This is a genomic window from Klebsiella terrigena, from assembly GCF_006539725.1.
Lineage (GTDB): Bacteria > Pseudomonadota > Gammaproteobacteria > Enterobacterales > Enterobacteriaceae > Klebsiella > Klebsiella terrigena.
Genome location: NZ_BJNO01000003.1, coordinates 286,077 through 343,747 on the forward strand (window position 1 = coordinate 286,077; position 57,671 = coordinate 343,747).

Genomic DNA, 57,671 nt, shown 5'->3' on the forward strand with positions numbered 1-57,671 from the left:
CGGCAGCGTAAAAATAGCGGGCTACGGAAGCAAAATTAAGAAGGTAAATCCCTCGATGCTTCTGTAGCCGGTTAGATAGTCTTTAGCCTGAAAGAAATATTTATCTAAAAAACATAAATAATCAATGTGTTAGCGGTTTTAGATAAGCATTTCACTGAATTTATGCGAAATAAGCCCTGTGGAACAGATTGTGCGCGGATAACGGCAAGACTGCGTAATGGTCAGACGAGCAGAATTTAATCTTAATGAAGAACTACTTAGTAGGATTATTCTTAAAACAGATGCGTAGTCACGGCGAACATAAAAAAATAAAACTTGACTGAGATCATACTTACGCATTAAACAACGGTTATGCATGCATAAAAATGTGAAGTTTATGGGTATGCATGCCCACATAAACATCGTGGAAAAACGCTATGAACAGGAGATATCGTCAAAGGATGAAAAGTAAATGAGCTGGCAATTTGTCTCCTTTTTTGGCGATAGCACCGTGCTGTTACCTAGCGCGGCGGTACTGTTGATTGTGTTGTTCCTGCGGGCTCCATCCCGGCAGGTGGCCTGTCACTGGGCACTCTTGTTCGGTATCACTGGCGCAATCGTTAGCGCATCTAAACTGGCCTTTATGGGCTGGGGCATCGGAATTCGGGAACTCGACTTTACCGGTTTTAGCGGACATACCGCTCTGTCAGCCGCATTTTGGCCGATATTCTTATGGCTTCTTTTCTCTCGCGCTACAACAGGAGTGCGTCGCGCCGCCGTCGTAGTGGGCTATGCCCTTGCGGCGCTGGTGGGGTACTCCAGATTAATGATTCACGCCCACTCCACCTCGGAAGTGGTCGCAGGCCTGCTGCTTGGTGCGAGCGGCAGCGCATTGTTCCTCCTGCTGCAATCGCGGACATTGCGGGCGGAGAATGTACAGCTTTCTTGGAGCGGGGTGTTCAGCGTAATGATGATCCCCGTCCTGCTGCTTAACACTGGCGTAAAGGCGCCCACCCAGTCCTTACTGGGTGAGATTGCGGTGAAGATTGGCCCGCTGGAAAAGCCCTTTACCCGCGCGGATCTGCATAAGTACTTTTATTGATCGCACCGAAGACAGGCGTTGAGCTTACGGGCATCGCTAAATATCCCGGACACAGCGATAGCGTCAGGATAGCTGCAGATTGATTTAGCGGGCTTAAGCGGATTCATCTTCGTGAAATAAATAACTGCTACTACATCCTGTGCAATATCCATGATTTTTATAATGCTTGTGAGATGATTCCTAAATAGAGCGATAAGATTAACGTCTGATTTTAAATTAAGTTTGTCAAGTATAATCATCAAACTAGATCTATTAGATTTTGTAGTTGACCGGAGCGGATAGTGAATGAATTCATTCGCGCTAACAGTTAGGTAAAGCGTTTTAAAACAATGAGTTGCGTTGTTTTATCGTCTACGGCGAATGTTAAGGGACTAAATTTTAGGATGCTACTGAATAAGCTTAATGCTAAGCGTGTGTTTAGATTTAGCATCAAGGTAGATGGGTTTTAATGAGTGAATAATTTTCATTTGCTCTCCCATTTGACGGCAGAATCTCGTAAACTTGATGCCGCTAAAATTATAGTAAGTGATTAGTTATTCGACAGACATGAAGTCGGTCATTTGGCTTAAAAAGGAAGTACAGTGCATTGGTAGCTGTTAAGCCAAGGGCGGTAGCGTTTCCGAAAGTACTCGAATCCTTTCAGCAAGGCCTTCTTCAGGCGTTCGAAATTCCTAAAACCTGTCTCGGCAGGTGAATAACGTAACGGCCCGTATATACTGAGTCGCTTTCAGAGAATAGCCGGTGCGATCTGCAGCAACGTGCCAGCCAAGGCAAAACCCAGCAAAGAATAGTTCTTGATAACGCTACGCGCGTTTTTTGCTTGCATTATATGCGATATGAACGATTATCAACCGCTGAGGCGGCGACGTTTCACCGATGATTCACTCTATCGCTCCCCGGTGACCGTTGCTGCAGTATAGATGTGACACAAACATACTGAAGGCTGGCGTCAGAGTACGCTCTCAATACCTACATTCCCCGCAACTATGTCTGTTTGCCGGTGGGGCTAAAAAAATGGATCTTGTATAATGATGAAAATTGCGCGTATCGCACTTGCTCTCGGGCTGCTTACCTCGGTGAGCTCGCCGGTTTTTGCCGCTGGTCTGGTGACGAATGATAACGAGCTGCGTAACGACCTGTCGTGGCTATCCGACCGGGGCGTTATCCAGCTTAGCCTTTCAACATGGCCTCTGAGTCAGGAAGAGATTACCCGCGCATTGAAGAAGGCAAAGCCCTCCTATTCGTCAGAGCAGGTTGTCCTGGCGCGCATTAACGAACGCCTCTCTTCCCTGAAAGCTGATTTCCGTGTCAGCGGCTATACCTCGACAGATCAGCCCGGAACGCCGCAGGGCTTTGGCCAAAGCCAGCCCGCGGATAACTCGCTCTCGTTGGCCTTCAATAATAGCGGCGAATGGTGGGACGTTCATCTCCAGGGAAATGTTGAAGGCGGAGAGCGTATCAGCAACGGCTCTCGCTTTAATGCGAATGGTGCCTATGGCGCCGTGAAGTTCTGGAACCAGTGGCTGTCGTTTGGCCAGGTCCAGCAGTGGTGGGGCCCTGGTTATGAAGGCAGCCTGATCCGCGGCGACGCCGCCAGGCCGATGACCGGCTTTTTAATGCAGCGTGCCGAGCAGGCCGCACCGGAAACCTGGTGGCTGCGCTGGATTGGCCCGTGGCAGTATCAGATCTCTGCCAGCCAGATGAATCAATATACCGCAGTACCGCACACCAAGATCATCGGTGGCCGGTTGACCTTCACGCCGTTCCAGTCGCTTGAACTGGGTGCGTCACGCATTATGCAGTGGGGTGGGGAAGGGCGGCCGCAGTCTTTCAGCAGCTTCTGGGATGGCTTCACCGGGCAGGATAATACAGGCACGGCGAATGAGCCGGGGAATCAGCTGGCAGGCTTTGATTTCAAGTTCAAGCTTGAACCAACGTTAGGTTGGCCGGTAAGTTTCTACGGACAGATGATCGGTGAAGATGAGGCTGGCTTTTTACCTTCAGCAAACACCTTCCTCGGTGGTGTTGAAGGGCATCATGGTTGGGGTAAAGATGCTGTTAACTGGTACGTAGAAGCGCACGATACCCGCTCTAATATGAGCCGTACAAATTATGTTTATACCCACCATATTTATAGAGACGGCTACTATCAGCAGGGCTATCCGCTGGGTGATGCAATGGGCGGTGATGGACAGTTGTTTGCCGGAAAAGTAGAACTGGTTACAGAAGATAACCAGCGCTGGAGTACGCGCTTAGTCTTCGCGAAGGTTAATCCCGAGAATCAATCGATTAATAAGGCGTTTCCACACTCAGATACATTGAAAGGTGTACAGTTAGGATGGAGTGGGGATGTATATAAGACGGTGCGCCTGAATACTTCACTCTGGTATACCGACGCTGAACATAGTGACAGCGATGATGTAGGTGCAAGTGCAGGGATCGAAATCCCGTTTAGTTTATAGGCTGAATGCTGCGAATTTTAAAGGGAAAGAGATGTTTTCTTCCTAAAGTCGGTATGAAATAAACTGACGAATTGAAAGCGGTTCAGGTATTAACAAATTTTGGTTTACTGATGATGTGACATTATGAAGAAAAAAATTGTTAGATTTTCGGCATTAGCATTGGCAATTGGGTTTTTAGCGGGTTGTACTATCCTTCCTGGCCAGGGATTAAATAGCCTGCGCAAAAATGTGGTTGAACTACCGGATAGCGATTACGATCTGGATAAGTTAGTTAACGTTTATCCTATGACGCCGGGCCTAATCGACCAACTACGGCCAGAAACGGTAATGGCGCGTTCCAACCCACAGTTAGATAACCTGCTGAGAAGCTATGAGTATCGAATTGGCGTCGGCGATGTACTGATGGTAACCGTTTGGGATCACCCAGAGTTGACTACGCCCGCAGGACAGTATCGCAGCGCAAGCGATACCGGCAACTGGGTTAATTCTGATGGGACAATCTTCTATCCTTATATAGGCAAAGTCCAGGTTGTAGGTAAAACTTTGGCTGAAGTAAGGCAAATAATTGCTAGTCGCTTGACTACGTACATTGAAAGTCCTCAGGTTGATGTCAGTATTGCTGCATTTCGTTCGCAAAAAGTTTATGTGACAGGTGAAGTAACAAAATCTGGCCAACAGGCAATTACAAATATACCTTTGACAGTTATGGATGCAGTTAATAGCGCAGGTGGTCTTGCACCTGATGCTGACTGGCGCAATGTTGTTCTCACTCATAATGGTAAAGACACAAAAATTTCATTATATGCATTGATGCAAAAAGGGGATTTAACCCAAAACCATTTGCTATATCCAGGTGATATTTTGTTTGTACCACGCAATGATGATCTGAAGATATTTGTGATGGGTGAGGTTGGTAAACAGAGCACTATGAAAATGGACCGTAGTGGTATGACTCTTGCTGAAGCTATAGGGAATGCGGAAGGGATATCTCAGGCAATGAGTGATGCAACAGGTGTATTTGTTATCCGCCAATTAAAAGGGGATAAACAAGGCAAGATTGCGAATATCTACCAGCTCAATGCTCAAGATGCCTCTGCTATGGTATTAGGGACTGAATTTGCGCTACAACCTTATGATATTGTCTATGTCACAACAGCCCCACTCGTACGTTGGAACCGAGTAATGACCCAGTTAGTACCGACAATTACTGGTGTCCATGATATAACTGAAACCACCCGTTACATCAAAACGTGGCCATAATATGTTCAACTCTATCCTTGTTGTATGTACTGGAAATGTGTGCCGGTCTCCAATAGCGGAGCGACTGCTGCGCAAGCAGTTGGTTGGAAAGAAGGTCGATTCAGCCGGTGTCGGTGCACTAGTCAATCATTCTGCCGATTCCTCAGCCATTGCAATTGCAGAAGAGCACGGGTTGTCATTAAGCGGGCATAAAGGGCAGCAATTTAGTTCGAAAATGGCGAGAGAGTATGACCTGATATTAGTCATGGATAAGTCTCATATAGAACAATTGAACAGGATTGCACCAGAGGTTCGTGGGAAAACATTGCTTTTAGGTCATTGGATTGATCAAAAAGAAATTCCCGATCCTTACAGACAAAGCAAAGAAGCATTCGAGTTTGTATATCAGCTAATTGAGCAGAGTTGCAAACTTTGGGTACAAAAACTGAACAGTTAACTCTTTAGGAATTTCGTGCATGCCTTCTGAAACGCCGATAAAAAATACAACCCAACAGAAAACTGAAATTGATATCGGTAGACTAGTTGGTGAAGTTATAGATCATCGTAAATTAATTATCAGTGTCGTGGCAATCTTTGCGACGATTTCGTTGGTATACGTGCTTTTTGCAACACCAGTATACCAGGCTAACGCATTAGTGCAGGTTGAGCAAAAGCAAGGAAATGCTATCCTTGATAGCTTGACCCAAGCATTGCCAACAACCCAGCCTAAGTCAGACCCAGAAATATCACTGCTTTTATCTCGTATGATTCTAGGGAAAACAGTTGATGATCTGAATCTGCAGGCACAAATTGAGGAAAAGCATTTCCCATTATTTGGGAAAGGTCTGAGTAGAATCTCAGGAGGATCTGATGGACGTATTTCAGTAAGCAATTTCAATCTGATTTCTTTGAATAAGAATCATCCTAAAATTGAATTGGAAGTTATTGATAACAAATCATTCATGATTACAAATGATGCTGAAGAAATAAAAGGAAATGTTGGAGAGTTAATAGATAATGGAAATTTATCTATTAAGGTTAACAGTATTGATGCTTTACCTGGAAGTGTATTTGAAATCACATATTTGAGTAAATTGGACGCAATCAATAATATCCAGAACTCATTTAAAGTTGAGGATCAAGGCAGAGATACAGGGATGCTTAGCCTCACACTTACTGGTGAGGATCCAATTTTAATTAAAAGGATTTTGGACAGCATTAGTAAAAATTATCTGGAGCAGAATATTGATAGACAAGCGGCACAAGATGCCAAAAGTCTTGAATTTTTGGGTAAGCAATTACCAAAAGTTCGCAATGATCTAGATAAAGCTGAAAATATACTAAATGCTTATAGGCAAAAGAAAGATTCTGTAGACTTATCTTTAGAAGCAAAATCAGTCTTGGATCAAGTTGTCAACGTTGACAATCAGTTAAATGAGTTAGTTTTCCGTGAAGCAGAAATATCACAGCTTTATACGAAAGAACATCCGACATATAAAGCATTAGTTGAAAAAAGAGAAACACTAAATCAAGAGAGAGCTCGGCTAAATAAACGTGTAGCTTCAATGCCCGAAACACAACAGGAGATTTTGCGATTAAGTCGCGATGTAGAATCTGGTCAAGCCGTATATATGCAATTGTTAAATAGACAACAAGAGCTTAGTATCGCAAAATCAAGTGCAATCGGTAACGTACGGATTATTGACCCTGCAGTGACTGAACCAACAGCAGTTAAACCTCAAAAAATTGCGATTATCGCAATTGGAATAATTGCAGGCTTCTTTGTATCTGGGTGGATTATTCTTCTCCGTATCTTACTAAGAAAGGGCATTGATTCACCTGCCCAATTAGAAGAAAATGGCATTAATGTCTATGCAAGTGTCCCAATTTCTGATTGGTTATATAAAAATAGCGACAATGCTGGGAAACTAGGTATTAATAAAGCGCATCATCATAAAGCTTATGGTTTATTGGCGGTTGAAAATCCGGCTGATTTAGCGATCGAAGCAATAAGGAGCCTTAGAACGAGCCTCCATTTTGCTATGCTAGATGCTGTAAATAATGTATTAATGATCTCTGGTGCGAGTCCGAATGCTGGTAAAACATTCGTAAGTAGTAACCTTGCTGCTGTTATGGCTCAAGGAGATCGAAAGGTCATTTTTATAGATGCCGATTTGCGCAAAGGATACGCTCATAAGATATTCGGTTTACCAAATGATATTGGCTTATCTGAATATTTATCCGGTTCTGCAGATATAAAGCGTGTTGTTAAAAGAGTAGATTCTGGTCAATTTGATTTTATCAGCAGGGGAACAAATCCGCCTAACCCAGCAGAATTGTTGATGCGTGGAAATCTCGAAGAACTAATTGAATGGGCTTCTAAAAATTATGATCTCGTGATTGTAGATACGCCACCAGTTCTTGCTGTAACGGATCCAACAATAATATCCAGATGTGCAGGTACGACATTAATGGTTATCAGACATGAGGTAAATACTTTACCTGAGGTTGTGGCAGCAATAAAACGTTTCGAAATGAATAATGTTAGTGTCAAAGGTGTAATTCTTAATGCTGTAGTTAAACGCGCAACTAACTATTACGCGTATGGATATACTAATTATACATATGACTACACTGATAAAAATAAGTAAATGTAGGTTCGAAATGTCAGCCAGAAATGGCTGGCATTACCTTTACTAAAAATGAGATGATTTCATGTTGGTCAATGGTTTTGGAACTACAAATAAATGCGAGAGCTTCACAATATGGAGTATTGTGATTCTGAGTGTTTTAGGTGCAACATATACAGCAAAATTGTTACCAATTTCTGAAACAGGATTGCTTGAAGTTATTTTCTTGCTGTCCTCCGCGCTGGCTTTAATTACAACTGGAATAAACAAAAGTGCAATGTTTATTTCAAATGCTTTTTTAATTTATCTCTTTTATTCTTTCGTTACAGTAACACTGATAACGCATGCCAATTTGTTGGATTTTATTCAGGCATATAAATCTTACTATTACTTCATACTACTTGGCGTTTTTTATAAGAAAGCGATTTTCTCAGAAAAGGTCGTGGAAAGGCTTTTTAAGTTTCTTTTATTTGTTTTTATCGTTAAATATAGTTTTGATAAATTCGCATTGAAAATTGATAGACCAACAGTACTTATAGAGAATAACTTCGAACTGATATTACTGATACTGCTTTATTACTATGTAAATATAATAAAAAAAGATGCAAATATAATAAACACTCTACTTATGCTTGTGGTTTGTATAATTTCTGGCTCTCGCTCCTCATTGATTGCAATGATGATAGCTATTCTATTTTCGTTTGACCGTCGATTAGATATTAAAAAAATAGTAATGATGACTTTGGTGCCACTAGCGGTACTAGGGGTTTATATGATATTTCAGGCGCGGTTAGAAGATTCTGGTGGTAGTTCCTACGAACAGATCGATAGATATAGATTTTTTTTGGAGTTTCTTTCATCAACATCTGAGTGGCCTTGGTGGAAGTTTTTTACAGGCTCTACGGCATTGACTCCATTATCTGCCATATCATGTGGAAATTTATCATATTATCACCTTCTTTTCAGTTATGCTGGTGATGGGAAATGCTATTCCGTAATATTACATTCATTTTTACTTCGCGTTATATATGATCATGGTATTTTTGGATTTGTCGTACTCTTAATAGTTTTAAATTTATTTTTGAATAAATTCTCCCTAAAAAATAAATTTTGTATTATCGCTATCTTAATGGCTACCGCAATGTCAGTTTCGTCATTAAATAATGTTTATGTATCATTAGCATTAGTTTTCTTTATCGGTGCTGAAAAAAATTATAGGGTAACAAATGGAACAACTTAAAGAAAATGTCAAGGAACCATTTACTATAGTAATACCGAATTATAAAAGAATTAATGAGTTAATAAGAGCTATTGATAGCATTAGAGAACAAGAAAATTATGATTCATTAGTTCATCAAATAATAATTGTGGACGATAAAAGTGAAAACATTGAAGATATTGAAAATGCATTGAAAATTTTTAGCGATGATAAAATTTTTTTAGTAAAAAACTCCTTTAAAAGTAATGCTGCAGCAACACGTAATCAAGGCGCCAGGTTAGCTCAAACTGAATGGGTATGCTTACTTGACTCTGATGATGCATTTACAAATAACAAACTTCAGTTACTAGTAGATAAAATAGGTAGTAAGGCTGATGTTTATTATAATAAAGCTATAGTCTATTTTGATGAAAAGATTGAAGATGTAGTACCACATAGGCCCAAAAAACCAGATGAAAAAATATCTGAGTATTTATTTGTTAGTGATGAATATATGCAGACATCAACACTAACTATTAAAAGAAGTTTCTTTGAAGATAGTGGTTTCAATGAAAAATATATTCGACACCAAGACTATGATCTATGCTTAACGTTTGATGATAAGAAAATGATGGTAGAATATGCTGATTTTATTGGTACTAAAATATTCTGGAATTCTAAAGAAAGACCAAATGAAAAGGGAGAGTCATTTCAGTATTCTCTGAATTGGCTTGAAGAGAACAGGTATCGAATCACTGAAAAAGCGTATCAGAAATTTTATTTTAAATTCATTGTGTTGAAATCTGCAAGAAGTGGTTTAAAAAAACTCAGCATCAAAAACTTCCTTAAATTAAATATTAAAACACTTCATATTAAACAAATTATAATTTATTCAATAGTAATTATTATACCTAGCAATCTGCAGCGAACACTTTATATGATGTATAAAAAGGCTAAAATTAATGCAGCTAAATTCAAATCCGGTTAAAGAATTATCCAAAAAAATACCACAAACTGAATTTCATATAGAAAATAACAAAGGTATTAATACATTTCTAAATTGTTATTCCTATTATGTATATCGAAAAATAGCAAACAGCTATCAAAGTTTCGATAAAATTTATTGTGATGGTATCTTGTTCCAAAAAATGGTAGGGCTTATTGGTATCAAAACTAAAAGGATTAGTTTTGATATGACTTCACTTGCACCAGAAGTTTTCGGGCATGCTGAACGGAATCTTAACACCGTCGCAATCATAGGTAGTGAGGATAAATATCTGCAAAAAGCCATTTTGGAAATAAAAAATAATTTCCCAAAATTGGATATAATTGAATCCAGGAATGGATTTTTTAATTCAAAGGAAGAACGCACTGATTATTTGGAGAAACTATCTGGAATAAATCCTGATATTATTATTGTTGGAATGGGAACTCCTTTGCAAGATTATTTTTTGACAGATATAAAGGATAAAGGTTGGGAAGGAGTTGGTTATACTTGTGGTGGTTTTATTCATCAAACTGCGAGTAAAGGAACTGTTTATTATCCAAAGCTTATTGATAAATATAATCTAAGATGGCTTTACAGGATATATGATGAACCAAAATTGTTTAAACGATATTTCATTTACTATCCATTGTCCATAGCGCTATTCTACTATGATTATGTCAGAGGTAAATTTAACAAATAATGCAAATGCAGTCATAATGTATGAAAGTATATCACTTCAAAGACTAATTAATAGGAAATTGTCATGCTGGATATTACAAAAAGAAATTTTTTAAAGTTTGTATCTTTACTTAGTACCCAGCTTGTTTTACCTAATAAAGTTTTTTCAGCTACAGAAGGTGATCTTGATTCAGTTACATCAGCTCAGCTATTTCCAAGCAATATTGCTGGGAAAATGACAAGTTTACATGATTACATGTCTCCAGAAGAATTAGAAGATGCAAATAGTGACAATCCACATCGAGACCATTCTGCAGCGTTAAAAAAAGCGCTGCAAAATACATCTTTTTTATATCTACCTGCAGTAAAAGGAGCATACCGCTTCAAAGATGTGGAATTACCTGATGGCGTTTGGTTAATAGGGAATTCCAAATTACCATATATGGGAAGTCAATCTTCTAAGTTGATAGGGTGTGGTTCATCTATTATTATGGCTGAAGGGGGGACATGCATATTTAAATATAATAATAATGTGACGCTTTTCGGTTTAGCTCTATATGGGAATGAGAAACTTGATAGCGATGGGGTCACGTTTGCTAACACAGAAGTAGGCAAACTTTCTAATTTGCGTTTTTTATATTGTGGTTTCTACGGTTTCAGAATCGCAATCGGGAATAAAAATAAGTATATTAAGGTAGATGTAAATAACTGTGTTATTTCTGCTAATAAAGTTGGAGTATACAATATTGTCGACTCAAAAGTATTTGGTGGAAGTATTAATGGGAATATGGCAGATGGTATATTATTAAATAAAGGCGCAAATGACAATACTTTCTTAAATGTAAAAGTTGAATGGAATGATGGAAGTAATTTTAAATTTATAAACTCAGTAAACAATATTATTTCTTCTTGCATTAGTGATCGCGCAGGACAATATGGTATATATTTGAATAGCTCTCAGGTTGTTATTGACTCTTCAGTATTTAGACGTAACTCTGCAAAAATTAGTAATGATGAAAAGTCTGGACATGTATTGTTAACAGGTGAGAGAACGTCAGCCTTGATAAGGAGTATAAAAACAGTTATAGGCCGCGATGATGATAAGAGTGGTAAGGTATCCCCTAAGTATGGAATTGTATGTCAAGGAGAAAGTTCGGCTATGAAGCTAATTGTCTCTGATAGTGATCTTACAGGTGTTACGGGCAGCTCATTCAACTTTTCTGTTAAACCAGATATATTCAAAAACACAAATAATATAACTAAATAATATTCATTTAATAATTAAAGTCCCGATAAAGAATACTATATTGGTCTTGTCGGTTAACTAGGAAAGAAATGTATGTCGATAACTAGAAGCAAACCCTTGCTGAATATGATTTGGCTATCAGGTGATAGCATTATACGCTTGGGGTTCGGGTTCTTAATTAGCGTTTGGCTAGCTCGTTATATGGGGCCGAATGAGTTTGGATTATATAATTATGCCATTGCTATAATTGCTATTTTCACTGCAGTGGCATCACTTGGGATGAATGGTGTTACTGTTAGAGAATTGGTAAGCAAACCTGATAATTCAGATGTTATTATGGGAAGTTCTTTCCTTTTACAAATTTCTGGCAGTATTCTAGCCTGCTTTTTAGTAGTTATTTTTACCTTGCTACTGCGACCACATGAATATGATGTTCTACTTGTTGTTGTAATAATGTTACCTTCTGTATTATTTAGATCTAGTGATATTATAAAGTATTGGTTTGAATCAAATGTAACGTCAAAGCATACGGTAATAGCACAGAATATAGCATTCTTTATAAGTTGCGCTCTTAAGATTACAGTTATTTTATTAAAAGGCTCATATTTATTAATATCTCTTACGGTTTCTATCGAAGCATTATTCGTTGCAATTATCTTGTTTTATATTTATTATAAGAAAACTTCTAAAATAAAATGGAAAGTTGACTCGAAAGAATGTAAACAACTACTTTCACAAAGTTGGCCTTTGATTTTTTCTGGTTTAGCATTGATGCTTTATATGCGAATGGATCAAATCATGATCGGGAATTTAATCGATAATACAGCTGTTGGTGTATATTCTGTTGCTGTTAAAATGATAGAGGTATGGTATTTTTTTCCAATTGCTATAGTTTCTTCCTTTTTCCCGAAGATTATTAAATCAAAAGAGAAAGGTGAAGAGGTATATAATGCCAAAATGCAATTATTATATGATGCTCTTGTGATAATCGGACTCTTATTAGCAATATTCATAACATTTGTTTCTAGTTATATAATTATTTTTTTCTTCGGTGAGAAATATTCTTCTTCTATTGATGTTATTAAAATATACGCATGGGTTAGTATATTTTATTTTCTAAGTTCGGCAAGTGGACGATGGTATATAAATGAAAAGTTGCAAATGTTCGCTCTAACTAGAAATCTTTTAGGCTTATTAGTTGGTGCTGCTTTGAATTATATATTAATACCTATATATGGGATTGTAGGATCCGCATACGCGACCTTAATTGCATATTTTTGTGCAGCTTATCTTTTTGATGTATCTAATAGGAAAACACGAATTTCATTTTATCAAAAATCCAAAGCATTATGGATCCCTGGTGCTATTTTTCGCTTGAGAAAATCATTGTTGAATAAAGGTTTAGTATGATCGCAAAACACAAGGTAAAAGAAATAATATTGTATGGTGCGTTTGATAGATATAACTATGGCGACAATTTAATGCCCATATTAATGGAAATGTATTTAGTACGTTTTCATGCCAATGCGGTTAAAAACTATAATATCTCTTTTGCATCTATCAAATCATCAGATTTAACAAAGTATGAATGTAAAAAAACTTTGCCAATCACAGAATTTTTAAATGCAGAGGATGGATCTGTTTTAATTGTTGTTGGAGGTGAAGTACTTAGCGCCGATGTTGTCGGATTATTCACTCATGTACAAAAAAATCCATTACATGCAAAGCTTATCCGCGCCGGAAATAAACTATTTCCACAGCTTATAAAGAATATCGCAAAACAGAATTATGGCGCCATATGGGATTATCCATATATACCTCAAATCAATTCTTTCAAAAATAAAGTCAAAGTCATATATAATACAGTTGGTGGTATTCCTTATCCATCACAAAAAGAAAATATAACTAATGCAGCATATATTTCATCTAGGGATGAAAGAACATACAATGCTGTTTCGTCAATGGTTCCTACCGAATTAGTCCCTGATTCTGTCTTAATGGTTTCATCGTTAATTGATTTTGATTTCTTAGAAAATCATGTGCGATTAGAAATTAAAAATTTAGTCAAGTCCAAAAAAATCATTACGGTTCAAGCTTGTCCTTACAAGGTACAATTTACATATCAGGAAATGGCTCGAGAACTAGATTTGATAGCCTCTACTAGTGATGTTCAGCCAGTTCTATTACCTATTGGGTATGCGAGTGGACATGACGATGTTGTTTTTCTTCAGAAGGTTAAAGATGCTTCGTTATCTGGGCTTGCAATATATGATGATCTTTCTGTATGGGAAATTATGTATATGATCGCTAGCTCCGAAGCATTCTATGGTACTAGTTTGCATGGGGTGATTACTGCAATGTCCTTCGGAGTTCCTCATTACTGCATTAATCATGATATTAAAAAATTAGTTTCTTTTTTGAAAACATGGAGTATTTATCCATATAATGAATCGATCGCGGTTACTGATATTGCGTCAACTTTAAAGTATGATCATAGTAGTAGACGTTCTGAACTACTCAATACCGTAGAAGAATCTAAAAAAAGAATATTCGAAAGTCTAAATAAAATATCTGCAATTTTATAACCCCCCGTGCTGGGGACATTGTAAAATGTCTATTGAGAAACATGGCAGGTTAGTACATGAATGCTTTAATTATTGCAGTAATTTATAATAAAAAAATCAACAATTCTCAGACACTAAATTCATTATTAGATGCACTCGAGGTCGATGCGCATCTCTTGATATTCAATAATGGGCCAAGAGTCCTAGAAACAGACGATGAAACTTATATTGGTCTAAAAAATAAATTTAATGGGAAAGTTTTTGTTCAAGAAGATTTAAGCAACAGACCCTTAAGCGTGTTGTATAATTATGCAATAGATGAATATAGTGGTTACAGCTATTATTGCCTTTTTGATGACGATACAAATATTCCAGTCGATTATTTTGTAGAAATTGAGAAAGCTAAAAACCTCCATCCTGTTGATCTAATGTTACCAGTTATTCGCTCAGTAAGTGATGATGTCGTGCACTATCCATTAATTAACAATCAACCAACTGACACAAAAGGCGTCTTGTCTTCTGAGAAAACCGTTTTTTCAATTGGCTCAGGACTTACAATATTTAATTCATTAATTGAGTGTTTCAAAAATAATAATCTAAAATTATTCGATGAAAGATATGCTTTTTATGGTGTTGACTTCAGTTTATTTAGAAGAATTAAACGAATTCAAAAGGAGGGGGCAACTATCAATATTGCAGTCGTATCCTCATTGTCACACTCTTTAGCGAAGACCAAAAAAGTCAAAGAGAATTGGCGTAAGTGTGAAATAACGATAGATCAAGCGTTAACAACGAAGTTTTATGGAAAGACTCCTTTTGATATATTGTTCGTCATTGCAAAAAAATTATTGAAATTGGATTTTAATAATGCTTTGTTAGCATTTAAAACATATAGTAAAGGTTATCATCCGCGGTCAAAGAAATACATGTGACTTCTCTTATAAATTTATCTCCATTAAATTTAATTGTACTGTCAAGTCAATCTCTGTAGTTAACACCTTGTAATTTCTAAGCATGTGGTTACGGTACAGCATATAAATATATTCCATTTTAGGTCTGAAAGAGTAAAATATGGCGATATTACATTATCGTTCGCGCTCAAATGCGAATGCTTCACTAATTTCGGTTTTACAACGCTTTTCAGATATAATAATTATTTTTTTATCTTTATATCTGGTTTGTTTATTTCACAAAATGCAGTTCAATTATCAAGCTTTAATGATTGCTCTATTGGTATTGGTCATTTTTCAAATGATTGGCGGAATTACAGATTTCTATCGCTCTTGGCGAGGAGTGAAATTTTCAGCAGAAATAATATTGATTTTGCAAAACTGGACTTTGAGCCTTATATTAACTATGGGAGTAACCTCTTTTCAAGAGACCTTTGAGATCGGGATTGATATCTTTTTCCAATGGTATTTGATTGTTGCCTTAGGTTTTGTATCTTGTCGGTCATTGATTCGTTTTTTATCAGGGGTTTTACGCAAGTTAGGATATAACACACGGCGCATTGCTTTGGCTGGATCTATGCCCGCTGGTGTTAACTTAATAAAAAGTTTTACCGATGAACCTTGGCTTGGATTTATCGTAAAAGGTATTTATGATGATGAATTTTTTGAATCTAAGGATGGTATTGATTATATCGGTAACTTTGATATGTTAGTACAGGATGCAAGGGAAGGAAAGCTAGATCGTATATATATAGCTATGAGTATGAGTAACGAAAATACGATGAAAGAGCTTGTTCGTAAACTAACCGATACGACATGTTCCGTTCTTTTCATCCCAGACCTTTTCACATTCAACATTCTTCAGTCCCGTACAGAAGAAATTAATGGTGTACCTGTTGTTCCGCTTTTTGATACTCCATTGAACGGAATTAACATGGTTTTTAAAAGGCTCGAGGATATAATCTTTTCTTTAATAATTATTTTGTTAATCTCCCCAGTGCTATTTTGCATCGCATGTGCAGTTAAAATATCATCACCTGGGCCGGTTATTTTCCGTCAAATACGATATGGTATGGATGGTAAGCCGATAAAGGTATGGAAGTTTCGTTCTATGAAAGTCATGGAAAATGATGATAAAGTTATACAAGCAACAAAGAATGACTTCCGTGTTACAACAGTTGGTAAATTTCTTCGAAGTACCTCTTTAGATGAACTCCCTCAATTTTTTAATGTTTTATTTGGCCAGATGTCTGTTGTAGGTCCGCGACCTCATGCTGTTGCACATAATGAGCAATATAGGAAACTAATTCAAGGTTATAAGTTACGGCATAAAGTGAAGCCTGGTATTACAGGTCTTGCTCAAATAAATGGTTGGCGTGGAGAAACAGATACTCTTGAAAAAATGGAGAAAAGAATTGAGTATGACTTGCTTTATATTAGAGGTTGGAGTATCTGGCTAGATGTTAAAATTATATTCTTAACCATTTTCAAGGGTTTTATTAACAAATCCGCATATTAATGATTTATAATTATATTATTTTATAAAAAGAGGATGTAATGAAAATTTTGATCACCGGTGGTGCTGGGTTTATTGGGTCTGCAGTAGCAAGATATATTATTAATGAAACTGATAATGAAATTATTATTGTAGATGCTTTGACTTATGCTGGTAATTTAGAATCACTTCATACTATATCTAACAATTCACGTTTTCACTTCGAAAATATAAATATTTGTGATCGCATATCATTAGATCGTGTTTTTAGTGAGTATAAACCAAATGCCGTGATGCACCTTGCTGCAGAGAGTCACGTCGATCGTTCAATCGATGGCCCATCTGCTTTTATTGAGACTAATATTCTTGGGACCTATACTTTATTGGAGTCTACGAGAGAGTATTGGAATAATCTTGATAGTGTTGCAAAAAAAGACTTTCGTTTTCATCATATCTCGACAGATGAGGTCTTCGGTGACCTTCATGGAAGCAATGATTTATTTACAGAGACAACTCCTTATGCGCCAAGTAGTCCTTACTCTGCGTCTAAGGCATCCAGTGATCATTTAGTTAGGGCATGGTTACGTACTTATGGTATGCCGACCATGATCACTAATTGCTCAAACAACTACGGGCCTTATCATTTCCCAGAAAAATTGATCCCACTAATTATTTTGAATGCACTAGATGGCAAACCTTTGCCTGTTTATGGTAATGGTGGACAAATTCGTGATTGGTTGTATGTGGATGATCATGCTCGTGCGCTTTACACCGTTGTAACTAACGGCCAAGTTGGAGAAACTTACAATATCGGGGGACATAATGAACGTAAAAATATTGATGTTGTTACCACTATCTGTAACTTACTTGAGGAATTGGTTCCAACTAAACCTGATGGCGTAGCAAAATATTCCGATTTGATTACATATGTTGTTGACCGTCCTGGCCATGATATGCGTTATGCTATTGATGCCAGTAAAATTGAAACTGAATTGGGTTGGAAACCACAAGAAACGTTCGAAAGTGGTATCCGAAAAACGGTGCAGTGGTATTTATCAAACGTTGACTGGTGGAGTCGTGTCAAAGATGGGTCCTATGCAGGCGAACGTTTGGGCATTTCTCAGTAATTATAGATAGGAAAATCCGAAATGAAAGGTATTGTTTTAGCTGGAGGGTCCGGCACTCGTTTATATCCACTAACCCAAGGAACATCTAAACAGTTAATGCCAATCTATGATAAACCTATGGTTTATTATCCTATTTCAGTTCTTATGTTAGCTGGCATCAGAGATATTCTTATAATTTCAACTCCCGATGATATGCCAGCCTTCAAACGACTACTTGGGGATGGTAGTCAGTTTGGAATTACTTTTAGTTATGCAATACAACCAAGTCCTGATGGTTTAGCTCAAGCTTTTCTGATCGGAGAGGAATTTATTGCTGGCGATTCTTGCGCTTTAGTTCTGGGAGATAATATTTACTTTGGTGAAAGCTTTGGCCGTAAGCTGGAAAATGTTGTAATGCGTACTGACGGAGCTACTGTTTTTGGTTATCAAGTTATGGATCCTGAACGTTTTGGGGTCGTAGCGTTTGATGATGAGAACCGCGCTGTTTCGCTTGAGGAGAAACCTACAAAACCTAAATCAAACTGGGCAGTTACTGGTTTATATTTTTATGACAATAATGTTGTGGAAATGGCCAAGAAAGTAAAACCGTCGGAGCGTGGTGAACTTGAAATTACGACTCTTAACGAAATGTATTTAGAGCAGGGTAATTTACATGTCGAGAAACTTGGACGCGGTTTTGCTTGGTTAGATACAGGTACACACGAAAGTCTGCTTGAGGCATCGCAATTTATTCATACAATTGAGCAACGCCAGGGATTTAAAGTTGCTTGCCTTGAGGAAATAGCTTATCGCAAAGGATGGCTATCTAAAGAAGATGTGCTTGCACAAGCGAAAGTGTTATCAAAGACACAATATGGAAAATATTTGCAAATGCTAGCTGAGGAAAGTTAATATGCATATTGTTGAAACACGTATTCCTGACGTTAAGATTATTCAACCTAAAGTTTTTGGTGACGATCGAGGTTTTTTCCTAGAAACTTTTGAAAGAAAACGTTATCAAGAATTACTACATATTGATCTTGAATTTGTTCAGGATAATCACTCTCGCTCTTCTCAAGGTGTTTTACGTGGTTTGCATTTTCAGAATCAAAATCCGCAAGGTAAACTGGTACGAGTAGTCCGTGGTACTGTATTTGACGTTGCTGTTGATATCCGTCCTGAATCACAAACATTTGGTCAGTGGGAAGGTGTTATTCTTTCAGAAGAGAATAAAACACAATTTTGGGTGCCACCGGGACTTGCTCATGGTTTTGTCGTATTATCGGATGTTGCTGATTTTGAGTATAAATGTACGGATTATTATAATCCTTTATATGAAAGTTGCCTTATCTGGAATGATCCGGAAATTGGTATCGAATGGCCAATAGATAACCCTTTATTATCTGACAAAGATAAAAAAGGAAAAACACTGAAGGAACTTTTCCCATGAGAGTTTTATTGACTGGTGCTAATGGGCAACTTGGTCATTGTTTTCAGGATCGTCTTCCGAAAGAATGGGAGATCTGGCCGACAAATACTCATGAGCTTGATATTACTGATTGTGATGCTGTTTTAGCTGCCGTAGGAAGCTATCAACCTGATATTATTGTTAATGCTGCTGCCTACACTGCCGTTGATAAAGCTGAAACGGATATTGAATCTGCTGATCTTGTGAATCATCGTGGTCCACACCATCTTGCATTTGCTGCAAAAAAATATAACTCTCGATTTATTCACGTTTCTACTGACTATGTCTTTGATGGTAATGCTACTGTTCCTTACACGGAAAGGGATCGTACTAATCCTCTTGGTGTATATGGAAAAACAAAACTTGATGGAGAGAAGGTTGTAATTGAAGAGCTACCACAATCTATCATTATACGGACTGCATGGGTATTTAGCGAGTATGGTAATAACTTTGTAAGGACTATGTTACGTCTGGGGCTTGAGCGTGAAAGCATAGGGATTGTTGGTGATCAGCGTGGTTGCCCAACATATGCTGGTGATATTGCCAATGCAATCATTGAACTAATCAATGCTCAGGCTACCGGTGGTGTTTATCATTACTGCGGAGATAGGGGCGTTTCATGGTTCGAATTTGCAAAGGAAATTTTCGATTCAGCCAAATATGCTGGTAAATTGAGCAAAATTCCAGATGTTAATGCGATCACGACGGATTGCTATCCTACAGCGGCTAAAAGACCTCTCTTTTCAATTCTTGATACAACAAAAATTCAAAAATTAGGTGTTTTACCTTCTAACTGGCGCATGGCCATTGGTGATGTGGTTGCAAAGTTATAAATCAATTTCGTGTTGTTATACAAAACCTTACTATCTATTTTGACATGGGCAATTTAGTTGGTGTGTCATTCTGTGCGCTTTAGTAATTATCCCATTGCTGAATGATTAGTTGTAGTTTTCGCGAACGGGAATCAAAATATATACATGGTATTTGACATTCTAGTGTGGCCTTAATTTTTAGGCTATGCGCCTCACCTGCTTTGAGCTAACATAATCATCACATTTAAGCTGCGAGCGTGTCGCAGTGACCACACCAGACAGGAGTATGTAATGTCCAAGCAACAGATCGGGGTTGTCGGTATGGCAGTGATGGGGCGCAATCTTGCGCTCAACATCGAAAGTCGTGGTTATACCGTCTCTGTTTTCAACCGCTCCCGTGAAAAGACTGAGGAAGTGATTGCCGAGAACCCTGGCAAGAAACTGGTCCCGCATTATACAGTCAAAGAGTTTGTTGAATCCCTCGAAACTCCGCGCCGCATCCTGTTAATGGTCAAAGCGGGTGCCGGCACTGATAGTGCGATCGATTCTCTCAAACCGTATCTGGATAAAGGAGACATCATCATTGATGGTGGTAACACCTTCTTCCAGGACACCATCCGCCGCAATCGTGAACTGTCTGCTGATGGTTTTAACTTCATAGGTACCGGTGTTTCTGGCGGAGAAGAGGGCGCACTTAAAGGCCCATCCATTATGCCTGGCGGTCAGAAGGAAGCCTATGAGCTGGTAGCGCCAATCCTTGAGCAGATCGCCGCCCGAGCGGAAGATGGGGAGCCTTGTGTTGCCTATATTGGTGCTGATGGTGCAGGCCACTATGTGAAAATGGTTCATAACGGCATTGAATACGGCGACATGCAGCTCATTGCAGAAGCGTACGCTTTGCTGAAAGGTGGTCTGGCCCTTTCTAATGAAGAGCTGGCTACAACCTTCACTGAGTGGAATCAAGGTGAGTTAAGCAGCTACCTGATAGATATTACTAAAGACATCTTCACTAAAAAAGATGAAGAAGGTAAATACCTGGTTGACGTGATTCTTGATGAAGCGGCCAACAAAGGTACAGGTAAATGGACTAGCCAGAGTTCTCTGGATCTGGGAGAACCTCTATCCCTAATCACTGAGTCCGTATTCGCTCGCTACATCTCTTCTCTGAAAGATCAGCGTGTTGCCGCTTCTAAAGTGTTGACTGGTCCACAGGCGCAACCGGCTAGTGATAAAGCAGAATTTATCGAGAAAGTGCGTCGTGCTCTTTATCTGGGTAAAATTGTTTCCTATGCGCAGGGCTTCTCTCAGCTGCGTGCTGCATCTAATGAATACAGCTGGGACCTGAACTACGGCGAGATTGCTAAAATCTTCCGTGCTGGCTGCATCATTCGTGCCCAGTTCCTGCAGAAAATCACAGATGCTTACGAAGAGAATGCAGGGATTGCTAACCTGTTACTGGCACCGTACTTCAAACAGATTGCTGATGAGTATCAGCAGGCGCTGCGTGATGTCGTTGCATATGCTGTGCAGAATGGTATTCCGGTACCAACTTTCTCTGCTGCTATCGCATACTACGACAGCTATCGCTCTGCGGTTCTGCCGGCTAACCTGATTCAGGCTCAACGTGATTATTTTGGTGCGCATACTTATAAGCGTACCGATAAAGAAGGTGTATTCCATACCGAGTGGATGGAATAATCACAGCTTGTTAAGCTAATTAAAACCCGGTTATTTCATGGCCGGGTTTTCTCTATCAAGTACTTTCAATCCAAACACTCTTGTTGTGATTGTCCGTCCCCCCTTAAGCTATTCAGTTTGCTCTCATACAAAAAGGTCTGTCTTGACATACAGTCAGTCGGAGAGTAAAACCGCCACAAGTGTAGATTTCCAGGGTGGCAAATTGCCATTGTCCAGTTAACTGATTAAAGTGTGATCGAATGAAAATTACTATTTCCGGTACCGGTTATGTTGGTTTATCGAACGGCATCCTGATTGCGCAAAACCACGAAGTGGTCGCGCTTGATATCGTTCAGTCCAAAGTAGATATGCTTAACCAGAAGATTTCTCCGATTGTCGACAAAGAGATCCAGGAATATCTGGCCGAAAAGCCGTTGAATTTTCGTGCGACAACTGACAAGCAGGACGCTTATCGTAATGCTGACTATGTCATTATCGCTACCCCGACTGACTACGATCCAAAAACGAACTATTTTAATACATCTACCGTTGAAGCCGTCATCCGTGATGTAGCAGAGATTAACCCTGCGGCGGTAATGATTGTTAAATCAACTGTTCCCGTTGGTTTTATCCGTGATATTAAAGAGCGTCTAGGGATTGATAACGTTATTTTCTCCCCAGAGTTCCTGCGCGAAGGCCGTGCGTTGTATGACAACCTGCATCCGTCTCGTATCGTTATTGGTGAGCGTTCCGAACGTGCTGAACGATTTGCCAATCTTCTAAAAGAAGGGGCGATTAAACAGGATATCCCAACGCTGTTTACTGATTCGACCGAAGCCGAAGCGATTAAACTGTTTGCCAATACCTACCTTGCTCTTCGCGTTGCCTATTTTAATGAGCTGGACAGCTATGCTGAGAGCCAGGGTCTTAACAGCAAGCAGATCATTGAAGGTGTGTGCCTGGATCCGCGCATTGGGAACCACTATAACAATCCGTCGTTTGGCTATGGTGGCTATTGCTTACCAAAAGATACAAAGCAGCTGCTGGCAAACTACGAATCGGTACCGAACAACATCATTGGCGCTATCGTTGATGCTAACCGTACCCGTAAAGACTTTATTGCCGATTCTATTCTTGCCCGTAAGCCGAAGGTGGTTGGCGTTTATCGTCTGATCATGAAGAGTGGATCAGACAACTTCCGTGCGTCCTCTATCCAGGGAATCATGAAGCGCATTAAAGCCAAAGGTATTCCGGTTATTATTTACGAACCCGTCATGCAGGAAGAGGAGTTCTTTAACTCTCGAGTTGTTCGTGATCTGGAAGCTTTCAAGCAGGAAGCTGATGTCATCGTGTCCAACCGTATGGCAGAAGAACTTGCTGACGTCGCTGATAAGGTTTATACCCGCGATTTGTTCGGCAACGACTAGCATTTCGCTGACCATGACTGGCGGTACCTGCCGCCGGTCTGTTTTAACCATCCCTCCTCAACCCTTCTAGCCTCTTCCTCTACTGTTACCTGGCACCACTAAAATTGTGATGTATCCCGTAATCTAACATTCCATCCATTGCACCGTCTGAACAGGTCGGATATGTTGAATCTACCTTGTGAAGAGCTACCGTCACTGTGATGTAGATGCTGGAGATAAGCGCCGGAAGGTAAAACGAAGCCTGCAATGCAGGCTTTTGTTATTTTTGTAGCCTGATGAACCAGGTATATTACTAACTAAATTGCAGATTAATTATTAAAGGAGTCTGTACCGAAAAAAAACACGGCTGCTCTTCTTAAATCTTATTTCAGGTGCCAATGTGCTGACACTGCGACTACCATTGACGTTTATTGAACGATAATTTCGTTCTTTTTCTATCCTTTAAATAAGAAATTAAAAAGTAAATGGAAACGGCAAGTAGTATGGCAGCAGCAACCAATAAAAATAAGTTTTCCATATGATCTACCAGAGCGAAGTTACGGGAGTAAGTGATTAGCTTGCAATTAAAAGATCGATAAAAATTGTCTTTATCACACTAACATATCTTCTTTCTAAGAAGATTCCTGTACGCTAATTGTGTTTTTTTATGGAGAATGAAAAACTATACTTTCAAAATAAAATTGGCTTAAGCTCTGGCTTTTTAGGTTAAAGTCACAATTTAGTCTGCCATAAACAGAAAGAAGCAAGCGCACTTCTCTTCGAGAGGAGCAAGGTCTCTGTGGTTGATGAGATAAAACTTTCCGCAGCAGTGAACAAGGTTACTAGTAAGAGGGGAGGAGCGATACCAGAAGAGAGAACCGCAGCTATGCCGCTGCGGTTGAGAAACTGATTTCCCGATTATGCCTTATAGTAGGCCTTGTACCAGTCGACAAAATTCTGCACGCCTTCTTTGACGGTGGTCTGCGGCTTGAAGCCAACAAGATCGTACAGCGGTTTGGTATCCGCACTGGTTTCAAGCACGTCGCCCGGTTGGATAGGCATCATGTTTTTCTCAGCGACCATTCCCAGTGCTTCTTCCAGGGCGGTGATGTAATCCATCAGTTCAACCGGGGAGCTGTTGCCGATATTGTAAACCCGATATGGGGCCGAGCTGTCTGCCGGAGAGCCATTCTCGACGGTCCACTCCGCGTTCGACTGCGGGATAACATCCTGAACGCGCACAATAGCTTCCACAATATCGTCAACGTAGGTGAAATCACGCTTCATCTTGCCGTAGTTGTACACGTCAATACTCTTACCTTCCAGCATGGCTTTGGTGAATTTGAACAACGCCATGTCAGGGCGGCCCCACGGGCCGTATACGGTGAAGAACCGCAGCCCGGTAGTCGGTATGCCGTAAAGGTGGGAGTAGGTATGCGCCATCAGCTCATTGGCTTTCTTGGTGGCGGCATAGAGTGAAACCGGATGGTCGACCGAGTCGTCGGTTGAGAACGGCATTTTACGGTTCAAACCATAGACGGAACTGGACGATGCATACAGCAGGTGTTCGACCTTATTGTGTCGGCAACCTTCCAGAATGTTCAGATAGCCGATCAGGTTGGAGTCAGCATAGGCATGAGGATTTTCCAGCGAGTACCGAACGCCAGCCTGAGCGGCCAGATGGATCACGCGGTTAAACTTCTCTTCTGCGAACAGTTCTGCGATGCCCTGGCGATCGGCAAGATCGACTTTATGGAAACTGAAAAGGGAGGATTGCAGTAAATCCAGACGCGCCTGCTTAAGATTGACGTCGTAGTAATCATTCATGTTGTCGATACCAACAACCTGATGACCCGCCTCAAGAAGGCGCTTGCAGGTGTGGAAACCGATAAATCCTGCGGCTCCAGTGACTAAAAACTTCATGTTCATCCTCCGGGTTCGTTGTTTCCCGTTATATATAATCGTCGATTTTACACCGGGTTGCCTTAGGGGTCATCTGCTTTCCCGTTACAGAATCTTCATAAAGCGGTCAGAGCGGGGCAGCGCTTGAGGAGCAGCGATCGTTTTTGCGGCATATCTACTGTATTATCCTATCAAATAGAAATCATTATCATTTGTATGTAACTTAGCATCATAATAATACCTATAGTTTCTTATACTAATAATTGATGTTCCGCCGATAAAGTACTCAATATGAGATTGAGTATGCCCTGCTGACTATATTGTTACTGATTATATAATTTCCGAGCATTCCGCCGCTGAATGCTCGTGATTCCTATGTCAATTGAGCATTTTTTGATTTTTTTAATTACATATCAATTGGTTATGTCCTTTATTTTGAATTGTGTAAATAATGTATCCTTATTGTTTGCTTTTCACATGAATTGATTTGCCATGCTTTTTGATTTTTATTCTTAGTTACCAGCGTTATAATGCGCGGATAATCTATGTGTCCCAAGAGGGTTGCTTTGCAGGGTAACGCTTCCTCGGAACATCCGGTGTGCCGTGTGACAAACCCGGAAATGGATACTCTTTATCTGGGGTGGAACAATATGAGCAATGTTCTGGAACGTTGCGTCAGTTTGGCTACCCTTGATGCTTTAGTGATGCGTACAGCAGCTTTACTGGCTCGTGCAGTCGGCTTTCAACGACCGTACCGGTGATGTCGGTGAACCATGGAACTTGCTAAATGAGAAAGTCCCGATAGATAGCCGGCAGCAAAACGGGGAGAGTAGCGCTCGCGCATTTACTGTCCGGTTGTACGGCGTAGGGCCTGAAAACAGAGATATGGCTTGCGAGATATATCTCTGTTTTTAGTTGTTTATCGCGGGTCTGCCAGCCTGTTTTGTTTACGGCGGCAGAACGCAGCGTAAAGGCCAGCCGTCAGGTAGCAGCAAGAGCATGCTGTGACTGACTGGCCAAAGCCATAATCATGAAAGTAGTACAGCAGCGTTACGCGCTTTGGTTGCGATAGCCAATGGCGGTAGCGTGCCTGAAATTTATGATATATGTTGATTAGCATATAACTATTTGAAAAATGAGATAAAGTATGAAGATCCTTGTTACGGGTGGCGCGGGTTTCATCGGTTCCGCCGTTGTTCGTCATATTATTGAAAATACCCAGGATGACGTTCGCGTCGTGGACTGCCTGACGTACGCGGGTAATCTCGAGTCTCTGGCATCCGTTGCCCAAAATGAACGCTATTCGTTTTCACGCACGGATATCACCGACGCGCAGGGGATCGCCGGGCAGTTCAGTGAGTTTCAGCCTGATATCGTGATGCACCTGGCGGCTGAAAGCCACGTTGACCGCTCTATTGACGGTCCTGCAGCCTTTATCCAGACTAACCTGATTGGCACGTTTACGCTGCTTGAGGCGGCGCGTCACTACTATCAGTCGCTGAACGAAGCGCAGAAACAACGCTTCCGCTTCCACCATATCTCCACCGATGAAGTCTACGGCGACCTGCACGGTACCGATGACCTGTTCACGGAAGAAACCTCCTACGCACCAAGCAGCCCGTACTCGGCCTCGAAAGCTGGTAGCGATCATTTAGTGCGCGCCTGGAACCGCACCTACGGACTGCCGGTGGTGGTGACTAACTGCTCGAACAACTACGGTCCGTATCACTTCCCGGAAAAACTGATCCCGCTGACTATTCTCAACGCGCTGGCGGGCAAACCGCTGCCGGTCTATGGCAACGGTGAACAGGTCCGCGACTGGCTGTACGTCGAAGATCACGCGAGAGCGCTGTATAAGGTGGCTACCGAAGGGCATAGCGGCGAAACCTACAATATCGGCGGCCATAACGAGCGTAAAAATATCGATGTGGTCAGAACCATCTGCGCCATCCTTGATAAAGTGGTGGAGCAGAAGCCGGGCAATATCAGCCACTTTGCCGATCTCATTACCTTTGTCAAAGACCGCCCGGGCCATGACCTGCGCTACGCTATTGATGCGGCTAAGATTCAGCGCGACCTCGGCTGGGTGCCGGAAGAAACGTTCGAAAGCGGCATTGAAAAAACGGTGCACTGGTATCTGAACAATCAGACCTGGTGGCAGCGCGTGCTGGACGGCTCCTATGCCGGCGAGCGTCTTGGTCTGAATAACTAATTAAGGTGGATTGCAGGATGAAAGGTATTGTTCTGGCCGGCGGTTCCGGCACCCGCTTGTACCCGATTACTCAGGGCGTGTCGAAACAGCTGCTGCCGATTTACGACAAACCGATGATTTACTACCCGGTTTCGGTGCTGATGCTTGCCGGTATCAGGGACATCCTGATTATTTCCACGCCGGAAGATATGCCGGCGTTCCAGCGTCTGCTGGGCGATGGTTCGCAGTTTGGCGTCAACTTCTCCTATGCAATCCAGCCGTCTCCGGACGGTCTGGCGCAGGCCTTTATCATCGGTGAAGAGTTTATCGGCAATGATTCCTGCGCGCTGGTGCTGGGCGATAATATTTACTTCGGGCAAAGCTTCGGTAAAAAACTGGAGGCCGCGGCCAGCAAAACGTCGGGCGCCACCGTCTTTGGCTACCAGGTTCTCGATCCTGAACGCTTTGGCGTGGTGGAGTTTGATGAAAACTTCAGGGCGCTGTCGATCGAAGAGAAGCCGCTGAAGCCGAAATCAAACTGGGCGGTAACCGGCCTCTATTTTTATGACAACGACGTCGTAGAGATGGCGAAGGAAGTGAAGCCTTCTGCGCGCGGCGAGCTGGAAATTACCACCCTCAACCAGATGTATCTGGAGCGTGGCGACCTGCAGGTTGAACTGCTGGGCCGCGGTTTTGCCTGGCTTGATACCGGTACCCACGACAGCCTGATGGAAGCCTCTCAGTTCATCCACACCATTGAGAAGCGCCAGGGTATGAAAGTGGCCTGCCTGGAAGAGGTAGCCTTCCGTAATAAATGGCTGTCTGCAGAAGGGGTTGAGGCTCAGGCCGAGCGGCTGAAGAAAACGGAATATGGCGCTTATTTGAAACGTCTGCTCAATGAGCGTTAATCGTCTGCCGACCAAATACAGGGTATGAATTAATGAAAATTTTACTTATTGGCAAAAATGGTCAGGTTGGCTGGGAGCTACAGCGCTCGCTGTCCACGCTGGGTGAGGTGGTCGCCGTTGACTATTTCGATAAGGAACTATGCGGCGATCTGACGGATCTTGCCGGGATTGCGCAAACCGTCCGCCAGGTTAAACCGGATGTGGTTGTCAATGCGGCCGCGCATACGGCGGTGGATAAAGCCGAAAGCGAACGCGAGCTATCCGATCTACTGAATGAGCGGGGCGTAGCGGTACTGGCGGAGGAGTCGGCGAAGCTGGGAGCCCTGATGGTGCACTACTCCACCGACTATGTCTTTGATGGAGAAGGCGAGCATTATCGCCCCGAAGACGAGGCCACCGGGCCGCTGAACGTTTATGGCGAAACCAAGCGCGCAGGTGAACTGGCGCTGGCGCAGGCGAACCCTCGCCATCTGATTTTCCGTACCAGCTGGGTCTACGCGACGCGTGGGGCCAACTTTGCCAAAACCATGCTGCGCCTGGCGGGCGAAAAAGAGACGCTGTCGATTATTAACGACCAGCACGGCGCGCCGACCGGTGCCGAGCTGCTGGCGGATTGTACCGCCATCGCCATTCGTGAAGAGCTGCGTAACAGGGCGGTTGCCGGGACCTACCATCTGGTGGCCAGCGGTGAAACCAGCTGGTATGACTATGCCCGCTTTGTCTTTGATGTGGCGCGGGCAAACGGTGTGCTGCTGGCCATCAAAGAGGTTAACGGGATCCCTACAACGGCTTATCCGACGCCAGCAAAACGTCCGCTGAATTCCCGCCTGTCGAATGAGAAATTCCAGCGGGTATTTGGCGTAACGCTCCCGGGCTGGCGCCAGGGCGTTGAGCGCGTTGTTGTTGAAGTTTTAGGTAAGTAGGTAAATACACAAGCATGAATATTATTAAAACAGACATTCCTGAGGTCTTAATCTGCGAGCCGAGAGTCTTTGGCGACGCGCGCGGATTTTTCTTTGAAAGCTTCAGCAGCAAGATCTTTGATGAGGCGGTGGGCCGCAAGGTTGAGTTTGTGCAGGATAACCACTCGCAGTCGCAGAAAGGCGTGCTGCGCGGGCTGCACTATCAGCTGGCCCCGCATGCGCAGGGTAAACTGGTGCGCTGCGTTGAAGGCGAAGTGTTCGACGTTGCCGTCGACGTACGTCGCTCATCGCCGACGTTTGGTCAGTGGGTTGGGGTTGTGCTGAGCGCGGAAAACAAGCGTCAGCTGTGGATCCCGGAAGGGTTTGCACACGGATTTATGGCGCTGAGCGAGACGGTGCAGTTTGTCTATAAAGCGACCAACTACTACGCACCGCAGTCGGAGCGCAGCATTCTCTGGAACGATCCGCAAATTGGCATTGAGTGGCCTGAGCTAAGCGGCTGCGCGCTTTCATTGTCAGAGAAAGATATGCAGGCTCATACTCTGGCAACCGCTGAAGTATATGCCTGACCGTAAGTCATTTGTAGATTTGATATGCTTAACGCATCCTCTTTTATTCATTAAGAATTATAATAATAATTAAATAGCGATGTTTACTCTAAAGGTAATAGATTCATGACTTATGAAGCAATGAAGCCGAAGATAATCGCTTCTATTGTATTATTTAATCATTCCTATGATGATATTAAAGATACGTTGATCTCGTTATGTCATGAGAGTGGTGTTGAAAAAATTGTCTTAGTGGATAATGGCGGATGTCAATGGGTTACAGAGCTGAGCGAACCGAAAATCAGTTATATCAAATCTCCTTATAACTGTGGGTTCGGTGCTGGTCACAATTTGGCAATCAAAGCTAATACTGATTTTGATGGTTATTTTCTGATTTGTAATCCGGATGTTAGTTTTGACAGAGGCGAGCTGGATAAATTATTGTCCTTTGCCTGGGATAACCAGTTCCCCTTTGTCTCACCTACCATTCTCTACAAAAATGGGGACCGGCAATACAGCTGTCGCTTACTGCCCACGCCGGTTAACCTGTTTTTAAGGCGTTTTTTACCCACCACTGCGCTGAAGTTTGACGTTGAGTACGAGCTGATGGATGCCGAGTACGATAAGGTTTTCTCACCTCCTTCGGTCTCCGGCTGCTTCATGCTGCTAACGAATAGTTTGCTCCAGAAGCTGAATGGTTTTGATGAGCGCTACTTCATGTATTTAGAAGACGTTGATCTATGTCGCCGCGCGCTGCCGTTCACTAAGATATATTATTTCCCGGATGCGACAATTATTCACCTTTTCAATAAGGGGTCATATAAAAGCAAGCTGTTGCTTTGGTATCATGTTCGCTCTGCGATTTCCTACTTTAATAAGTGGGGATGGTTTTTTGACCGCAAGAGGCATGCGTACAATAAAAAAGCGCTGCTTGAAATTCCCCGGAAGTTAGGTTGATTGTTCAGATAATTTTATTACGAGTTTAAAATGAAAAACCCGCATCAAAAACTTTCATCATCACCCGTAGAGATTGCACGTAGTATTTTTGGCCATCGGGGGATCATCCTCCAGATGGCTAAACGGGATGTTATCGGAAGATACAAAGGTTCGGTGATGGGCCTGCTTTGGTCCTTCCTGAACCCGCTATTCATGCTAACCGTATATACCTTCGTGTTCTCCGTGGTGTTCAAAGCTCGCTGGTCCGCCGGTGGCGATGAGAGCAGAACGCAGTTTGCGATAATCCTGTTTGTCGGTATGATCGTGCACGGTTTCTTCAGTGAGGTCATCAATAAGGCGCCACTGATCATCCTTAGCAACACTAACTATGTTAAAAAGGTCATATTTCCGCTTGAAACCTTGCCGGTGATTTCCCTGCTGGCGGCTCTTTTCCATACCTGCATTAGCCTGTTCGTTCTGCTGGTGGCCTTTGTGCTTTTTAACGGCTATTTGCACTGGACGATTGTGTTCCTGCCGCTGGTTTTCTTCCCGCTAGTCATTTTCTGTCTTGGCTTATCGTGGATCCTCGCCTCATTGGGCGTTTTCCTGCGCGATGTCAGCCAGACTACGGTGATTATCACCACCGTCATGATGTTCTTATCTCCGGTATTTTTCCCGATTAGTGCCTTGCCTGCGAAATATCATATTTGGATTATGCTCAACCCGCTGACCTTTATTATTGAACAAGCCCGAAGCGTTCTGATTTGGGGCGGTATGCCTAATTTCCTGGGTCTTTTACTCTATTCCATGGGCGCCGCAGTTGTCGCCTGGCTGGGTTTTGTCTTCTTCCAGAAAACAAGGAAGGGATTTGCTGATGTCCTCTAATGAAATTGCTATCCAGGTCACTAATCTGAGCAAATGCTATCAGATCTACGCCAGTCCGACCGATCGTTTAAAACAGTTTTTTGTGCCAAAAATTCAGCAGGTTGCCAGAAGAGAGCGCAACTGCTATTTCCGCGAGTTCTGGGCATTAGACGATGTCTCCTTCAGCATCAAGAAGGGAGAAACCGTCGGTATTATCGGCCGTAACGGGGCGGGTAAATCGACGCTTCTGCAAACGATCTGCGGAACCTTAACGCCTTCTGCAGGAGAAGTCCGGGTCAACGGGCGTATTGCTGCCCTGTTGGAGCTCGGTGCTGGCTTTAACCCCGAGTTTACCGGTCGTGAAAACGTCTATATGAACGGTTCGGTGCTGGGGTTAACGAAAGAGCAAATTGCGGCAAAATTTGCTGAGATTGAAGAATTTGCCGACATTGGCCAGTTTATCGATCAGCCCGTGAAGACCTACTCCAGCGGGATGTACGTGCGCCTGGCTTTTGCCGTTCAGGCCTGCGTAGAACCGGAGATCTTAATTGTCGACGAGGCGTTGGCGGTTGGCGACATTGGTTTCCAGTACAAGTGCTATAAGCGGATGGAAGCGCTGCGTGCGAAGGGCGTGACGATCATTATGGTGACCCATTCGACCGGCAGCATTCTTGAATACGCGGACCGCTGTCTGGTGATGGAACACGGTAAGCTGATTGGTGATACCACGGATGTGCTGGCCGCAGTTCTGGCCTATGAAAAAGGGATGATCCTTGCTAACGGGAGCGAGAAGCCAGCCGCAAACCGCGCGGCGGACCAGGGTTCAGCTGAAGAAGTTAGCGTCGAAGAGCTGAAAGCCATTCAGCTGCGCACCACCAATGAGGCCACTGGTGAGAAGCGCTTCGGTAGCGCGCGTGCAATTATTGAAGATCTGACGATTTATAAATCGGATGGCACCACTCTGGCCGAAAAGCCACTGATTAAATCAGGCGAAGAAGTGACCTTTGATTTTACCATTCTGGCTAGCGAAGAAATTAAAGATATCGCGTTAGGCATCTCCATGTCGAAAGCGCAGGGGGGCGATATCTGGGGAGACAGTAATATCGGAGCCGGTTCAGCAATTACCCTGCGACCCGGCCGCCAGCGTATCGTATATAAAGCGACGCTGCCTATTAACTCGGGCGATTATCTCATTCACTGTGGCCTGGCCAAGGTTGGCAACGGCGATCGGGAAGAACTCGATCAGCGCCGTCCGATGATGAAAGTTAAATTCTGGTCTGCAAGGGAGTTGGGTGGTGTGATTCACGCTCCGTTGAAAATTATTTCGAATGGAGAGTAATGATGCTGGCTGTATTTTTACCTCCCTATCCGTTCAGGGGGCTTAAGGCCCCTTATTTATGGATGTTTTATAAATATCTTCACTGCGCAACGGATAGCATTCTGTTTATTACCGGTGAGGATTATCTCAGCGTTACTGATGATGAAGCTCAGCGCGCACGGTGGGAATTTGATCCGGCGTCGATGGCCTCGCTTGGCTATGAACTGCCAAATGCGCAAAGCATGGCGTGTCATGAGTACCTGACGCTCGATAACGCCTTCTACGAAACGCTGCTTTCTCGTCACCATCACGATCCGATTAAATCATTTTCGGCGTTCCTGACCGAGCGGATCCCCGACCTGGAGACAGAACTGCACGCTTTGCTGGATAGCAAAAAAGGCATAATTGACCAGATCGACACTTTTATCTCTATCTGCAACTGTCCCTCCCTGGAGCATGTCGCCAGGACGCTTGGGAAAGAGGTGATGCACATCGAGATTGGCCCGCTGCGAGCACCAATGTATCGCAACACCGCCTATCTGGACTTTGCCGGCGTCAATGGCGGGACCGAAGCCAGCGCTCGCTATGAAAAATGTCAGGCCGAGTTCGATATCAAGGCCTCGCTGGGCGATTTGCACAACTATTTTCTTGAGGTTTTACCGCCCGCAGAAGCGGCCACTCATTCTGCGGCCGGCGTCGTGCTTCAGGTTGAGGATGACTCCAATCTGATCGCCTACAATCACGACTTTACTAACATTTCGCTGCTTTCGTACGTTCGCCAGCGCTATGAAAAAGAGGACATCCTGGTGCGCGCGCATCCGGGTAGCCTGTTCCGCTTAAGGGACGACGTTTTTACAATCGATGACTCAGCCAATAGCCTTGCCTTCATTAATCAGTGCAACGAAGTCTTCACCATTAACTCAAGCGTCGGTCTTGAGGCAATATTAACCGGCAAGAAAACGACGGTTTTAGGTGACTGCTCTTACGCCTTTATCAATGAATTAGCCGGAGCCTCAGCCACGGTCAATGCTGCCGCGTTTTACCTGTTCTCGTATCTGGTTCCTTTCGACCTGGTTTTCAATCAGGAGTACCTCAAATTCAGATTGGGTCATCCGGAAGAGCGCGAGATTGTCGGCAAGCATATCGAATTTTACTCAGCTGATATGCCGGGTAGCCTTTCACAGGCCGCGCATAGCCTGTCATCATTGATAAATGAAGCCATTTCCCAAGACAAAGCGATGAGAAAGATTTTAGAAAACTCCCTGCAAGAACATAACAAACAGCTCGACCTGTTAAAAAACCAGCTGGCTGCAGAAGCGGCCGAACGTGAGAAGCTCGCGGCTACCCTCGCGCAGCTGCAGGATGCGGAAGTCGCCGAACGTGAAAAACTCACCACCACCCTCGCACAGCTGCAGGATAAGGTTGAGGTTGCGGCGCACGCCAAAGCCGGCCTGATGTCGGCTATGGAAACGAAGCAAGAAGAGATCAACCGCATGCGTAACAGCCTGTCATGGAAGCTGACCATGCCGGTACGTATGTCGGGCCGAATTTGCCGCGGTGAATTTTCTACGATAAGGGCGATGACTCGCTATCATGCAACCTCGGGTAACGGGACGCTATCGCGCTTCCTGCTTTCCGGCGGCCTGCTGTCAAAATCGAAGTATAAAACCGCGCTGCGCCTCATTATGTCCGGTAACTGGAAAGGGGCTGCGGACGGTTTTAAACGCGTGTTTAACCGCGCGGCGACGGATTCCGCGCCGGCAGCGGCGTTCCTTGATAACGGTGATGTGCGTATTCTCGCAACGCAGCACACATTATTCGTTGCTCATCTTATCGAGAAGAGTCTGCTTGAGAATGGCCTTACTGCGCAGGTCAGTACGTCATACGTTGAGGAACATGACAGCGGTCAACTGCATATCGTCGTCTGTCCACAGATGTTTAAGCAGCTGCCTAAGCACTATATCGCTTTCCAGATGGAGCAATCGGTCAACTCAAGATGGTTTACCGAGGAGTATTTTGCCCGCCTGAATAACGCGGTAGCGATATTTGATTACTCGCTGAAAAATATCGAATACCTTCTGCAGCAGGGAATTCCCTATCAGAAGCTGTTCTATATGCCGATCTCCAGCTACGCGGACTATCCCGCTTATCTCACGCAGATCGGCTATGACCTGAGCGATCGCAAGGGCGATAAGGCTGCTGATGTTTTATTCTACGGCGATCCTAATTGCGAACGTCGTAAGGCGTATCTGCAGGAGCTGAAGAAGCATTTCAACGTCACCGTTGCTTCCGAAGTGTTTGGCGATCGGTTGACCAAAATGGTCAAGGACGCGCGGGTTGTTATTAATATCCATTACTATGAGGATGCGCTGCTTGAGACGACGCGTTTGTATGAAACGCTGTCATTAGGCACGCCGATCGTGAGTGAAAGCAGTGCGGATATTGAAGAACATCAGGACCTGCAGGGGGTGATTGATTTCTGCCCGGTTGGCGATATTCAGGCGATGGTAGAAAAGCTCCAGACGCTGCTGTCTGATGAGCAACACTACCGCGAGAAGCGGGCGGACATTGCGCGCTTCACCGCTGAAGATAAGAAAAATAACGTCTATCTGAAGCGTTATTTGCTGTCGATTGATAAGCTCACGTTCTCACAGTACGAAAGCAGCTACGCCTTCGATGATATCGAGGAAAGCGATATTCCGCGTCTGTGCCTGTCGCTGTCGGAAACGCCGGTGCGTAGAAAGGCCTTCTTTAAAAGTCCTTCCCACGGATTCAGCTTCTTTGACGGTATTCGCTACCGTATTGGCTGGATTGGCTGCGGGATGAGCTATAAATATATGCTTTCCAGGATGCTGGCCAGCAGGGCGAAAATGGGCATTATCTGTGAAGATGACGTTATCTTCCCGCTTGATTACGACCAGAAGCTCAATAAGATTATCGACCATCTGCAGGCCACTGAGATCAAATGGCATATTTTTGCCGGTATCATCGCCCACCTTCATGACGATACCAAAATCATTGATGTCAGGGAGATTGACGGTATCGAATACGTCTACATCGATAAAATGACCAGCATGGTGATGAATATCTACTCCCGTAGCGGGATGGAGTTGATCTCAAATTGGGATGAAACGAACATCGATGCTGAGACCAATACTATCGACCGCTACGTTGAATCGGCAGAAGATCTGGTGGTTGTGACCACGGTTCCGTTCCTGGTGGGCTATGCGGAAGAGCAGCAGTCTACGCTGTGGGGCTTTGAAAACTCGCAGTACACCTCGCTGATCAAGGCCAGTGAAGAGCTGCTGGCGAAGAAGGTCGCGGAGTTTAAGCGCAACCGCTAGCCATCGTCGACGGCCTCAGGTGCCGCATAGCAAAAGGCCGGAAGCTGAACGGGATCCTTCATAAGGATTGTTCAACTTCCGGCCTTTTTTATGCCTTAAATCCGCCGGGTTTACTGATGACGGCTTTTTAAGTTGGCGATGATGTCTTGCAGGGAGAGCTCCTGATCCTGCAGCAGCACCATCAGGTGATACATCAGGTCCGAGGCCTCATTCTTCAGCTCAAACCGATCATGCACCGTAGCGGCCAGCGCCGTTTCCACGCCTTCCTCGCCAACCTTCTGCGCAATGCGCTTGGTGCCGCTGGCGTACAGCTTCGCGGTATAGGAGCTCTCCGGGTCGGCGTGCTTACGCTCGGCCAGCAGCTGCTCCAGCTGATACAGGAACAGCCACTGGTGTCCCGCTTCGCCGAAGCAGCTGGACGTGCCCTTGTGGCAGGTTGGGCCAATCGGATTAACCAGTACCAGCAGGGTATCGTTGTCGCAATCCGGCGTGATGCTCACCACGTTGAGGAAGTTGCCGGAGGTTTCGCCCTTGGTCCACAGGCGCTGTTTGGTGCGCGACCAGAAGGTCACCTTTCCGCTCTCTTCGGTCTTCGCGAGCGCTTCCTGATTCATGTAGCCATGCATCAGCACTTCGCCGGAAATAGCGTGCTGTACGATGACCGGCATCATGCCGTCGGTTTTTTGCCAGTCCAGCTGTTCAGTTAACATACCCTAATCTCCACGCCCTTTGCTGCCAGGTACGCTTTCAGTTCACCAATATTAATAATCTGCTTGTGGAACACCGATGCGGCCAGCGCGCCGTCGACGTTAGCGTCGCGGAAGGCTTCAAGGAAGTGTTCCATCGTGCCGGCGCCGCCGGAGGCGATCAGCGGCACGTGGCACACGGCGCGGACTTTGCTCAGCTGCGCAAGATCGTAGCCGTTACGCACGCCGTCCTGGTTCATCATGTTCAGCACGATCTCTCCGGCCCCGCGCTTCTGCACTTCCTCTACCCAGTCGAGGGTTTCCCACTGGGTCACCCGGGTGCGGGCTTCGTCGCCGGTGTACTGATTAACGTGGTACTTGCCGGTATCGGCGTCGAACCAGGTATCGATACCCACCACGATGCACTGCACGCCAAAGCGTTCGGCGAGGCGGGTAATCAGCGTCGGATCGGCCAGGGCAGGGGAGTTAATTGAAATCTTGTCTGCGCCAAAAGAGAGGATCTGCGCCGCGTCTTCCAGCGACTTAATCCCGCCGGCGACGCAGAACGGAATATCGATAACTTCCGCCACGCGGGAAACCCAGCTTTTATCGACCACCCGGCCGTCGCTGGAGGCGGTGATGTCGTAGAAGACCAGCTCATCCGCGCCTTCGTCGGCGTAGCGCTTCGCCAGCGGGACGATATCGCCGATGATTTCATGATTACGGAACTGCACGCCTTTCACTACCTGGCCGTCGCGAACGTCGAGGCAGGGGATTATCCGTTTTGCCAGCATTGAATGGCCTCCGTTACGTTGAATTTATCTTCCAGCAGGGCGCGGCCGACAATGACGCCGCGAACGCCGGTTCCGCGCAGCGCGGCGATATCGTTAAGATCGCCGATGCCGCCGGAGGACTGGAACGCGACCTGCGGATAGCGGGCGCACACCTCTTCATATAAAGAGACGTTAGAACCGGCCAGGGTGCCGTCGCGGGAGATGTCGGTGCACAGCACGTGCTGCAGGCCAACCGGCAGATAGCTTTCTACCAGCTCCTCGAGGGTCACCCCGGAGTTTTCCTGCCAGCCGCTGACCGCCACCTGCTTATTACCCTCGGCATCGATGCGCACGTCGAGCGCCAGCACCAGATGCTGTGGGCCGAAACGTTTGAACCAGCCCTTCACCGTCTCCGGCGATTTCACCGCCGTAGACCCTACCACCACGCGCGCGACGCCGGCATCGAGCAGGGCCGCGACGTCCTCTTCCGTACGCACGCCGCCGCCGACCTGTACCGGTACGTCAACGCCGGCAACCAGCGTTTTGAGCAGCGCAATCTGTCGCTTTTCAGGATCTTTCGCGCCGGTCAGATCGACCAGGTGCAGCACCTCTGCGCCCTGAGCGGCGTAGGACTGCAGGCGCGGCAGCGGATCGTTACCGTAGTCGCGCTGCTGGCCGTAATCGCCCTGGTGGAGACGGACTACCGTGCCGTCAATTAAATCTAAAGCCGGAATTATCATCACATCTCCAGGAAATTTTTCAGCAGCTGGGCGCCGGCGCTGCCCGAGCGCTCCGGGTGGAACTGCACGCCAAAAAAGTTATCTTGCTGTACCGCGGCGGTGAACGGCTCGCCGTAGTTGCACTGGGCGGTGGTGTGTGGATTGACCGGCATCGCGTAGCTGTGGACGAAGTAGAAATAGGCCCCGTCCTCGATACCGCTGAACAGGCGATTCCCCGCTTTCGGGTACACGCGGTTCCAGCCCATGTGCGGCAGCGGCAGCCCGTGGTCGGTCATCTTCGGCACGTCTTCATCAATAATGCCCAGCAGATCGACGCCGTTGCTCTCTTCGCTGCGCCGGCCAAGCAGCTGCATGCCGAGGCAGATCCCCAGCACCGGCTGGGTGCAGGCCTTCACCAGCTCAATCAGCTCGCGGTCGCGCAGCTGGTCCATCGCCGCCTGGGCGGTGCCCACGCCGGGTAAAAACAGCTTGTCGGCGCGCAGCACCACGTCCGGATCGCGGCTCACCGCCGGCTGATAGCCGTGGCGGAGAATTGCCGACTTCACCGAATTGAGGTTGGCGCATCCGGTATCGAGGATCACCACGTTCATTACAGCACCCCTTTTGAAGATGGCAGCGTGTCGCCCTGGACGCGGATTGCCTGACGCAGCGTGCGGCCAAAAGCCTTAAACAGGCTCTCGACGCGGTGATGATCGTTCTTCCCTTTGGTTTTCAGGTGCAGCGTCACCGCCATGGTGTAGGAGAGCGAGCGGAAGAAGTGCTCCACCATCTCCGTGCTCAGATCGCCAACGCGCTGATAGGCAAAATCGGCCTTATATTCGAGGTGCGGACGCCCGGAAATATCCAGCGCACAGCGGGCCAGGCACTCGTCCATCGGCAGCACAAAGCCAAAGCGGCTGATGCCGCGCTTATCGCCCAGCGCCAGCTTCAGCGCTTCGCCCAGCGCCAGGCCGGTATCTTCCACCGTGTGGTGATCGTCAATATAGAGGTCGCCGCCGACGTTAATTTCCAGGCGGAAGCCGCCGTGGGTGGCTATCTGATCGAGCATATGATCGAAGAAGCCGACGCCGGTGTGGATTTTGCTGCCGCCTTCGCGATCCAGCCAGACCTTCACATCAACCTGGGTCTCTTTGGTAATGCGCTCAACGTGGGCGTAGCGGTCGCGGCGGGTAAGCTGCTCGCAGATGGTCGGCCAGTCGAGGGTCTCGCGGTCGTAGCGCAGGCCGATAATGCCCATATTTTCCGCCAGCTCGATGTCGGTGGCGCGATCGCCGATGACGTAGCTGTTGGCTTTGTCCAGCACGCCTTCTTCCAGCCACGGCAGCACCAGCTGGGTTTTCGGCTTGCGGCAGTCGCAGCCTTCCGTCGGCAGGTGCGGACAAATCAGCACCTCTTCAAAGTTCACGCCCTGGGAAGCAAATACCTGCATCATCAGGTTGTGCGGGCCGTCAAACTCATCCTGCGGCAGGCTGTCGGTGCCCAGACCATCCTGATTGGTGATCATCACCAGCCGATAGCCTTCCTGCTGCAGCTTCAGCAGCGCAGGGATCACCTGCGGCTCAAAGGCCAGCTTTTCAAAGCGGTCTACCTGAAAATCAACCGGTGGCTCGGAAATCAGCGTACCGTCACGGTCAATAAAGAGAAACTTCTGGGTCATACATTCTCCGCAGTCAAAGCGTCAATCACGCGCTGGCTCTCTGCACGGGTACCGATAGTGATACGCAAACAGCCGCTTAATGAGGGTTGTTTATTCTGGTCTCGTAAGATAATGCCCTGATCCCACAAAGATTTAAATACCGCGCTGGAGGCTTTAATGCGTGCGAGGATGTAGTTGGTCTCGGAATCGAAAACCTGCTCAATGCAGGCGATGCCGCGCAGCTGGCCAATCAGGTACTCTCGCTCCTCTACGATCTGCGCGACGCGAGCGCGCATGGCGGCAATACCCTGAGCATTAAGGGCCTGGGCGGCGATATCGGCGACCGGCGTGGAGAGCGGGTAGGGAGCGATGACCTTCATCAGCAGGTTAATCACCTCGGCGTTAGCCAGCGTAAAGCCGCAGCGCAGGCCGGCGAGGGCAAAGGCCTTCGACAGCGTGCGCAGCACCACCAGATGCGGATAGTCGCTCAGCCAGCCGGCCAGCGTCGCCTGCGGGCAGAATTCGATATAGGCTTCGTCGGCGATGACAATCGCCTTGCCGCGGGTCATCTCCAGCAGCGCGCGCATATCGTCAGGGTTAATCACCTGCCCGGTCGGGTTGTTGGGGCTGCAGACAAAGACCACCTTCACGCCGTCGAGATTGGCGGCGATGCCGGGGAGATCGAGCTGCCAGTCGCTCAGGCTCGGCACCGTCCGGCAGGCTACGCCGAAGGTTTCAGTACTGACGCCGTACATGCCGTAGGTTGGCGGGCAGTAGAGCACCGCGTCCTCTCCCGGCTCGCAGAAGGCGCGGATCACCAGCTCAATGCCTTCATCGGCGCCGCGGCTGACCAGCACCTGCTCGGGCTTAACCCCGGCATACTGCGCGTAGTTCTCAATCACCGCTTTCGGCTGGCCTTCCGGGTAGCGGTTCAGCGTTTGCTGAGTTAGCTGGAATTCAACCGCGGTCGGGAATTCGTTGGCGTTGAGCCAGACGTCGCCTTTACCGCCCAGGCGGCGAGCAGATTGGTATGGCGTCAGGTCACGGACGTTAGCGCGGGCTAAATCTTCGATGCTCATGCTTGCTCCTTAAGCGCTGCAACGCGCAGCGTAACGGCATTTTTGTGGGCGGTCAGGCGCTCGGCGGCGGCGAGAATTTCAATCGTTGACGCCAGGGCGGAAAAGCCTTCGCGGGACAGCTCCTGCACCGTCATGCGCTTCTGGAAATCCGCCAGGCCGAGGCTGGAACAGGTAGAGGTATAGCCGTAGGTCGGCAGCACGTGGTTGGTGCCGGAGGCATAATCGCCCGCCGACTCTGGCGACCAGTCGCCGAGGAATACCGACCCGGCGCTGGTGATGCTGTCAACCAGCTCGCGCGCCCTGCGGGTCTGAATAATCAGGTGCTCCGGGCCGTACTGGTTGGAGATCTCCACGCACTGCGCGAGATCGCGCGCCACGATAATGCGGCTGGCTGAGAGCGCCTCGCGAGCGGTTTCCGCCCGCGGCAGCTCCGCCAGCTGGCGCTCAACGGCCTGGGCGACGCGGCGGCCCATTTCAGCGTCCGGGGTCAGCAGAATAACCTGAGAATCCGGGCCGTGCTCGGCCTGCGACAGCAGGTCTGACGCCACGAAGTCCGGCGTCGCGCCGCTGTCGGCAATCACCAGAACTTCTGACGGACCGGCGGGCATGTCGATCGCCGCGCCGTCGAGACGCTGGCTGACCTGACGCTTAGCCTCGGTAACGAAGGCGTTACCCGGGCCAAAGATTTTGTCCACTTTGGCAATCGATTCGCTGCCGAAGGCCAGCGCCGCAATCGCCTGCGCGCCGCCGACGTTAAAGACGTTACGCACGCCGCACAGCTGGGCGGCATAGAGAATTTCATCGGCAATGGGCGGCGGGGAGCACAGCACCACCTGCTGACAGCCGGCGATGCGCGCCGGCGTCGCCAGCATTAATACGGTAGAGAACAGCGGCGCCGAGCCGCCGGGAATATAGAGGCCGACGGAGGCGATAGGGCGGGTGACCTGCTGGCAGCGCACGCCCGGAAGCGTCTCAACGTCCACGCCCGGAAGCTGCTGGGCGTTGTGGAAGGTTTCAATATTGCGTACCGCAACCGCCATCGCCTGCTTGAGCTCGTCGCTCAGGCGCTCGCCGGCGGCGGCGATCTCTTCGTCGCTGACCTTCAGCGCCTTGACGTCGGTCTTATCAAACTTTGCGCTGTACTCGCGCAGCGCCGCGTCGCCGTTTTGTTTGACGTTATCAAGGATCTCAGCAACGGTGCGTGTGATGCTGTCGGAAGCGGAAATTGCCGGGCGCATTAATAGTTGTTGCTGTTGTTCGGCGCTACAGCTATTCCAGTCGATGATTGTGTTGAAGCTCATGATCGTTTCCCCTGTTTAATCTCTGAGACAGGCCCGGTGGGGCCTGAGCTGGCTGGATTACTCCATCATCTTCTCAATCGGCAGAACCAGGATCGAGCTGGCGCCGAGCGCTTTCAGTTTTTCCATGGTTTCCCAGAACAGGGTTTCGCTGCTGACCATGTGCATCGCGACGCGCTGCTTATCGCCCGCCAGCGGCAGGATCGTTGGGCGCTCGGCGCCTGGCAGCAGGGCCACCACTTCTTCCAGACGCTCGGTCGGCGCGTGCATCATGATGTATTTCGATTCCCGCGCCTGGATAACGCCCTGAATACGGGTCAGCAGGCGGTCAATCAGCTGCTGTTTGGCATCGGCGATGTCGCCGTCGCGCTGAATCAGGCAGGCTTTGGAGCGGAACATCACTTCCACTTCGCGCAGGCCGTTGGCTTCGAGGGTGGCGCCGGTAGACACCAGGTCGCAAATCGCATCGGCGAGGCCCGCGCGCGGGGCGACTTCAACGGAGCCGTTCAGCAGGCAGGACTTAAACGAAATGCCTTTCTGATCGAGGTAGCGCTTCAGCAGGTGCGGGTAGGAGGTGGCGATACGCTTGCCGTCCAGCGCCGCCGGGCCGTCCCAGCGTTCGTCCGCCGGCGTGGCCAGCGACAGGCGGCAGCCGCCGAAGTCCAGACGACGCAGGGTGAAGTAGCGCGGGTCTTCGCCCTGAGCGCGGCGGCTCAGCAGCTCTTCTTCCAGCACGTTTTCGCCGATAATGCCCAGATCGACCACGCCGTCCATAATCAGGCCCGGGATATCGTCATCACGCACGCGCAGAATATCGATCGGCATATTTTCTGCCAGCGCAATCAGGCGCTGAGTGTGCAGATTCACTTTGATGCCGCAGCGGCTCAATAATTCGCGTGAATCTTCACTCAGGCGGCCTGATTTTTGAATAGCTATGCGTAAACGGCTGTTGTCTAACATTCTTCTTTTCCTCTTATACCTGTCTGAATCTGTCCGAATTTAATTCAAAAAAAAGCCCCCGGAAGTAAATCTTCCGGGGGCTCTCTTTGCGTTCATGCACCTCTGGAAGATCCAAACGTCTTCCAGCACACATCGCCTGAAAGACTAGTCAGGATGATGGTGATGATGGTGGTTTTTAGATTGAACGCAGTTCATAAAATTCTCTTTGAATGACTATGCATTTGATGCCTTTAACCTAAACCAGTTCAGCGGCATAAAGCAAGGGCTTTTTACTATCATTAATTCATTTCATATTCACCGAAGAAATTGTCAGCCGCCGCCGGCTGGCGTAGCCTTAAGTCAGCACAGCGAAAGAGCCAGGAGCCAGAGTATGAAAAAGGTCGCGATTGTCGGATTAGGATGGTTGGGTATGCCCCTTGCGCTATCGTTGATGGCGCGTGGGTGGGAGGTGACCGGCAGTAAGACGACGCAGGATGGCGTGGAGGCGGCGCGGATGTGCGGAATTGACGGCTATCCGCTGCGACTTGAACCGCAGCTGGTGTGCGACACCGAAGATCTGGATGCATTAATGAACGTCGATGCGCTGGTGATCACCTTGCCGGCTCGCCGTACCGGCCCGGGGGAGGATTTCTACCTGCAGGCGGTGCAGGAAATTGTGGATACCGCGTTAGTCCACCACGTTCCGCGGATAATTTTTACCAGCTCCACCTCGGTGTATGGCAACGCCAGCGGCACCCTGAAAGAGGGCGCCCCCCGCAATCCGCAAACCGCCAGCGGCAGGGTGCTTAAAGAGCTGGAGGACTGGCTGCATAACCTTCCGGGAACCTCGGTCGATATTTTACGCCTCGCCGGGCTGGTGGGGCCATCGCGCCATCCGGGACGTTTCTTTGCCGGTAAGTCGGCGCCGGACGGCCAGCAGGGGGTCAATCTGGTCCATCTGCAGGACGTTATCGCCGCGATTGAGCTGCTGCTGCAGGCCCCGAAGGGCGGACACATCTATAATATATGTGCGCCAAAGCATCCCGCTCGCGGCGTCTTCTATCCGCAGATGGCCCGCGAACTTGGCCTGCCGGCACCGGTGTTTGCCGATAACCCGGACGGCGATACCGGCAAGATTATCGACGGCAACCGCATCTGCTACGAGCTGGGGTTTGAGTATCAGTACCCGGACCCGCTGGTTATGCCGATGGAGTAATCAGTCAGCGGGAAATCGCGAACCGTAAGGGGGCGGCGATGAAACCACTGCTGGATGTCCTCGTTATTCTGGATGCGCTGGAAAAAGAGGGGAGCTTTGCTGCGGCGTCGGCAAAGCTTTATAAAACGCCCTCTGCGCTGAGCTACACCATTCATAAGCTGGAAAGCGATCTCAATATTCAGCTGCTTGACCGCAGCGGACACCGCGCGCGCTTTACCCCCAGCGGCCAGCTGCTGCTGGAAAAGGGGCGCGAAGTGCTCCACACCGCGCGGGAGCTGGAAAAACAGGCGATTAAGCTGCACCAGGGCTGGGAAAACGCGCTGGTCATTGCCGTGGACGCCACCTTTCCCTTCTCTTTACTGGCGCCGCTGGTGGGCCAGTTTTATCAGCAGCACCAGCTGGCGCAGCTGCGCTTTAGCCGCGAGACCGTGAGCGACCGCTGGGAGGCGCTGGTCGAAGGGCGGGCGGATATCGTGCTCGGCGCGTTAAGCGATCCGCCAGCCCTCAGCGGCTACGGTTTCACTTCGCTCGGCGAGCTGGAGCATATTTTTGTCGTCGCCCCGCAGCATCCGCTGGCGCAGCTGCCGGAACCGCTGAGCTGGCGGGTAATGAAGCGCCACCGGGCCATTATCTGCGGCGGTGGCTGGCCGTCCGCTGACGATCAGGAGAATCTGGCGGCGTTTGATTTTCCCGGCCTGCTGGCGCTGGTTTCCGCCGGTCTTGGCTGGGGCTATCTGCCGCGCTACCTGGCCCAGGCCCAGCTTGACCTCGGCGAGCTGATAATGAAGGAGGTTGCCGCCCATCAACCGCTCTACCGGGCGTGGATTGGCTGGCATGAGGACGCTTCCGGTCTCGCCAGCGGATGGTGGCAGAATGCGGTTTTAGCAAATAATGCTATTCGCAGGATATACAATACTAAAATTGTATGAATATTAGGCTATTAAATAATTTCTGCAATTTTTTGGCTCTTCTACGGCTTGTCATCCGGCCAGTAAATGTTGCAAAATACGCGGCCTGAAAAACAGAAACTAGCCGACGCTTTTTAAAGTGTCGGTTATTTTTTTGCTTTAAAGACACATCATTCAATACCAAGAGGCCGGGCTTCGTACCGGATAGATATTTACTAAAAACCGACAGTTGTTGTCGCTGAGGAATACACAGAAATGGGGCAATTTTTTGCTTACGCGATGGCTTTCGCCGTAAAAGGGGATGACCACAATGTCGCATAACGCTACTCCAAAAACCTCTCGCGTGGAATTACGTAAAACGCTTACGTTGATTCCGGTTGTCATGATGGGCCTGGCCTATATGCAGCCGATGACGCTGTTCGATACGTTTGGTATCGTCTCTGGATTGACTGACGGTCACGTTGCGACGGCCTACGCCTTCGCGCTGATCGCAATTCTTTTCACGGCGCTGAGCTACGGTAAACTGGTTCGTCGTTTTCCGTCTGCAGGCTCCGCCTACACCTACGCTCAGAAATCTATCAGCCCGGCCGTTGGCTTTATGGTTGGCTGGTCATCGCTGCTCGACTATCTGTTTATGCCGATGATCAACATCCTGCTGGCGAAGATTTACTTTGAAGCGCTGATGCCTTCCGTTCCGTCGTGGATCTTCGTGGTGGCGCTGGTCGGCTTTATGACCGTGTCCAACCTGCGCAGCATCAAGGCCGTGGCGAACTTCAATACCCTGATTGTGGTTCTGCAGATGGGCATCGTGGCGGTTATCGTCGGCCTGATTATCTACGGTATCATGCACGGTGAAGGCGCCGGTACGCTGACCAGCACCCGTCCGTTCTGGTCTGAAGGGGCCCACGTGGTGCCGATGATTACCGGTGCGACCATTCTGTGCTTCTCGTTCCTCGGCTTTGACGGTATCTCTTCTCTGTCTGAAGAGACCAAAGACGCAGAGCGCGTGATCCCGAAGGCCATCTTCCTGACCGCGCTGATTGGCGGGATGATCTTCATCGGCGCCTCTTACTTCCTGCAGCTGTACTTCCCGGATATCTCGCGCTTTAAAGATCCGGACGCGTCGCAGCCTGAAATCATGCTGTACGTGGCGGGCAAAACCTTCCAGTGGGGCGTGCTGATCTTCTCCAGCGTGACCGTTCTGGCTTCCGGTATGGCCGCACACGCGGGCGTTTCCCGTCTGATGTACGTGATGGGCCGCGATGGCGTATTCCCGACCAGCTTCTTCGGCTACGTTCACCCGAAATGGCGTACCCCGGCGTTTAACGTGCTGCTGGTGGGTGCCATTGCGCTGCTGGCGATTAAATTCGACCTGGTCACCGCGACGGCGCTGATTAACTTCGGGGCGCTGGTGGCCTTCACCTTCGTTAACCTGTCGGTCATTTCGCAGTTCTGGATCCGCGAGAAGCGTAACAAGACTCTGAAAGACCACGTTAACTACCTGGTGCTGCCAACCTGTGGCGCGCTGACCGTTGGCGCACTGTGGGTCAACCTGGAGCAGAGCTCTATGGTTCTGGGCCTGATTTGGGGCACCATCGGCCTGGTCTACCTGGCCTGCGTAACCCGTCGTTTCCGTAACCCGGTTCCGCAGTACGAAGACATTGCCTGATCGCGCATCAGAATGAAAAAAGCCGGGGGGAGACCTCCGGCTTTTTTGTTTCCGTCACTCCTGCGCTTCCTGGCGCATCACTCTGAGTAGCGTATCCAGCAGTCCGGGAAAACGCGCCTCCAGATCCTCCCTGCGCAGCGAAATCATATTCTCCCGTCCCTGCGGGCGCTGCCATATCACGCCGCTATCGCGCAGCACGCGCCAGTGGTGGGTCATGGTGGACTTGGCAACGTCTTCATGGCGCAGGGCGTTGCAGCTCTGTTCGCTGCCGTCGGCGAGGATGCGAATAATCTCCAGCCGCATCGGATTGCCAAGGGCAAAAAGAACATTTTCAAGGCGGATTTGTTCACGTTCGGGGTGATTGGCGATCATAATATTCCTGTGTCGGCGGTTGCTCTGTTCCGCGGAACAGCAGCCCGTATCGGCGGCTGGCCGGTAATATACCCAAACTCAATCGCTAAAGCCACGCGCGGTGCTGCAGCTTCACCGATAGTAACGATAGCAAAAATAGTTCGAATATACTCGTACAGTTGTACTATGATAGAGGCCGTTGAACGAACCGCGGCGATTTCGCCGCTCACTGACAGTCAAAATGACTAAGGACGCATCATGCCCCGACCCATCCCCCTCGAACGTTATCGCAACATCGGTATCTCCGCGCATATCGATGCCGGTAAAACCACCACCACTGAGCGCATTCTGTTCTATACCGGAATGAGCCATAAGCTGGGTGAAGTACACGATGGCGCGGCAACAACCGACTGGATGGCGCAGGAGCAAGAGCGCGGGATAACCATTACTTCCGCCGCGGTAAGCTGCTTCTGGCCCGGCATGGACCGCAGCTTTGAGCCGCACCGGATTAATATCATCGACACCCCCGGGCACGTCGATTTTACCATTGAAGTCGAGCGCTCCATGCGGGTACTCGACGGCGCGGTGATGGTCTACGACTCCGTCGGCGGCGTGCAGCCGCAGTCGGAAACCGTCTGGCGGCAGGCGAATAAGTATCACGTCCCGCGGCTGGCCTTCGTCAATAAAATGGACCGCCCCGGCGCCGATTTCTTCCGCGTGGTGCAGATGATGATCGACCGCCTGAAGGCCAACCCGGTGCCGGTGGTGATTCCCGTCGGCGCCGAGGAGCACTTCGTTGGGGTCGTTGACCTCATCAAAATGCGCGCCATTTTGTGGGACGATGCGACCCAGGGGATGACCTTCAGCTATGCGCCGGTGCCGGATGAGCTGCTGGCAACCGCCCACCAGTGGCGGGAAAAAATGGTCTCAGCGGCGGCGGAAGCCAGCGACGAGCTGATGGACAAATATCTCGAAACCGGCGATCTGAGCGAGGCTGAGATCGTCGCCGGGCTGCGTAAGCGCACCGTTGCCGGAGAGATCCAGCCGGTGCTGTGCGGCAGCGCCTTTAAGAACAAAGGCGTCCAGCGGATGCTCGATGCGGTCATTGAACTGATGCCGTCCCCGCTGGATATCCCGGCGATTCAGGGTGTTGATGAGCAAGGCCGGCCGGCGGAGCGTCATCCTGCCGATGATGAACCGCTCTCGGCGCTGGCGTTCAAGCTGATGACCGACCCCTACGTGGGCCAGCTGACCTTTATCCGCGTCTATTCCGGCACCCTGAAGAAAGGGGATGCGGTCTATAACCCGGTTAAAGGTAAAAAAGAGCGTATCGGTCGCATCGTGCTGATGCACGCCAACGATCGCCACGAGGTGGACGAGCTGCACGCCGGCGATATCGCCGCCTGCGTTGGCCTGAAAGACGTCACCACCGGCGACACGCTGTGTGATCCGAATGCGATCGTCACCCTGGAGCGGATGGAGTTTCCGGAGCCGGTGATTTCGCTGGCAATCGAGCCGAAAACCAAAGCGGATCAGGAGAAAATGGGCATCGCGCTGCAGCGCCTGGCGGCGGAAGATCCGTCGTTCCGCCTGCACACCGACGAGGAGTCCGGGCAGACGATTATTTCCGGGATGGGCGAGCTGCATCTGGAAATTATCGTTGACCGGATGCGGCGCGAATTTGGCGTTGAGGCGAATATCGGCCGTCCGCAGGTGACCTACCGCGAGACGATCCGCAAAACGGTGAAAGAGGTGGAAGGTAAATTCGTCCGCCAGTCCGGCGGCAAGGGGCAGTACGGCCACGTGGTGCTGACGCTCGAACCGCTGGAGCCCGGCAGCGGCTTCGTCTTTGAAGATGCCACCAAAGGCGGGGTGGTGCCGCGCGAGTACATTCCTTCGGTGGAAAAAGGTCTGCGCGAAGCGATGGGCACCGGCGTGCTGGCAGGCTATCCGGTGGTGGACGTCAAAGCGACCCTGACTTTTGGTTCGTACCACGACGTCGACTCCTCGGAAATGGCCTTCCGCATGGCGGCTATTTTCGGCTTCAAGGAGGGCGCGCGCAGGGCCGATCCGGTGATTCTCGAACCGGTGATGCATGTGGAGGTGGAAACCCCGGAAGAGTATGCCGGCAACATTATGGGCGATCTCTCTTCGCGCCGCGGCATGGTGCAGGGGATGGAAGAGCGCTTCGGTAGTCAGATTATCCGCGCCGACGTGCCGCTGGCCGAGATGTTCGGCTATTCCACGACGCTACGCTCGATGTCCCAGGGGCGGGCGACCTACAGCATGGAGTTCCATCATTACGCGGAGGCCCCGCGTAACGTGGCGGAGGCGATTATCGCCAGCCGTGCGAAAGGGTAAATAACCGTTCCCGGCCTGCGTCGCGCAGTCCGGGAATTTATTTATTCTAAACAATATCCTGCGCGTACTGCCATAGCGCTTTCACCAGCATCAGCTTCTCATTATTGTCAGCATACTGCTGCTGCAACATCTGCAGCTCATCGGCATAAGCCTGCAAAAACTCCGGCGTAAACACCTCCCGACGATGCTCTAACCAGCGCTGCTGCTCGGCTTCATCAAGGCTGCCCGGGAAGTTTCGCGCGCGATAGTTAAACAGCAGGCGCTCGATGCGCTGATCGGCGAAGGTAATGTCCAGCGCCGGCAGGTTGCGCGGATCGGTCTCCAGCACAATCTTCATCGCCGCGCGGTCGGCATCGCTGAAGAAGCCGTTGTAGAGCTGAGTATCGACGTTATCGGAAGGCACAAACGGCTCCGCCTCGGCGAAAATGGCCACCACTTTTTCCCGTACCTGCGGCTGGCCGCGCAGCAGCTGCAGGTTATCGAGGCAGCGTTGGCGGTTGATGCCCAGACGCTCCGCATCTTCCGGGCGCAGCGTATTGGCCTTGGCCAGCACCGGGCATTTATTGAGATGGACCAGCTTGACCGGTACCGCCGGCAGGTCGCCGAGGTCGGCTTTGGCGGTATACAGCCGCTCGCGCAGCGCGTCGGCGTCCAGCTCCAGCAGCGGCGACATATCGCCGGCAAGGTCAACCATAATCACCGCATTGCGATTATCCGGATGCCACGCCAGCGGAGCCACCCAACTGGTGTTGCCGCGCGCGGCGCCGAACATCCCGGAGACGTGGACCAGCGGCGTCATCTGTGGCACGTCAATCAGCGTCGCCAGCTTGCGCTTATTGCGGAAGGTATAAAGGTAGTCGAACAGGCGAGGCTGCTGGGTTTTGACCAGCCTGGCCATGGCGATAGTGGCATACACGTCGGCCATCGCATCGTGGGCGTTACTGTGCTCGATGCCGTTGGCCACGGTCAGATGCTCAAGGCGAAAGCTGGGCAGGCCGTCGTCGTTTTCCGGCCAGTTGATGCCTTCCGGGCGCAGCGCGTAGCAGGCGCGCATCACGTCCAGCAGGTCCCAGCGCGAGTTATCGTGCTGCCAGCTCCAGGCGTAAGGATCGTAGAAGTTGCGATAGAAAATATTGCGGCTGACTTCGTCATCGAAACGCACGTTGTTGTAACCCACAATGCAGGTCTTTGGCACCGTGAACAGGTCGTGAATGCGGCGGGCAAAGGCGGCTTCGTTGTCGCCTTTGGCGATCGCTTCCTGCGGCGTGATGCCGGTAATCATCACCGCCTGCGGCTGCGGCAGATAGTCGTCAGCCGGCTTGCAGTAGAACACCTCGGGCTCGCCGATGACGTTAAGATCCGCGTCGGTGCGGATAGCGGCAAACTGCGCCGGCCGGTCAAGGGACGGACGGGTGCCAAAGGTTTCGTAGTCGTGGAATAAAAATCCGGGCTGATTGGCGCTATCTTGCATAGTCTGTCTATTTTCCGTGGTGGTTGGCGTCCGTACTCTAAATCGTTCGCGGTAAACGACAAATCTGTCCGCAACGGCTCTGCACGCCGTGTCGCAGCGGCCCGTAAGGCCGATACTCAGGGATGAGCCGTGTCATAAAGCCAACGCACATGCTGCTGAAGTATGACGCGCTATGGTAAACGATTTGCCCGGGCATCAGAAGGGCATCGGCCGCGCAGGGCGTTTATCGTGTCATATTTTCTTGCAATTAAACCATGATATGAAAGGAGAACTTCCGTAAAAAGGACGGCGAATCTGTAAATCTTGAGGATATGCCGTTGAAAGGCCGTTTTTTTATTGCTGTAACTTTGCTCGCTTCGAGCGTTTCTTGCGCCTTTGCCGCTAATGATTTTCCCGTCACCGTGACGCCGCCTTCCATCCAGGCAGGCTCCTGGGTGCTGATGGACTACACCACCGGTCAGATCCTGACCGCCGGTAACGAACATCAGCAGCGCAACCCCGCCAGCCTGACGAAACTTATGACCGGCTACGTCGTCGACCGCGCCATCGACAGCCACCGCATCACCTTTGACGATATGGTCACCGTCGGCAAAGATGCCTGGGCGAAGGGCAACCCGGTATTCGATGGTTCATCGCTGATGTTCCTCAAGCCTGGCGATCGGCTCAGCGTCCGCGATTTAAGCCGCGGGCTTATCGTTGACTCCGGGAACGACGCCTGCGTGGCGCTGGCCGACTACGTTGCCGGCGGCCAGCCGCAGTTCGTCGCCCTGATGAACGAATATGTGCAAAAGCTGCACCTGCAGGATACCCATTTTGAAACCGTACACGGGCTGGACGCGCCGGGGCAGCATAGCTCGGCCTACGATCTGGCGGTTCTGTCGCGGGCGATTATTCACGGCGAGCCTGATGTGTACCACATGTACAGTCAGAAAAGCCTGACGTGGAACGGGATCACCCAGCAGAACCGCAACGGCCTGCTGTGGGATAAAACCATGAACGTCGATGGCCTGAAAACCGGCCATACCTCCGGCGCCGGTTTTAACCTTATTGCTTCTGCCGTCGACGGCCAGCGCCGCCTGATTGCGGTGGTGATGGGGGCCGAGAGTCCGAAAGGGCGCGAGCAGCAGGCGGCCAAACTGCTGCACTGGGGCCAGCAAAACTTCGACACCGTCCAGGTGCTACAAAAAGGCAAAAAAGTGGGCAGCGAGCACATCTGGTATGGCGATAAGGAGCAGATCCAGCTCGGTACCGACCAGGACTTCTGGTTAGCGCTGCCGAAGTCGGAGGTTTCGCGAATCAAGGCCAAATATGTGCTGGACCAGAAAGAGCTGGAAGCGCCGATCGCCGCCAATCAGCGGGTTGGTGAAATTTCGCTCTACGACGGCGACAAGGTCGTGGCCCACTTGCCGCTGGTGACGCTGGAAAGCGTTGGCAAGGGCGGCGTGTTCTCGCGCATGAGTGATTATCTGCACCACAAGCTGTAGCTCCCCCCGGTGCCGCTCTCCTGCGGAGCGGCACCCTTTCTCGCCCCACGCCGTTGTGGCGCTGGTTGGCGATTCGTTTAGTTTCAGTCAATTACCGTACCTACTCACCCTTTAAGGAAATTCTCCGGCGCCCGTGCGTCTGAAATGGCGCTGGGAAGATGAAATTTTTCGCGCGTAGTGCGCTTTCTCTGGGGCTTGCGGCCGTTTTGAGTCCCGCAGGCTTTGCCTCTGGTCTGGTTCTGGCCGATAACGACGTCCGCAATGATTTAGCCTGGTTATCCGATCGCGGAACCCTGTCGTTGAGTTTATCGACCTGGCCCCTGAGCGAAGAGGAGATTGGCCGCGCGCTTGCCAACGCGCATCCGACAACGCCCGTAGAGAGAGTCGTGCTGGGCCGGGTGAACCAGCGCCTGAGGGCGTTAAAAGCCGACCTGCGCGTCACCGGCTACAGCTCAACCTTATCTACCAAGATGGCTACTACCAGCAGGGCTACCCGCCAGGCGACGCGATGGGCGGCGACGGGCGCCTGTACGCCGGCAAGGTCGAACTGGTGACGGGGGAGGATCGGCGCTGGAGCGCACGGCTGATCTACGCCGAGGTGAACCCGAAAAATCAGCGGATTAATAAAGCCTTCCCGTACGCCGATACCCTAAAAGGCGTGCAGTTAGGCTGGAGCGGCGACGCGATGCCCACCGTGCGTCTCAGCACCTCCGTGTGGTATACCGACGCTAACCACAGCGACAGCGACGATCTGGGAGCCAGTATGGGGATTGAGCTTCCTTTTAGGCTGTAACCGCCGGCGGCAGGTATCCACGCCGAGGCTAGCGCAGAGGCCAGCCCGGCAGCGCCGGACGGCCCAGCCTCTTGAGTCAATTATCCGTTCTGCGTACCCGCTTCCTGAATCATTTTTTCAACGCCGGCCAATGGCGACTCTGTGAATCCGCGCACATACTGTTTTTTAGCTGCCTGCTACATTGTATGTATATTTATACAGTATTTTCTATCAATCGCGGAGGCAATATGAACTACAGCGTTAAGTCCGTCGGCGCGCGTAAAATCGCCGGTTTTCATATGGTAGGGCCCTGGGAGCAGACCGTTAAGCAGGGTTTTGAGCAGCTGGCGGTATGGGTCAACAGCCGCCAGATCCCGGCCCGGGAGTGGATCGCCGTCTATTACGATAACCCGGATCAGGTTCCGGCAGAGAAGCTGCGCTGCGACACCGTAGTGACGGTGGACGACGACTTCGTCATTCCTGCCAATAGCGAAGGGGTGATTCTGACCGGGATCGCCGGCGGAGAGTACGCTATTGCCCGCGCGCGGGTGCTGAATCATGATTTCTCCACGCCCTGGCTGCAGTTCTTTGAGAACCTGCTGCAAAGCAAAGAGTACCAGTTGGCGGCAAAACCCTGCTTTGAGCTCTATCTTAACGACGGCAATCGCGACGGCCACTGGGATATAGAAATGTACGTGCCCGTTGAGCGTATCGGCGGGTAGGCGCTTATCCACGGAATAAACAAGGTTTCTTACATTAGCGTGATGCTTGCGGTGAAAAAGCAGTTACAATCGGCCTTTTCTTCTTAGCGGAGAGGGTCGTGCGCGCTGATAAATCACTTAAGCCTTTCGAAATTCGCCTGTATCGACATTACCGAATCGTGCATGGCATTCGCATCGCGCTGGCTTTTGTTCTCACTTTTTTACTGGTACGGCTGCTGAACGTACCGGAAGGCACCTGGCCGCTGATTACGCTGGTGGTGGTGATGGGGCCGATATCGTTTTGGGGCAACGTGGTGCCGCGCGCGTTTCAGCGTATCGGCGGCACCATCCTTGGCTCTGCGCTCGGGCTGGTGGCGCTCAAGCTGGAGCTTATCTCCCTACCCGTGATGGTGCTGTGGTGCGCGGCGGCGATGTTCCTCTGCGGCTGGCTGGCCTTAGGGAAAAAGCCCTATCAGGCGCTGCTGATTGGCATCACGCTGGCGGTGGTGGTAGGGGCGCCGCCGGGGGACATGAACACCGCGCTGTGGCGAAGCGGCGACGTTATCTTCGGCTCCCTGCTGGCGATGCTGTTTACCGGCATCTGGCCGCAGCGGGCGTTTCTGCACTGGCGTATCCAGATGGCAAATTACGTCACTGCCCTTAATCGCCTGTATCAGGCCGGGATCTCACCAAACCTGGTCGAGCGCCCGCGGCTGGAAAAACACCTGCAAAAAGTCCTCAACGACGTGGTAAAAATGCGCGGACTGATTACGCCGGCGAGCAAAGAGACCCATATCCAGAAGGCCATTTTCGAGGCAATTCAGACCGTCAGCCGTAACCTGGTCTGTATGCTTGAGCTGCAGGTTAACGCTTACTGGGTGTCGCGGCCGGGGCACTTTGTGATGCTAAACTCCCGTACGCTGCGCGAAACTCAGCAAATGACCCAGCAAACGCTGCTGACCATCGCCCACGCCCTCTATGAAGGTAACCCGCAGCCGATCCGCGCTAACGCTGAAAAGCTCAATGAGATCGTCGCCGAACTGCGCCAGCTTATCAAAGAGCACCCGGGCGAAAATCTCTCGGAAACGCCGATACACGGCTACGTCTGGCTAACCATAGAGATGGCGCGCCAGCTTGAGCTGCTGTCGAATTTGATCTGTCGGGCGTTGCGTAAATAAAAACCAGATACGCGACATCGACCCACAGGTTGCTTCGATTCAGCAGCATTTAGGGGTATGATAACCCTAAAGGAAAAAACATTGTCATCAGCGGCTGCTAACAGTTATGTTAGCCCTATATTGCAGTCGCTTTAGCGAATCCGAATCTCAAATATTAGGGGTATAAAAATGGAAACAACTAAGCCTTCTTTCCAGGACGTACTGGAGTTTGTTCGTCTGTATCGTCGTAAGAATAAGCTGCAGCGTGAAATTCAGGACGTTGAGAAAAAGATCCGCGATAACCAGAAGCGCGTACTGCTGCTGGACAACCTCAGCGACTACATCAAACCGGGCATGAGCGTTGAAGCTATCCAGGGCATCATTGCCAGCATGAAGAGCGATTACGAAGATCGCGTTGATGATTACATCATCAAAAATGCTGAACTCTCTAAAGAGCGCCGCGACATTTCCAAAAAGCTGAAAGTTATCGGCGAAGCGAAGGTCGAAGAGTAATCTCCTCGGCCCAGCCCGGCGGCGGTTCTCGTCGCCGGGAGTTATCCCAGGCATTCCCTCTGAACGACTCCTTTCTTGTGTATGGCGAACCGCCGTATAACGCAGACTTCTGGCCCGAACGCAGAGAATACGGGCGCAACGGTCCGCTCCCTTTAAGCGCTACGAGGAACATCATGGACACACTTTCGGCCCTCATTGCCGACATTCCGCAGCCGGATCGGGCGGCGATGGCCCAGGCGCAGCAGCATCTTGATGGTTTATTAAAACCGCCCGGCAGCCTCGGCCGCCTGGAGGCGCTGGCGGTACAGCTTGCCGGCATGCCGGGGCTGAAAGGTCAGCTGCGGCTGGCAGAAAAAGCCATCGTGGTGATGTGCGCCGATCACGGCGTCTGGCACGAGGGCGTGGCTATCTCGCCCCAGGCGATTACCGCGATCCAGGCGAGAAACATGACCCGGCAAAACACCGGCGTTTGCGTCCTTGCGGCGCAGGCGGGGGCAAAAGTTCGGGTGGTTGACGTTGGGATCGATGCCGATCCGATCCCCGGCCTTGTCGACCTAAAAGTGGCGCGAGGCAGCGGCAATATTGCGCAAACGGCGGCAATGAGCCGCGAGCAGGCGACGGCGCTGCTGCTGGCGAGCATCGACTATACCCGCGAGCTGGCGGCTCAGGGCGTGACGCTGTTCGGCGTCGGCGAGCTGGGAATGGCGAACACCACGCCGGCGGCGGCGGTGCTTAGCGTGCTGACCGGGCGCGATGCGCAGGATACGGTCGGCATTGGGGCGAACCTGCCTGTGTCGCAGCTGGCGCATAAGGCGGAGGTGGTGCGTCGGGCCATTGCCGTCAATCAGCCGCGGGCTGAGGATGGCCTCGAGGTGCTGGCAAAGGTTGGCGGTTTCGATCTGGTTGGCATGACCGGCGTGATGCTGGGGGCCGCCTCCTGCGGGCTGCCGGTGGTGCTGGACGGATTCCTCTCCTACGCATCGGCGCTGGCGGCCTGCCGCATTGCGCCAGCCGTTCATCCCTATCTGATCCCCTCGCATCTGTCGGCGGAAAAGGGGGCGCGCATTGCGCTTGAGCATCTGCAGCTTGAGCCGTATCTGGATATGGGGATGCGTCTGGGCGAGGGGAGCGGCGCGGCGCTGGCGATGCACCTGGTGGAGGCAGCCTGTACGGTGTTTAACGAGATGGGGACCCTTTCGGAGAGCAATATCGTCCTGCCGGAGAGTCGCTAAACCGCAAAGCAGGGCGCCGTCAGGCGCCCTGATGCTATTCCGCTTACAGCGCTTTTTGCCACACGCTCTGCGGCAGCAGATAGACCTCGGCCTCGGCCTTCATACCGTCGGTCACGATATGGTTGATACCGCTGGTCATCACCGCCAGGGTCACGTCAAAGGCGTTCAGGCTATCGCCAAAACCGGCGGTCAGGTTGAGCATCGAACCGTTGGCCATCAGGTAAAGGGTTTTAGTGCCCATTTGATAGGCGTTGATATACGGCATCACCTCTTCATGGCTGAACTGGCGCAGGTAGCCGCAGTCAATCTCTTCCGCAACGTGGCCAACGTTAAGGATAAATACGCCGTCTTTCGCTTTATCCAGCGCGCTGCTGTTAACCACTTTTTTAGCGCCGGTTGCCGTTGCGACGACGTCAGCTGAAGCCATGGCGTCCTGCAGTTCGACGACATGCCAGCCGTCGTAAGCCGCCTGCAGGCGACGGGCGGGGTCGATTTCGGCAACCATCACCTGGCCCCCGAAGGCCTTCGCGGCGGCGGCAACGCCCTGGCCCACCAGGCCATAGCCGATCACCAGCACTTTTTTCTCATGCAGCGTGAGATGGGTGGTCTGGAAGAAGGTGTGCCATGCGGTCAGGCCGACCATGTGGCGGTTATGCAGGCCCTCTTTAACCGGCAGATCGTCCCAGTTAAAAATCGGATAGCCCGGGCGAATATCGCCCAGCCGGCTGACGCCTGAACCGGTCGCTTCCAA

The 57,671-nt window shown here is 48.9% G+C and carries 51 protein-coding genes, 1 pseudogene and 1 other annotated feature (1 of these 53 only partly in view); of the genes and pseudogenes, 38 read left to right on the forward strand and 14 right to left on the reverse strand.

What is annotated here, in order from left to right:
- The first annotated feature begins 451 nt into the window (after positions 1-451).
- The 19 genes from RTE01_RS06200 to ugd all read left to right on the forward strand — a co-directional run bounded on the left by RTE01_RS06200 (position 452) and on the right by ugd (position 23,021).
- On the forward strand, positions 452-1,081 hold the full coding sequence (locus RTE01_RS06200; RefSeq protein ID WP_134527025.1) for a phosphatase PAP2 family protein: 630 nt from the start codon (positions 452-454) through the stop codon (positions 1,079-1,081).
- Between the two features lie 1,028 nt (positions 1,082-2,109).
- Complete coding sequence (locus tag RTE01_RS06205; protein WP_134527022.1) at positions 2,110-3,543, forward strand: capsule assembly Wzi family protein; 1,434 nt, start codon at positions 2,110-2,112, stop codon at positions 3,541-3,543.
- Positions 3,544-3,666: 123 nt separating this feature from the next.
- Positions 3,667-4,803 (forward strand): polysaccharide export protein, encoded by a 1,137-nt coding sequence (locus tag RTE01_RS06210; RefSeq protein ID WP_134527020.1) that lies wholly within the window; start codon positions 3,667-3,669, stop codon positions 4,801-4,803.
- A 1-nt stretch (position 4,804) separates the two neighbouring features.
- Positions 4,805-5,239 carry an arsenate reductase/protein-tyrosine-phosphatase family protein gene (locus RTE01_RS06215; RefSeq protein WP_134527015.1) on the forward strand — a complete coding sequence of 145 codons (435 nt, stop codon included), beginning with the start codon at positions 4,805-4,807 and terminating at the stop codon, positions 5,237-5,239.
- A 19-nt stretch (positions 5,240-5,258) separates the two neighbouring features.
- Entirely contained in the window at positions 5,259-7,433 is a 2,175-nt protein-coding gene (locus RTE01_RS06220) for a polysaccharide biosynthesis tyrosine autokinase (protein ID WP_134527012.1), read from the forward strand.
- A gap of 64 nt (positions 7,434-7,497) precedes the next feature.
- Positions 7,498-8,652, forward strand: coding sequence for an O-antigen ligase family protein (locus RTE01_RS06225; protein WP_134527009.1), 1,155 nt, complete (start codon positions 7,498-7,500; stop codon positions 8,650-8,652).
- On the forward strand, positions 8,639-9,598 hold the full coding sequence (locus RTE01_RS06230) for a glycosyltransferase family 2 protein (protein WP_134527006.1): 960 nt from the start codon (positions 8,639-8,641) through the stop codon (positions 9,596-9,598). The genes RTE01_RS06225 and RTE01_RS06230 overlap by 14 nt, the downstream gene beginning before the upstream one ends.
- Entirely contained in the window at positions 9,573-10,298 is a 726-nt protein-coding gene (locus tag RTE01_RS06235) for a WecB/TagA/CpsF family glycosyltransferase (RefSeq protein ID WP_134527003.1), read from the forward strand. The genes RTE01_RS06230 and RTE01_RS06235 overlap by 26 nt, the downstream gene beginning before the upstream one ends.
- Before the next feature lie 63 nt (positions 10,299-10,361).
- Positions 10,362-11,543 (forward strand): right-handed parallel beta-helix repeat-containing protein, encoded by a 1,182-nt coding sequence (locus RTE01_RS06240; RefSeq protein ID WP_134527000.1) that lies wholly within the window; start codon positions 10,362-10,364, stop codon positions 11,541-11,543.
- Between the two features lie 72 nt (positions 11,544-11,615).
- Positions 11,616-12,932, forward strand: coding sequence for a flippase (locus RTE01_RS06245; protein WP_134526995.1), 1,317 nt, complete (start codon positions 11,616-11,618; stop codon positions 12,930-12,932).
- Positions 12,929-14,107 carry a polysaccharide pyruvyl transferase family protein gene (locus RTE01_RS06250; protein ID WP_141334813.1) on the forward strand — a complete coding sequence of 393 codons (1,179 nt, stop codon included), beginning with the start codon at positions 12,929-12,931 and terminating at the stop codon, positions 14,105-14,107. Before RTE01_RS06245 ends, RTE01_RS06250 begins: the two co-directional genes overlap by 4 nt.
- Before the next feature lie 56 nt (positions 14,108-14,163).
- Complete coding sequence (locus RTE01_RS06255; RefSeq protein WP_141334815.1) at positions 14,164-15,018, forward strand: glycosyltransferase family 2 protein; 855 nt, start codon at positions 14,164-14,166, stop codon at positions 15,016-15,018.
- Between the two features lie 139 nt (positions 15,019-15,157).
- Positions 15,158-16,555, forward strand: coding sequence for an undecaprenyl-phosphate glucose phosphotransferase (gene wcaJ / locus RTE01_RS06260; protein WP_141334817.1), 1,398 nt, complete (start codon positions 15,158-15,160; stop codon positions 16,553-16,555).
- A 38-nt stretch (positions 16,556-16,593) separates the two neighbouring features.
- Positions 16,594-17,658 carry a dTDP-glucose 4,6-dehydratase gene (gene rfbB, locus RTE01_RS06265; RefSeq protein ID WP_134526989.1) on the forward strand — a complete coding sequence of 355 codons (1,065 nt, stop codon included), beginning with the start codon at positions 16,594-16,596 and terminating at the stop codon, positions 17,656-17,658.
- A gap of 21 nt (positions 17,659-17,679) precedes the next feature.
- A complete protein-coding gene (rfbA, locus tag RTE01_RS06270; protein ID WP_134526986.1) occupies positions 17,680-18,549 on the forward strand; it encodes a glucose-1-phosphate thymidylyltransferase RfbA in 870 nt (289 codons plus the stop codon).
- A gap of 1 nt (position 18,550) precedes the next feature.
- Positions 18,551-19,087, forward strand: a complete 537-nt coding sequence (rfbC, locus tag RTE01_RS06275; RefSeq protein ID WP_134526983.1) for a dTDP-4-dehydrorhamnose 3,5-epimerase — start codon at positions 18,551-18,553, stop codon at positions 19,085-19,087.
- Positions 19,084-19,938: a dTDP-4-dehydrorhamnose reductase gene (gene rfbD, locus RTE01_RS06280; RefSeq protein WP_134526980.1), complete on the forward strand. Its 855-nt coding sequence runs from the start codon at positions 19,084-19,086 to the stop codon at positions 19,936-19,938. Before rfbC (RTE01_RS06275) ends, rfbD (RTE01_RS06280) begins: the two co-directional genes overlap by 4 nt.
- A gap of 270 nt (positions 19,939-20,208) precedes the next feature.
- Complete coding sequence (gene gndA / locus RTE01_RS06285; protein ID WP_123551675.1) at positions 20,209-21,615, forward strand: NADP-dependent phosphogluconate dehydrogenase; 1,407 nt, start codon at positions 20,209-20,211, stop codon at positions 21,613-21,615.
- A 239-nt stretch (positions 21,616-21,854) separates the two neighbouring features.
- Positions 21,855-23,021 (forward strand): UDP-glucose 6-dehydrogenase, encoded by a 1,167-nt coding sequence (gene ugd, locus RTE01_RS06290; protein ID WP_115192277.1) that lies wholly within the window; start codon positions 21,855-21,857, stop codon positions 23,019-23,021.
- Positions 23,022-23,415: 394 nt separating this feature from the next.
- Here ugd and RTE01_RS06295 read toward each other — a convergent pair whose 3' ends face one another.
- Positions 23,416-23,538, reverse strand: a complete 123-nt coding sequence (locus RTE01_RS06295; protein WP_141334819.1) for a small membrane protein — start codon at positions 23,536-23,538, stop codon at positions 23,416-23,418.
- 380 nt (positions 23,539-23,918) lie between these two features.
- Complete coding sequence (locus tag RTE01_RS06300; protein ID WP_115192278.1) at positions 23,919-24,923, reverse strand: NAD-dependent epimerase; 1,005 nt, start codon at positions 24,921-24,923, stop codon at positions 23,919-23,921.
- Positions 24,924-26,049: 1,126 nt separating this feature from the next.
- On the opposite strand from RTE01_RS06300, the gene rfbB (RTE01_RS06305) reads away from it, so the two are divergent.
- The 8 genes from rfbB (RTE01_RS06305) (at position 26,050) to RTE01_RS06340 (ending at position 35,934) form a co-directional block, all read left to right on the forward strand.
- Positions 26,050-27,114, forward strand: a complete 1,065-nt coding sequence (gene rfbB / locus RTE01_RS06305) for a dTDP-glucose 4,6-dehydratase (RefSeq protein WP_041146378.1) — start codon at positions 26,050-26,052, stop codon at positions 27,112-27,114.
- 17 nt (positions 27,115-27,131) lie between these two features.
- Positions 27,132-28,001, forward strand: a complete 870-nt coding sequence (rfbA, locus tag RTE01_RS06310) for a glucose-1-phosphate thymidylyltransferase RfbA (protein ID WP_041146377.1) — start codon at positions 27,132-27,134, stop codon at positions 27,999-28,001.
- Between the two features lie 32 nt (positions 28,002-28,033).
- Positions 28,034-28,924, forward strand: coding sequence for a dTDP-4-dehydrorhamnose reductase (rfbD, locus tag RTE01_RS06315; RefSeq protein ID WP_134526978.1), 891 nt, complete (start codon positions 28,034-28,036; stop codon positions 28,922-28,924).
- Between the two features lie 14 nt (positions 28,925-28,938).
- Positions 28,939-29,493, forward strand: a complete 555-nt coding sequence (gene rfbC, locus RTE01_RS06320; protein WP_041146375.1) for a dTDP-4-dehydrorhamnose 3,5-epimerase — start codon at positions 28,939-28,941, stop codon at positions 29,491-29,493.
- Between the two features lie 105 nt (positions 29,494-29,598).
- Entirely contained in the window at positions 29,599-30,429 is an 831-nt protein-coding gene (locus RTE01_RS06325) for a glycosyltransferase family 2 protein (RefSeq protein WP_041146374.1), read from the forward strand.
- 30 nt (positions 30,430-30,459) lie between these two features.
- Complete coding sequence (locus RTE01_RS06330; protein ID WP_041146373.1) at positions 30,460-31,293, forward strand: ABC transporter permease; 834 nt, start codon at positions 30,460-30,462, stop codon at positions 31,291-31,293.
- The gene (locus tag RTE01_RS06335; protein ID WP_076945661.1) at positions 31,283-32,611 is read left to right on the forward strand and encodes an ABC transporter ATP-binding protein; all 1,329 of its coding nucleotides are present in this window, start codon (positions 31,283-31,285) and stop codon (positions 32,609-32,611) included. The genes RTE01_RS06330 and RTE01_RS06335 overlap by 11 nt, the downstream gene beginning before the upstream one ends.
- Positions 32,611-35,934 carry a GT99 family glycosyltransferase N-terminal domain-containing protein gene (locus RTE01_RS06340; protein WP_255313507.1) on the forward strand — a complete coding sequence of 1,108 codons (3,324 nt, stop codon included), beginning with the start codon at positions 32,611-32,613 and terminating at the stop codon, positions 35,932-35,934. The genes RTE01_RS06335 and RTE01_RS06340 overlap by 1 nt, the downstream gene beginning before the upstream one ends.
- Before the next feature lie 110 nt (positions 35,935-36,044).
- On the opposite strand, the gene hisIE is transcribed toward RTE01_RS06340, so the two are convergent.
- The 9 genes from hisIE to hisL all read right to left on the reverse strand — a co-directional run bounded on the left by hisIE (position 36,045) and on the right by hisL (position 43,301).
- Positions 36,045-36,644, reverse strand: a complete 600-nt coding sequence (gene hisIE / locus RTE01_RS06345; protein WP_041146370.1) for a bifunctional phosphoribosyl-AMP cyclohydrolase/phosphoribosyl-ATP diphosphatase HisIE — start codon at positions 36,642-36,644, stop codon at positions 36,045-36,047.
- Positions 36,638-37,414: an imidazole glycerol phosphate synthase subunit HisF gene (hisF, locus tag RTE01_RS06350; RefSeq protein ID WP_141334821.1), complete on the reverse strand. Its 777-nt coding sequence runs from the start codon at positions 37,412-37,414 to the stop codon at positions 36,638-36,640. The genes hisIE and hisF overlap by 7 nt, the downstream gene beginning before the upstream one ends.
- The gene (gene hisA, locus RTE01_RS06355; RefSeq protein ID WP_076945658.1) at positions 37,396-38,133 is read right to left on the reverse strand and encodes a 1-(5-phosphoribosyl)-5-[(5-phosphoribosylamino)methylideneamino]imidazole-4-carboxamide isomerase; all 738 of its coding nucleotides are present in this window, start codon (positions 38,131-38,133) and stop codon (positions 37,396-37,398) included. Before hisA ends, hisF begins: the two co-directional genes overlap by 19 nt.
- A complete protein-coding gene (hisH, locus tag RTE01_RS06360) occupies positions 38,133-38,723 on the reverse strand; it encodes an imidazole glycerol phosphate synthase subunit HisH (RefSeq protein WP_041146367.1) in 591 nt (196 codons plus the stop codon). Before hisH ends, hisA begins: the two co-directional genes overlap by 1 nt.
- The gene (hisB, locus tag RTE01_RS06365; protein ID WP_041146366.1) at positions 38,723-39,790 is read right to left on the reverse strand and encodes a bifunctional histidinol-phosphatase/imidazoleglycerol-phosphate dehydratase HisB; all 1,068 of its coding nucleotides are present in this window, start codon (positions 39,788-39,790) and stop codon (positions 38,723-38,725) included. The genes hisH and hisB overlap by 1 nt, the downstream gene beginning before the upstream one ends.
- Positions 39,787-40,848, reverse strand: coding sequence for a histidinol-phosphate transaminase (gene hisC / locus RTE01_RS06370; protein ID WP_041146365.1), 1,062 nt, complete (start codon positions 40,846-40,848; stop codon positions 39,787-39,789). Before hisC ends, hisB begins: the two co-directional genes overlap by 4 nt.
- Positions 40,845-42,149, reverse strand: a complete 1,305-nt coding sequence (gene hisD / locus RTE01_RS06375) for a histidinol dehydrogenase (protein ID WP_041146364.1) — start codon at positions 42,147-42,149, stop codon at positions 40,845-40,847. Before hisD ends, hisC begins: the two co-directional genes overlap by 4 nt.
- Before the next feature lie 57 nt (positions 42,150-42,206).
- A complete protein-coding gene (gene hisG / locus RTE01_RS06380) occupies positions 42,207-43,106 on the reverse strand; it encodes an ATP phosphoribosyltransferase (protein WP_041146363.1) in 900 nt (299 codons plus the stop codon).
- A gap of 46 nt (positions 43,107-43,152) precedes the next feature.
- Positions 43,153-43,275: a sequence feature (His leader region), on the reverse strand.
- On the reverse strand, positions 43,251-43,301 hold the full coding sequence (gene hisL, locus RTE01_RS06385; protein WP_115193915.1) for a his operon leader peptide: 51 nt from the start codon (positions 43,299-43,301) through the stop codon (positions 43,251-43,253). It overlaps the preceding feature by 25 nt.
- Before the next feature lie 175 nt (positions 43,302-43,476).
- Between hisL and RTE01_RS06390 the strand changes: the two genes are divergently transcribed.
- From RTE01_RS06390 to RTE01_RS06405, 3 genes are all read left to right on the forward strand, one after another.
- Entirely contained in the window at positions 43,477-44,301 is an 825-nt protein-coding gene (locus tag RTE01_RS06390) for an SDR family oxidoreductase (RefSeq protein WP_041146362.1), read from the forward strand.
- 38 nt (positions 44,302-44,339) lie between these two features.
- Positions 44,340-45,230, forward strand: coding sequence for a LysR family transcriptional regulator (locus RTE01_RS06395; protein WP_041146361.1), 891 nt, complete (start codon positions 44,340-44,342; stop codon positions 45,228-45,230).
- Positions 45,231-45,519: 289 nt separating this feature from the next.
- Positions 45,520-46,878, forward strand: coding sequence for an APC family permease (locus RTE01_RS06405; protein ID WP_041146360.1), 1,359 nt, complete (start codon positions 45,520-45,522; stop codon positions 46,876-46,878).
- A 54-nt stretch (positions 46,879-46,932) separates the two neighbouring features.
- Here the strand turns inward: RTE01_RS06405 and RTE01_RS06410 are convergent, their stop codons facing one another.
- Positions 46,933-47,250 (reverse strand): ArsR/SmtB family transcription factor, encoded by a 318-nt coding sequence (locus tag RTE01_RS06410; protein ID WP_041146359.1) that lies wholly within the window; start codon positions 47,248-47,250, stop codon positions 46,933-46,935.
- A 237-nt stretch (positions 47,251-47,487) separates the two neighbouring features.
- On the opposite strand from RTE01_RS06410, the gene fusA reads away from it, so the two are divergent.
- Entirely contained in the window at positions 47,488-49,590 is a 2,103-nt protein-coding gene (gene fusA / locus RTE01_RS06415) for an elongation factor G (RefSeq protein ID WP_141334823.1), read from the forward strand.
- A gap of 46 nt (positions 49,591-49,636) precedes the next feature.
- On the opposite strand, the gene sbcB is transcribed toward fusA, so the two are convergent.
- Positions 49,637-51,061: an exodeoxyribonuclease I gene (gene sbcB / locus RTE01_RS06420; protein ID WP_123551662.1), complete on the reverse strand. Its 1,425-nt coding sequence runs from the start codon at positions 51,059-51,061 to the stop codon at positions 49,637-49,639.
- A 317-nt stretch (positions 51,062-51,378) separates the two neighbouring features.
- On the opposite strand from sbcB, the gene dacD reads away from it, so the two are divergent.
- From dacD to cobT, 7 genes and pseudogenes are all read left to right on the forward strand, one after another.
- On the forward strand, positions 51,379-52,545 hold the full coding sequence (dacD, locus tag RTE01_RS06425) for a serine-type D-Ala-D-Ala carboxypeptidase DacD (RefSeq protein ID WP_166793742.1): 1,167 nt from the start codon (positions 51,379-51,381) through the stop codon (positions 52,543-52,545).
- Positions 52,546-52,703: 158 nt separating this feature from the next.
- A complete protein-coding gene (locus RTE01_RS26695; protein WP_457920873.1) occupies positions 52,704-53,099 on the forward strand; it encodes a hypothetical protein in 396 nt (131 codons plus the stop codon).
- Positions 53,006-53,338 (forward strand): annotated as a pseudogene (locus RTE01_RS26700) (capsule assembly Wzi family protein); the annotation flags it as partial. The gene RTE01_RS26695 and the pseudogene RTE01_RS26700, both read left to right, overlap by 94 nt.
- A gap of 227 nt (positions 53,339-53,565) precedes the next feature.
- Entirely contained in the window at positions 53,566-54,039 is a 474-nt protein-coding gene (gene sbmC / locus RTE01_RS06435) for a DNA gyrase inhibitor SbmC (protein WP_134526969.1), read from the forward strand.
- A gap of 98 nt (positions 54,040-54,137) precedes the next feature.
- Positions 54,138-55,196, forward strand: coding sequence for an FUSC family protein (locus RTE01_RS06440; RefSeq protein ID WP_041146351.1), 1,059 nt, complete (start codon positions 54,138-54,140; stop codon positions 55,194-55,196).
- Between the two features lie 168 nt (positions 55,197-55,364).
- Positions 55,365-55,688 carry a DUF496 family protein gene (locus RTE01_RS06445; RefSeq protein ID WP_041146350.1) on the forward strand — a complete coding sequence of 108 codons (324 nt, stop codon included), beginning with the start codon at positions 55,365-55,367 and terminating at the stop codon, positions 55,686-55,688.
- 173 nt (positions 55,689-55,861) lie between these two features.
- Positions 55,862-56,920 carry a nicotinate-nucleotide--dimethylbenzimidazole phosphoribosyltransferase gene (gene cobT, locus RTE01_RS06450; RefSeq protein ID WP_134526966.1) on the forward strand — a complete coding sequence of 353 codons (1,059 nt, stop codon included), beginning with the start codon at positions 55,862-55,864 and terminating at the stop codon, positions 56,918-56,920.
- A 43-nt stretch (positions 56,921-56,963) separates the two neighbouring features.
- Here cobT and RTE01_RS06455 read toward each other — a convergent pair whose 3' ends face one another.
- Positions 56,964-57,671 carry the 3' portion of an adenosylhomocysteinase gene (locus RTE01_RS06455; protein ID WP_134526963.1) on the reverse strand. It continues 402 nt past the right edge of the window, so 708 of the gene's 1,110 nt are visible here — the last part of the coding sequence; its start codon lies off the right edge, out of view; its stop codon occupies positions 56,964-56,966.

Coding starts and splice junctions, on each gene's coding strand:
- rfbD (WP_134526980.1), top strand. CDS start 19,084: ATGAGAGTTTTATTGACTGGTGCTAATGGGCAACTTGGTCATTGTTTT.
- gndA (WP_123551675.1), top strand. CDS start 20,209: ATGTCCAAGCAACAGATCGGGGTTGTCGGTATGGCAGTGATGGGGCGC.
- hisD (WP_041146364.1), bottom strand. CDS start 42,149: ATGAGCTTCAACACAATCATCGACTGGAATAGCTGTAGCGCCGAACAA.
- RTE01_RS06245 (WP_134526995.1), top strand. CDS start 11,616: ATGTCGATAACTAGAAGCAAACCCTTGCTGAATATGATTTGGCTATCA.
- rfbA (WP_134526986.1), top strand. CDS start 17,680: ATGAAAGGTATTGTTTTAGCTGGAGGGTCCGGCACTCGTTTATATCCA.
- RTE01_RS06325 (WP_041146374.1), top strand. CDS start 29,599: ATGACTTATGAAGCAATGAAGCCGAAGATAATCGCTTCTATTGTATTA.
- RTE01_RS06200 (WP_134527025.1), top strand. CDS start 452: ATGAGCTGGCAATTTGTCTCCTTTTTTGGCGATAGCACCGTGCTGTTA.
- fusA (WP_141334823.1), top strand. CDS start 47,488: ATGCCCCGACCCATCCCCCTCGAACGTTATCGCAACATCGGTATCTCC.
- RTE01_RS06300 (WP_115192278.1), bottom strand. CDS start 24,923: ATGAAGTTTTTAGTCACTGGAGCCGCAGGATTTATCGGTTTCCACACC.
- RTE01_RS06225 (WP_134527009.1), top strand. CDS start 7,498: ATGTTGGTCAATGGTTTTGGAACTACAAATAAATGCGAGAGCTTCACA.
- hisIE (WP_041146370.1), bottom strand. CDS start 36,644: ATGTTAACTGAACAGCTGGACTGGCAAAAAACCGACGGCATGATGCCG.
- rfbD (WP_134526978.1), top strand. CDS start 28,034: ATGAAAATTTTACTTATTGGCAAAAATGGTCAGGTTGGCTGGGAGCTA.
- RTE01_RS06335 (WP_076945661.1), top strand. CDS start 31,283: ATGTCCTCTAATGAAATTGCTATCCAGGTCACTAATCTGAGCAAATGC.
- RTE01_RS06210 (WP_134527020.1), top strand. CDS start 3,667: ATGAAGAAAAAAATTGTTAGATTTTCGGCATTAGCATTGGCAATTGGG.
- RTE01_RS06220 (WP_134527012.1), top strand. CDS start 5,259: ATGCCTTCTGAAACGCCGATAAAAAATACAACCCAACAGAAAACTGAA.
- RTE01_RS26695 (WP_457920873.1), top strand. CDS start 52,704: ATGAAATTTTTCGCGCGTAGTGCGCTTTCTCTGGGGCTTGCGGCCGTT.
- hisA (WP_076945658.1), bottom strand. CDS start 38,133: ATGATAATTCCGGCTTTAGATTTAATTGACGGCACGGTAGTCCGTCTC.
- RTE01_RS06395 (WP_041146361.1), top strand. CDS start 44,340: ATGAAACCACTGCTGGATGTCCTCGTTATTCTGGATGCGCTGGAAAAA.
- RTE01_RS06205 (WP_134527022.1), top strand. CDS start 2,110: ATGATGAAAATTGCGCGTATCGCACTTGCTCTCGGGCTGCTTACCTCG.
- rfbB (WP_041146378.1), top strand. CDS start 26,050: ATGAAGATCCTTGTTACGGGTGGCGCGGGTTTCATCGGTTCCGCCGTT.
- hisG (WP_041146363.1), bottom strand. CDS start 43,106: ATGTTAGACAACAGCCGTTTACGCATAGCTATTCAAAAATCAGGCCGC.
- RTE01_RS06445 (WP_041146350.1), top strand. CDS start 55,365: ATGGAAACAACTAAGCCTTCTTTCCAGGACGTACTGGAGTTTGTTCGT.
- RTE01_RS06230 (WP_134527006.1), top strand. CDS start 8,639: ATGGAACAACTTAAAGAAAATGTCAAGGAACCATTTACTATAGTAATA.
- RTE01_RS06255 (WP_141334815.1), top strand. CDS start 14,164: ATGAATGCTTTAATTATTGCAGTAATTTATAATAAAAAAATCAACAAT.
- RTE01_RS06410 (WP_041146359.1), bottom strand. CDS start 47,250: ATGATCGCCAATCACCCCGAACGTGAACAAATCCGCCTTGAAAATGTT.
- rfbA (WP_041146377.1), top strand. CDS start 27,132: ATGAAAGGTATTGTTCTGGCCGGCGGTTCCGGCACCCGCTTGTACCCG.
- RTE01_RS06250 (WP_141334813.1), top strand. CDS start 12,929: ATGATCGCAAAACACAAGGTAAAAGAAATAATATTGTATGGTGCGTTT.
- hisB (WP_041146366.1), bottom strand. CDS start 39,790: ATGACCCAGAAGTTTCTCTTTATTGACCGTGACGGTACGCTGATTTCC.
- RTE01_RS06235 (WP_134527003.1), top strand. CDS start 9,573: ATGCAGCTAAATTCAAATCCGGTTAAAGAATTATCCAAAAAAATACCA.
- sbmC (WP_134526969.1), top strand. CDS start 53,566: ATGAACTACAGCGTTAAGTCCGTCGGCGCGCGTAAAATCGCCGGTTTT.
- RTE01_RS06340 (WP_255313507.1), top strand. CDS start 32,611: ATGATGCTGGCTGTATTTTTACCTCCCTATCCGTTCAGGGGGCTTAAG.
- ugd (WP_115192277.1), top strand. CDS start 21,855: ATGAAAATTACTATTTCCGGTACCGGTTATGTTGGTTTATCGAACGGC.
- sbcB (WP_123551662.1), bottom strand. CDS start 51,061: ATGCAAGATAGCGCCAATCAGCCCGGATTTTTATTCCACGACTACGAA.
- RTE01_RS06405 (WP_041146360.1), top strand. CDS start 45,520: ATGTCGCATAACGCTACTCCAAAAACCTCTCGCGTGGAATTACGTAAA.
- rfbB (WP_134526989.1), top strand. CDS start 16,594: ATGAAAATTTTGATCACCGGTGGTGCTGGGTTTATTGGGTCTGCAGTA.
- cobT (WP_134526966.1), top strand. CDS start 55,862: ATGGACACACTTTCGGCCCTCATTGCCGACATTCCGCAGCCGGATCGG.
- RTE01_RS06330 (WP_041146373.1), top strand. CDS start 30,460: ATGAAAAACCCGCATCAAAAACTTTCATCATCACCCGTAGAGATTGCA.
- hisH (WP_041146367.1), bottom strand. CDS start 38,723: ATGAACGTGGTGATCCTCGATACCGGATGCGCCAACCTCAATTCGGTG.
- RTE01_RS06240 (WP_134527000.1), top strand. CDS start 10,362: ATGCTGGATATTACAAAAAGAAATTTTTTAAAGTTTGTATCTTTACTT.
- RTE01_RS06215 (WP_134527015.1), top strand. CDS start 4,805: ATGTTCAACTCTATCCTTGTTGTATGTACTGGAAATGTGTGCCGGTCT.
- rfbC (WP_134526983.1), top strand. CDS start 18,551: ATGCATATTGTTGAAACACGTATTCCTGACGTTAAGATTATTCAACCT.
- RTE01_RS06295 (WP_141334819.1), bottom strand. CDS start 23,538: ATGGAAAACTTATTTTTATTGGTTGCTGCTGCCATACTACTTGCCGTT.
- wcaJ (WP_141334817.1), top strand. CDS start 15,158: ATGGCGATATTACATTATCGTTCGCGCTCAAATGCGAATGCTTCACTA.
- hisC (WP_041146365.1), bottom strand. CDS start 40,848: ATGAGCATCGAAGATTTAGCCCGCGCTAACGTCCGTGACCTGACGCCA.
- rfbC (WP_041146375.1), top strand. CDS start 28,939: ATGAATATTATTAAAACAGACATTCCTGAGGTCTTAATCTGCGAGCCG.
- RTE01_RS06390 (WP_041146362.1), top strand. CDS start 43,477: ATGAAAAAGGTCGCGATTGTCGGATTAGGATGGTTGGGTATGCCCCTT.
- hisF (WP_141334821.1), bottom strand. CDS start 37,414: ATGCTGGCAAAACGGATAATCCCCTGCCTCGACGTTCGCGACGGCCAG.